57 protein-coding genes and 1 tRNA gene (1 of these 58 only partly in view) are annotated in these 55,986 nt (G+C 59.1%); 28 read left to right on the forward strand and 30 right to left on the reverse strand.

What is annotated here, in order from left to right; translation table 11 throughout:
- Window positions 1-79: 79 nt before the first annotated feature.
- The 3 genes from D8U60_RS26650 to D8U60_RS26660 all read right to left on the reverse strand — a co-directional run bounded on the left by D8U60_RS26650 (window position 80) and on the right by D8U60_RS26660 (window position 1,514).
- Window positions 80-505 (reverse strand): YMGG-like glycine zipper-containing protein, encoded by a 426-nt coding sequence (locus tag D8U60_RS26650; RefSeq protein WP_130901342.1) that lies wholly within the window; start codon window positions 503-505, stop codon window positions 80-82.
- Between the two features lie 135 nt (window positions 506-640).
- Complete coding sequence (locus D8U60_RS26655) at window positions 641-1,012, reverse strand: bacteriocin (protein ID WP_122698971.1); 372 nt, start codon at window positions 1,010-1,012, stop codon at window positions 641-643.
- A 313-nt stretch (window positions 1,013-1,325) separates the two neighbouring features.
- Window positions 1,326-1,514 carry a hypothetical protein gene (locus D8U60_RS26660; protein WP_024012286.1) on the reverse strand — a complete coding sequence of 63 codons (189 nt, stop codon included), beginning with the start codon at window positions 1,512-1,514 and terminating at the stop codon, window positions 1,326-1,328.
- Between the two features lie 221 nt (window positions 1,515-1,735).
- Between D8U60_RS26660 and D8U60_RS26665 the strand changes: the two genes are divergently transcribed.
- Window positions 1,736-2,014, forward strand: coding sequence for a hypothetical protein (locus tag D8U60_RS26665; RefSeq protein WP_130901343.1), 279 nt, complete (start codon window positions 1,736-1,738; stop codon window positions 2,012-2,014).
- 56 nt (window positions 2,015-2,070) lie between these two features.
- On the opposite strand, the gene D8U60_RS26670 is transcribed toward D8U60_RS26665, so the two are convergent.
- From D8U60_RS26670 to D8U60_RS26685, 4 genes are all read right to left on the reverse strand, one after another.
- Complete coding sequence (locus tag D8U60_RS26670) at window positions 2,071-2,391, reverse strand: YbjQ family protein (protein WP_016773801.1); 321 nt, start codon at window positions 2,389-2,391, stop codon at window positions 2,071-2,073.
- A 70-nt stretch (window positions 2,392-2,461) separates the two neighbouring features.
- Entirely contained in the window at window positions 2,462-3,742 is a 1,281-nt protein-coding gene (locus D8U60_RS26675; RefSeq protein WP_130901344.1) for a Y-family DNA polymerase, read from the reverse strand.
- On the reverse strand, window positions 3,729-4,160 hold the full coding sequence (gene umuD / locus D8U60_RS26680; protein ID WP_130901345.1) for a translesion error-prone DNA polymerase V autoproteolytic subunit: 432 nt from the start codon (window positions 4,158-4,160) through the stop codon (window positions 3,729-3,731). Before umuD ends, D8U60_RS26675 begins: the two co-directional genes overlap by 14 nt.
- A gap of 248 nt (window positions 4,161-4,408) precedes the next feature.
- Window positions 4,409-4,498 (reverse strand) — tRNA-Ser (locus D8U60_RS26685).
- Between the two features lie 296 nt (window positions 4,499-4,794).
- On the opposite strand from D8U60_RS26685, the gene D8U60_RS26690 reads away from it, so the two are divergent.
- The 3 genes from D8U60_RS26690 (at window position 4,795) to D8U60_RS26700 (ending at window position 7,532) form a co-directional block, all read left to right on the forward strand.
- The gene (locus tag D8U60_RS26690; RefSeq protein ID WP_076566844.1) at window positions 4,795-5,484 is read left to right on the forward strand and encodes a crotonase/enoyl-CoA hydratase family protein; all 690 of its coding nucleotides are present in this window, start codon (window positions 4,795-4,797) and stop codon (window positions 5,482-5,484) included.
- Window positions 5,485-5,705: 221 nt separating this feature from the next.
- Complete coding sequence (locus D8U60_RS26695; RefSeq protein ID WP_076566842.1) at window positions 5,706-6,428, forward strand: 1-acylglycerol-3-phosphate O-acyltransferase; 723 nt, start codon at window positions 5,706-5,708, stop codon at window positions 6,426-6,428.
- 132 nt (window positions 6,429-6,560) lie between these two features.
- Entirely contained in the window at window positions 6,561-7,532 is a 972-nt protein-coding gene (locus D8U60_RS26700; protein ID WP_122612025.1) for a magnesium and cobalt transport protein CorA, read from the forward strand.
- 69 nt (window positions 7,533-7,601) lie between these two features.
- Here the strand turns inward: D8U60_RS26700 and D8U60_RS26705 are convergent, their stop codons facing one another.
- The 3 genes from D8U60_RS26705 to D8U60_RS26715 form a co-directional block, all read right to left on the reverse strand.
- Window positions 7,602-8,330 carry an amidotransferase gene (locus tag D8U60_RS26705; RefSeq protein WP_130901346.1) on the reverse strand — a complete coding sequence of 243 codons (729 nt, stop codon included), beginning with the start codon at window positions 8,328-8,330 and terminating at the stop codon, window positions 7,602-7,604.
- A gap of 92 nt (window positions 8,331-8,422) precedes the next feature.
- Window positions 8,423-10,567 carry a 3-hydroxyacyl-CoA dehydrogenase NAD-binding domain-containing protein gene (locus D8U60_RS26710; RefSeq protein WP_130901347.1) on the reverse strand — a complete coding sequence of 715 codons (2,145 nt, stop codon included), beginning with the start codon at window positions 10,565-10,567 and terminating at the stop codon, window positions 8,423-8,425.
- Between the two features lie 24 nt (window positions 10,568-10,591).
- Window positions 10,592-11,797, reverse strand: coding sequence for an acetyl-CoA C-acetyltransferase (locus D8U60_RS26715; RefSeq protein ID WP_122880964.1), 1,206 nt, complete (start codon window positions 11,795-11,797; stop codon window positions 10,592-10,594).
- Window positions 11,798-12,374: 577 nt separating this feature from the next.
- Here D8U60_RS26715 and D8U60_RS26720 point away from each other — a divergent pair.
- Complete coding sequence (locus tag D8U60_RS26720) at window positions 12,375-13,196, forward strand: cytochrome c (RefSeq protein WP_130901370.1); 822 nt, start codon at window positions 12,375-12,377, stop codon at window positions 13,194-13,196.
- Between the two features lie 121 nt (window positions 13,197-13,317).
- On the opposite strand, the gene D8U60_RS26725 is transcribed toward D8U60_RS26720, so the two are convergent.
- The 10 genes from D8U60_RS26725 to D8U60_RS26770 all read right to left on the reverse strand — a co-directional run bounded on the left by D8U60_RS26725 (window position 13,318) and on the right by D8U60_RS26770 (window position 22,450).
- Window positions 13,318-14,121, reverse strand: a complete 804-nt coding sequence (locus tag D8U60_RS26725; RefSeq protein WP_016773789.1) for a transglutaminase family protein — start codon at window positions 14,119-14,121, stop codon at window positions 13,318-13,320.
- Window positions 14,118-15,068 carry an alpha-E domain-containing protein gene (locus tag D8U60_RS26730; protein ID WP_016773788.1) on the reverse strand — a complete coding sequence of 317 codons (951 nt, stop codon included), beginning with the start codon at window positions 15,066-15,068 and terminating at the stop codon, window positions 14,118-14,120. Before D8U60_RS26730 ends, D8U60_RS26725 begins: the two co-directional genes overlap by 4 nt.
- A 12-nt stretch (window positions 15,069-15,080) precedes the next feature.
- Window positions 15,081-16,490, reverse strand: a complete 1,410-nt coding sequence (locus tag D8U60_RS26735) for a circularly permuted type 2 ATP-grasp protein (RefSeq protein WP_016773787.1) — start codon at window positions 16,488-16,490, stop codon at window positions 15,081-15,083.
- 477 nt (window positions 16,491-16,967) lie between these two features.
- Window positions 16,968-17,315, reverse strand: coding sequence for a ribonuclease E inhibitor RraB (locus tag D8U60_RS26740; protein ID WP_003223226.1), 348 nt, complete (start codon window positions 17,313-17,315; stop codon window positions 16,968-16,970).
- A gap of 209 nt (window positions 17,316-17,524) precedes the next feature.
- Window positions 17,525-17,758, reverse strand: coding sequence for a hypothetical protein (locus tag D8U60_RS26745; protein ID WP_016773786.1), 234 nt, complete (start codon window positions 17,756-17,758; stop codon window positions 17,525-17,527).
- 186 nt (window positions 17,759-17,944) lie between these two features.
- Entirely contained in the window at window positions 17,945-18,820 is an 876-nt protein-coding gene (gene speE, locus D8U60_RS26750; protein WP_016773785.1) for a polyamine aminopropyltransferase, read from the reverse strand.
- Between the two features lie 224 nt (window positions 18,821-19,044).
- Window positions 19,045-19,236, reverse strand: a complete 192-nt coding sequence (locus D8U60_RS26755) for a PLDc N-terminal domain-containing protein (protein WP_016773784.1) — start codon at window positions 19,234-19,236, stop codon at window positions 19,045-19,047.
- A 71-nt stretch (window positions 19,237-19,307) separates the two neighbouring features.
- Complete coding sequence (locus D8U60_RS26760) at window positions 19,308-19,838, reverse strand: hypothetical protein (RefSeq protein ID WP_122699014.1); 531 nt, start codon at window positions 19,836-19,838, stop codon at window positions 19,308-19,310.
- A gap of 159 nt (window positions 19,839-19,997) precedes the next feature.
- Window positions 19,998-20,516 carry an ankyrin repeat domain-containing protein gene (locus D8U60_RS26765; RefSeq protein WP_122699015.1) on the reverse strand — a complete coding sequence of 173 codons (519 nt, stop codon included), beginning with the start codon at window positions 20,514-20,516 and terminating at the stop codon, window positions 19,998-20,000.
- A gap of 95 nt (window positions 20,517-20,611) precedes the next feature.
- Window positions 20,612-22,450 carry a long-chain-acyl-CoA synthetase gene (locus D8U60_RS26770; protein ID WP_130901348.1) on the reverse strand — a complete coding sequence of 613 codons (1,839 nt, stop codon included), beginning with the start codon at window positions 22,448-22,450 and terminating at the stop codon, window positions 20,612-20,614.
- A 385-nt stretch (window positions 22,451-22,835) separates the two neighbouring features.
- Here D8U60_RS26770 and D8U60_RS26775 point away from each other — a divergent pair, with 385 nt between their 5' ends.
- On the forward strand, window positions 22,836-23,114 hold the full coding sequence (locus D8U60_RS26775; RefSeq protein ID WP_016773780.1) for a DUF3509 domain-containing protein: 279 nt from the start codon (window positions 22,836-22,838) through the stop codon (window positions 23,112-23,114).
- A 175-nt stretch (window positions 23,115-23,289) separates the two neighbouring features.
- On the opposite strand, the gene mtnC is transcribed toward D8U60_RS26775, so the two are convergent.
- The 5 genes from mtnC to aroC all read right to left on the reverse strand — a co-directional run bounded on the left by mtnC (window position 23,290) and on the right by aroC (window position 27,510).
- A complete protein-coding gene (gene mtnC / locus D8U60_RS26780; RefSeq protein WP_130901349.1) occupies window positions 23,290-23,973 on the reverse strand; it encodes an acireductone synthase in 684 nt (227 codons plus the stop codon).
- Between the two features lie 4 nt (window positions 23,974-23,977).
- A complete protein-coding gene (locus tag D8U60_RS26785; protein WP_122612018.1) occupies window positions 23,978-24,523 on the reverse strand; it encodes an acireductone dioxygenase in 546 nt (181 codons plus the stop codon).
- Window positions 24,524-24,615: 92 nt separating this feature from the next.
- Window positions 24,616-25,242 carry a methylthioribulose 1-phosphate dehydratase gene (locus D8U60_RS26790; protein ID WP_095180814.1) on the reverse strand — a complete coding sequence of 209 codons (627 nt, stop codon included), beginning with the start codon at window positions 25,240-25,242 and terminating at the stop codon, window positions 24,616-24,618.
- On the reverse strand, window positions 25,239-26,384 hold the full coding sequence (locus D8U60_RS26795) for an MFS transporter (protein ID WP_073472596.1): 1,146 nt from the start codon (window positions 26,382-26,384) through the stop codon (window positions 25,239-25,241). The genes D8U60_RS26790 and D8U60_RS26795 overlap by 4 nt, the downstream gene beginning before the upstream one ends.
- 34 nt (window positions 26,385-26,418) lie before the next feature.
- A complete protein-coding gene (aroC, locus tag D8U60_RS26800) occupies window positions 26,419-27,510 on the reverse strand; it encodes a chorismate synthase (RefSeq protein ID WP_122747074.1) in 1,092 nt (363 codons plus the stop codon).
- A 130-nt stretch (window positions 27,511-27,640) separates the two neighbouring features.
- Between aroC and D8U60_RS26805 the strand changes: the two genes are divergently transcribed.
- Together D8U60_RS26805 and D8U60_RS26810 are read left to right on the forward strand one after the other, a co-directional pair.
- A complete protein-coding gene (locus D8U60_RS26805; protein WP_122602888.1) occupies window positions 27,641-28,594 on the forward strand; it encodes an alpha/beta fold hydrolase in 954 nt (317 codons plus the stop codon).
- Window positions 28,595-28,693: 99 nt separating this feature from the next.
- Window positions 28,694-29,485, forward strand: a complete 792-nt coding sequence (locus D8U60_RS26810) for a hypothetical protein (RefSeq protein WP_122699019.1) — start codon at window positions 28,694-28,696, stop codon at window positions 29,483-29,485.
- Window positions 29,486-29,617: 132 nt separating this feature from the next.
- Here D8U60_RS26810 and prmB read toward each other — a convergent pair whose 3' ends face one another.
- On the reverse strand, window positions 29,618-30,526 hold the full coding sequence (gene prmB, locus D8U60_RS26815; protein WP_016773773.1) for a 50S ribosomal protein L3 N(5)-glutamine methyltransferase: 909 nt from the start codon (window positions 30,524-30,526) through the stop codon (window positions 29,618-29,620).
- A 239-nt stretch (window positions 30,527-30,765) separates the two neighbouring features.
- Between prmB and D8U60_RS26820 the strand changes: the two genes are divergently transcribed.
- From D8U60_RS26820 to D8U60_RS26840, 5 genes are all read left to right on the forward strand, one after another.
- Window positions 30,766-31,356: a cysteine hydrolase family protein gene (locus D8U60_RS26820; protein ID WP_016773772.1), complete on the forward strand. Its 591-nt coding sequence runs from the start codon at window positions 30,766-30,768 to the stop codon at window positions 31,354-31,356.
- Between the two features lie 131 nt (window positions 31,357-31,487).
- Window positions 31,488-31,808, forward strand: coding sequence for a hypothetical protein (locus tag D8U60_RS26825; protein WP_016773771.1), 321 nt, complete (start codon window positions 31,488-31,490; stop codon window positions 31,806-31,808).
- Between the two features lie 74 nt (window positions 31,809-31,882).
- Window positions 31,883-32,440 (forward strand): Smr/MutS family protein, encoded by a 558-nt coding sequence (locus D8U60_RS26830; RefSeq protein ID WP_130901350.1) that lies wholly within the window; start codon window positions 31,883-31,885, stop codon window positions 32,438-32,440.
- A 77-nt stretch (window positions 32,441-32,517) separates the two neighbouring features.
- A complete protein-coding gene (gene folE / locus D8U60_RS26835; protein ID WP_016773769.1) occupies window positions 32,518-33,063 on the forward strand; it encodes a GTP cyclohydrolase I FolE in 546 nt (181 codons plus the stop codon).
- A gap of 103 nt (window positions 33,064-33,166) precedes the next feature.
- The gene (locus D8U60_RS26840; RefSeq protein ID WP_122699020.1) at window positions 33,167-33,538 is read left to right on the forward strand and encodes a glutathione S-transferase N-terminal domain-containing protein; all 372 of its coding nucleotides are present in this window, start codon (window positions 33,167-33,169) and stop codon (window positions 33,536-33,538) included.
- A 167-nt stretch (window positions 33,539-33,705) separates the two neighbouring features.
- Here D8U60_RS26840 and D8U60_RS26845 read toward each other — a convergent pair whose 3' ends face one another.
- Window positions 33,706-34,872: a PLP-dependent aminotransferase family protein gene (locus tag D8U60_RS26845; RefSeq protein WP_130901351.1), complete on the reverse strand. Its 1,167-nt coding sequence runs from the start codon at window positions 34,870-34,872 to the stop codon at window positions 33,706-33,708.
- Window positions 34,873-34,953: 81 nt separating this feature from the next.
- On the opposite strand from D8U60_RS26845, the gene D8U60_RS26850 reads away from it, so the two are divergent.
- From D8U60_RS26850 to D8U60_RS26870, 5 genes are all read left to right on the forward strand, one after another.
- Window positions 34,954-35,400: a MarR family transcriptional regulator gene (locus D8U60_RS26850; protein ID WP_071171571.1), complete on the forward strand. Its 447-nt coding sequence runs from the start codon at window positions 34,954-34,956 to the stop codon at window positions 35,398-35,400.
- Between the two features lie 291 nt (window positions 35,401-35,691).
- Entirely contained in the window at window positions 35,692-37,041 is a 1,350-nt protein-coding gene (locus D8U60_RS26855) for an NCS2 family permease (RefSeq protein ID WP_024012217.1), read from the forward strand.
- An 85-nt stretch (window positions 37,042-37,126) separates the two neighbouring features.
- Complete coding sequence (locus tag D8U60_RS26860) at window positions 37,127-37,756, forward strand: LysE family translocator (RefSeq protein ID WP_130901352.1); 630 nt, start codon at window positions 37,127-37,129, stop codon at window positions 37,754-37,756.
- 192 nt (window positions 37,757-37,948) lie between these two features.
- Window positions 37,949-41,473, forward strand: a complete 3,525-nt coding sequence (locus D8U60_RS26865) for a calcium-binding protein (RefSeq protein ID WP_130901353.1) — start codon at window positions 37,949-37,951, stop codon at window positions 41,471-41,473.
- A 95-nt stretch (window positions 41,474-41,568) separates the two neighbouring features.
- Window positions 41,569-43,422, forward strand: coding sequence for a hypothetical protein (locus tag D8U60_RS26870; RefSeq protein ID WP_130901354.1), 1,854 nt, complete (start codon window positions 41,569-41,571; stop codon window positions 43,420-43,422).
- Between the two features lie 126 nt (window positions 43,423-43,548).
- Here the strand turns inward: D8U60_RS26870 and uraH are convergent, their stop codons facing one another.
- Window positions 43,549-43,902 carry a hydroxyisourate hydrolase gene (gene uraH, locus D8U60_RS26875; protein ID WP_024012214.1) on the reverse strand — a complete coding sequence of 118 codons (354 nt, stop codon included), beginning with the start codon at window positions 43,900-43,902 and terminating at the stop codon, window positions 43,549-43,551.
- A gap of 420 nt (window positions 43,903-44,322) precedes the next feature.
- On the opposite strand from uraH, the gene puuE reads away from it, so the two are divergent.
- From puuE to D8U60_RS26920, 8 genes are all read left to right on the forward strand, one after another.
- Window positions 44,323-45,249 carry an allantoinase PuuE gene (puuE, locus tag D8U60_RS26885; RefSeq protein WP_024012213.1) on the forward strand — a complete coding sequence of 309 codons (927 nt, stop codon included), beginning with the start codon at window positions 44,323-44,325 and terminating at the stop codon, window positions 45,247-45,249.
- On the forward strand, window positions 45,246-45,761 hold the full coding sequence (uraD, locus tag D8U60_RS26890) for a 2-oxo-4-hydroxy-4-carboxy-5-ureidoimidazoline decarboxylase (RefSeq protein ID WP_016773760.1): 516 nt from the start codon (window positions 45,246-45,248) through the stop codon (window positions 45,759-45,761). Before puuE ends, uraD begins: the two co-directional genes overlap by 4 nt.
- 87 nt (window positions 45,762-45,848) lie before the next feature.
- On the forward strand, window positions 45,849-46,844 hold the full coding sequence (gene alc / locus D8U60_RS26895) for an allantoicase (protein ID WP_130901355.1): 996 nt from the start codon (window positions 45,849-45,851) through the stop codon (window positions 46,842-46,844).
- A 141-nt stretch (window positions 46,845-46,985) separates the two neighbouring features.
- On the forward strand, window positions 46,986-47,489 hold the full coding sequence (locus D8U60_RS26900; protein WP_093103207.1) for an ureidoglycolate lyase: 504 nt from the start codon (window positions 46,986-46,988) through the stop codon (window positions 47,487-47,489).
- 51 nt (window positions 47,490-47,540) lie between these two features.
- Window positions 47,541-48,854 (forward strand): urate hydroxylase PuuD, encoded by a 1,314-nt coding sequence (locus tag D8U60_RS26905; protein WP_016773757.1) that lies wholly within the window; start codon window positions 47,541-47,543, stop codon window positions 48,852-48,854.
- 168 nt (window positions 48,855-49,022) lie between these two features.
- The gene (locus D8U60_RS26910) at window positions 49,023-50,375 is read left to right on the forward strand and encodes a nucleobase:cation symporter-2 family protein (protein WP_095180786.1); all 1,353 of its coding nucleotides are present in this window, start codon (window positions 49,023-49,025) and stop codon (window positions 50,373-50,375) included.
- 161 nt (window positions 50,376-50,536) lie between these two features.
- Window positions 50,537-51,322 carry an outer membrane protein OmpK gene (locus D8U60_RS26915; protein ID WP_130901356.1) on the forward strand — a complete coding sequence of 262 codons (786 nt, stop codon included), beginning with the start codon at window positions 50,537-50,539 and terminating at the stop codon, window positions 51,320-51,322.
- A 371-nt stretch (window positions 51,323-51,693) separates the two neighbouring features.
- Window positions 51,694-52,479, forward strand: coding sequence for an outer membrane protein OmpK (locus D8U60_RS26920; RefSeq protein ID WP_016773754.1), 786 nt, complete (start codon window positions 51,694-51,696; stop codon window positions 52,477-52,479).
- Between the two features lie 122 nt (window positions 52,480-52,601).
- Here the strand turns inward: D8U60_RS26920 and D8U60_RS26925 are convergent, their stop codons facing one another.
- Both D8U60_RS26925 and D8U60_RS26930 read right to left on the reverse strand, forming a co-directional pair.
- Window positions 52,602-53,771: a patatin-like phospholipase family protein gene (locus tag D8U60_RS26925; RefSeq protein WP_130901357.1), complete on the reverse strand. Its 1,170-nt coding sequence runs from the start codon at window positions 53,769-53,771 to the stop codon at window positions 52,602-52,604.
- 35 nt (window positions 53,772-53,806) lie between these two features.
- On the reverse strand, window positions 53,807-54,739 hold the full coding sequence (locus D8U60_RS26930) for a lipid A biosynthesis lauroyl acyltransferase (protein WP_041479319.1): 933 nt from the start codon (window positions 54,737-54,739) through the stop codon (window positions 53,807-53,809).
- Between the two features lie 117 nt (window positions 54,740-54,856).
- On the opposite strand from D8U60_RS26930, the gene minC reads away from it, so the two are divergent.
- Window positions 54,857-55,594: a septum site-determining protein MinC gene (minC, locus tag D8U60_RS26935; RefSeq protein WP_024012205.1), complete on the forward strand. Its 738-nt coding sequence runs from the start codon at window positions 54,857-54,859 to the stop codon at window positions 55,592-55,594.
- A 169-nt stretch (window positions 55,595-55,763) separates the two neighbouring features.
- Window positions 55,764-55,986: the 5' portion of a septum site-determining protein MinD gene (minD, locus tag D8U60_RS26940; RefSeq protein WP_007913953.1), read on the forward strand. The gene runs 590 nt beyond the window's last position; 223 of the gene's 813 nt are visible here — the first part of the coding sequence; it begins with the start codon at window positions 55,764-55,766; the stop codon falls past the right edge of the window.

A 55,986-nucleotide genomic window follows, 5' to 3' on the forward strand; every position in this document is an offset into this window, starting at 1 on the left:
GAACAAGTCGGGGCGTTTGCTGGAACCACCATCAGTGCGTTTTCACACAGTCTGGCCAGGCCGGGTTTTCGTTGATCATTCAGCGATGTTTATTTTTGTGTTTGTTCTTGTTCTTGTGCTTGTGGCCGCCGGAATGAGATCCGCCGTCGTCGTCGCCAAGATTGTTACCTACCGCGCCGCCTGCTGCGCCGCCTAGGCCTGCGCCAATGGCGGAGCCGGTGGAGCCGCCGAGGCTGTTGCCGACGACCGAGCCGCCTGCTGCGCCAAGACCGCCGCCAATCGCGGCTTCGGTGCGGTTGCGTTTGTTCGCGCCGACGGCACTGCCGGCCGCGCCGCCAACACCTGCGCCGACCGCTGCGCCCGTGCTGCCGCCAAGTTGTCCGCCAACCACATTACCCAGCGCACCGCCGAGACCACCGCCTACGGCAGCGGTGCCGTCTCCGGCCGCCATCGCGCCCTGCGCCACGACCAAGCCAAAAAACAGTGCAGATAATGACAATCGCATATGAACCTCGCAGTTCCCGAATCGGGACAGTCCGCCCAAGCGGGGCGTATGCAGATTGGAGATGATTTCGGACGAAACGTTCAGCCATGAAAAAGCCCGACATCGAGTCGGGCTTTTTCTGACAGGCCATCAGCCTCAGTGGCGCTTGTGACCTTTGCCCAGGTTGCTGCCGACGGCACCGCCGGCCGCGCCGCCCAGACCTGCACCGATGGTGGCGCCGTTGCGGCCGCCCAGGCTGTTGCCGATCACCGAACCACCGGCCGCACCGACACCTCCGCCGATCGCCGCTTTGGTACGGCTGCCCTTGCGTGCGGCGACTGCGCTGCCCGCTGCGCCCGCGACGCCAGCACCAATGGCGGCACCGGTGCTGCCGCCCATTTTCTGACCGACCACGTTACCCAGCGCGCCACCCAGGCCACCGCCCAGCGCCGCGGTGCCATCACCGGCAGCCATTGCACTTTGAGCAACCAGAAGGCCAAGAACCAGAGCAGGCAGTGTTAAACGCATGACGAAAACCTCAAATAAACGGGATGACGAAAAGGAGCGGGATTTAATGCGCTCGGCGCAGGAAAGTCCAGACGCGGGCGGCAGCGTCGATTGGACCGCAATCAGGGAAAAGGTTTTATGCCGGGCAAAAAAAAGCCCGCTGGGGAGACGGGCTGGAGACTTGCTTTCTAACGGATGGCTTCACACTACGTTGGCCAACGTGAAAAGTTTGTGAAAAAAAACCGACATTAATGTCAATTGCCTGCCAGAGATTTCAAACCCCTATTCTTGCGCATATAAAAAACCCCGTTCAGTGACGGGGTGCAGGATGAAATCACTTTCTGGTCCTTGCCGTGACCTTGGGCAGGAATTTCGCTTTCGGCCCTTTGGGGGCCGTGGATTTGATTTTGCCGATGCTGACCGGATCCTCGCCAAACCCCGACTGATACTCCGACTGACCGCAGCGCACACAATTGTTGAATGAAAACTCTGCGCCATCATCTTCGATAAATGGACCTGACATAGACTCTCCCCTACGCAACCGGGTCGACACCGGCAAAACAGTTTTGCCTGGAAAATATCGTCCCTCAGCGTTTTTGAGACTAGCTGGTCACTACTGGACTTGCTGTTCAGAAAGGCTGATCACCGACGAATGGAAAAAAGCGTCGCACGCGATCATTCGCTAAAGATTTCCGTCGAACGGCCGCTGCCCTTATTCCTATAAATGAATCTCAAGGAGAGATCATGCAGATCAATGGATTCCCGAACATGCCAGTCGTAAAACTCACGGACGAGCAGATCGCTGCCGGCAAGGCCGGTGCGGAAAAACTCAAGGAAAAGATCGCCTCGGGTGAAATCACCATCAAATACCCGGACAAACCGCTTCTGCAGCCGGGCGTCGTCTACCATGCCAGCGAGCCCGCACCATCGGCGCAGCCTGACGGGACACCGCCCCTCGTTGCCATCGATACACCGCTGACCTATGACGCAAGAGGCGCTGTGTTGCTCAAGCCTCAAGGCTGATAGACGCGAAAAAAGCCCATTCCTCGTGCGAGTGGGCTTTGTCTTCATAGCAATAATCAGCGCAGCTTCACCGCCGTTCCGGTGACAAACACCACGACCATGCCACCCTTGCCTGCCGGCATGCTGATCTCGAAGTCCACGCCGACCACCGCGTCAGCCTGCAATGCGCGCGCTCGATCTTTCAGTTCGTCGGTGGCCTGAATGCGTGCTTCTTTAAGAGCCCGCTCCAACGTCTGCGAGCGCCCGCCAAAGAAGTCGCGCATGCCGGCGAACATATCGCGGATCACGTTGACCCCTTGCACAGACTCGGCGCTGACAATGTCCAGATAGGCCGTGATCTGCCGCCCCTCGACGGAATGAGTGGTGGAAATGATCATGAAAGTCGTCCTTTTACTGCAAAAGTGAAGGCGGCGATTGTAGCGCGGCACCAGGCCTGGCACCCGTGCCTCAATTGGATTTAACGACCCACAGTTGATCCAGCTTCGTCGTAAAACTCGAGCTCATCATCTCCCGCCGCATGCCCCAGGCCGGATCAGCCGGCACACTCCCCGCTCGCAACGTTCCATGCCCCCAGCGTCGATTAATCTGGTCCAGCACCCCCATCACCTTCTCCGCCGTCTGCGGTTGCGACTGGGCAAACAAGTCGTCGGTAAACTCTCCGGGCTGCCGAAGATCCATCAATAACACTTCAGCCTTGCTGTACTTGAAGCCCGGCCGGAACAATCGATCAACCGCCTCGCTCGCGACCTTGCTCAGCAACCGCACATCATTGGTCGGATAAGGCAACTCGATCAGCGCGCCGTTGGCGTACTTGGCCTCATCCGGATTGAACATGCCGGTGCGGATACTCACGCGGATCTTCTTGCACAGCGAATTCTGCGCGCGCAGCTTTTCCGCCGCTCGGTGCACATAAGTCGCCACGGCTTCCTTGATCGGTTCGATGGTAGTCAAACGGTTACCAAACATGCGGCTGCTGCAAATTTCCTGCTTCGGCGGTTCTGTTTCCGACAGTTCCAGACAGGATGTGCCACCCAGTTCGCGCGCGGTCTTCTCGATCACCACGCTGAACTTGCGCCGCAGCGTCCACGGATCGGCCTTCGCCAGGTCCATCGCGCTTCTGATCTGCATGCTTTCCAGATGAGCTTTCATCCGCCGCCCGACGCCCCACACTTCACCGACATCGGTATTGCGCAGCACCCAGTCGCGTTTGGACGGATCGCAGATGTCGACCACGCCACCGGTATGCGCTTGCAGGCGTTTCGCGGTGTGGTTGGCGAGCTTGGCCAGCGTTTTCGTCGGGGCGATGCCGACGCCGACCGGGATGCCGGTGCGCTTATAAACAGCAGAGCGGATGGTGCGGCCAAACGCGGTCAGGTCCCCAGGAATGCCGCTGAGATCGGCGAACGCCTCATCGATGCTGTAAACCTCGACCGCCGGCACCATGGATTCGATGATCGTCATCACCCGTTCGCTCATGTCGCCGTACAAGGCGTAATTACTGCTGAACACCTGAATGCCGTGGCGGCGCAAATCATCGCGAATCTGGAAATACGGCGCGCCCATTTTCACAAAGGGCTTGGCGTCATAACTCCGGGCAATCACGCAGCCATCGTTATTGCTCAGCACGACAATCGGCGTCTTCGCCAGATCGGGCCGGAACACTCGCTCGCAGCTGGCATAGAAGCTGTTGCAATCGATCAGCGCGAAAACCTGCTCACGATTTGCCATGGTCGCGCACGCTGTAAGTCACCACACCCCAGATCACCAGCTCATCCCCTTCCATCACGTAGCGAGGCGGGTATTTGCTGTTGGCCGAAAGAAGGATGACGGTGTTGTCGCGCATGTGCAGGCGCTTGCAGACAGGTTCGGAGTTGAGACCGGCGATGACGATATCGCCGTGCTCGGCATTCAGGCTGCGATCGACGATCACCAGATCACCGCAAAATATCCCCGCGTCCTGCATGCTCTCGCCTTCGATCTTCGCCAGATAAACGTGCGGTGCACGAATATCAAAAACCTCGTCCAGAGAGATGTGCTTTTCAATGTGATCAGCCGCGGGCGAAGGAAAACCGGCGGGAATCCGAAACGAATACAGCGCAAGCTTTTCGCCCGCACCTGACAAAGGGCCGAGGATGGTGACGCTCATGATACGAACCTGATAGTGAATTTACTGTATGCGCATACAGTAAACTCGGGACGGTTCGGAGGGTCAATGAGGCGTGTAGGAGATTTCGACGGGTGACAGGGTTTTGTACAACTTCTTGGTAATAAAAGACTGCCAACTCACGTTTCAGAGGCTTCGAACCAGTGGTCCTTTAGCAACTTTTCCAAACGCCAAAAACCACAAACCCCCGACTTTCTCTAGGAAAATCAGGGGTTTGCGTTTACAGAATGTGGCGGTGAAGGAGAGATTCGAACTCTCGATACAGTTTCCTGTATACACACTTTCCAGGCGTGCTCCTTAAGCCACTCGGACACTTCACCGTATCTCTGCAGACATGTTCTGTCTGTCGAGGCGCGCTAATGTAGTCGAAAGCTTTTCCGATGGCAAACTTTTTTTCAGAATTTTCATGCGCTTAAGAGAGGCCGCTGCGTTCAGCCAGAGCGGGCGATGGCAAACCCGCCAATCTCGGGTAAGCCGCACGCTTCCTTTATAGCAGGCAACACGCGCGCGACGCTGGCCGAAGCGCAAAACGGTGACTGGCAGGTCAGTCACGGCGCTTTACCTGGCCTGCGGCGGTGGGTAACGTCTGCCCATCTTTCTAATAAGGAATAGCGTCATGAGCGAGTTGATTGCCTACCACCTCGAAGACGGTATCGCGACCCTGACCCTGAACAATGGCAAGGTCAACGCGATTTCTCCGGATGTGATTGCGGCGTTTAACGCGGCGCTGGATCAGGCGGTGGCGGATCGCGCCGTGGTGATCATTACCGGGCAGCCGGGGATCCTCTCGGGCGGGTATGACCTGAAGGTGATGACCGCAGGCCCCAAAGAAGCAGTTGCGCTGGTGACAGCCGGTTCGACCTTGGCCCGCCGCCTGCTCTCTCACCCGTTCCCGGTGATCGTCGCTTGCCCGGGGCACGCCGTGGCCAAGGGTGCTTTCCTGCTGTTGTCCGCCGATTACCGCATCGGTGTCGATGGCCCGTTCAGCATCGGCCTGAACGAAGTGCAGATCGGCATGACCATGCACCACGCCGGTATCGAGCTGGCGCGTGATCGCTTGCGGCGTTCGGCGTTCCATCGGTCGGTGATCAATGGCGAGATGTTCGATCCGCAAAGTGCCGTTGATGCAGGCTTCCTCGACAAAGTCGTCACTGCCGAAGAATTACAGGGCGCCGCGCTGGCTGCCGCGCGCCAGTTGAAGAAGATCAACATGCTCGCGCACAAGAACACCAAGCTGAAAGTGCGCAAGCAACTGCTGGAAACTCTTGACGACGCCATCCTGCAGGATCAGCAACATCTGGGCTGATTCGTCCAGGATCTGCCGGTAAGTGAATAGCCCGACCCTCGTGTCGGGCTTTTTCTTACGTCCCACGTCGAAGATTCGCGGAAAGCTCTAGGACGCGCCTGACAGGCAAGACTGAAACATGCGCTTAAACATCGGCCATCTCCGGACTCTATAGCGGCAATTGCCGAAAACAGTGCACATCCGTACACTGCGCCACCTTTTGTCCCGGTGGGCCTGCAAAAATGCTGTTTGTGTTTCGTATGTTGTTGATGGGCCTGCACTTTATTCTGGCCGGCGTGCTCGGCGTGATCCTTGGACTGTGCCGCCCGTTCAACCCGGACAACAGCCGACTGTGTGCCCGCCTCTACGCTTTGCCGGCGATGTGTATCTTGCGTTTACGGGTCAAGTCCGAGGTCAACGGCTTGATGAACAAGCCCGACAGTTGCGTGATCATCGCCAACCATCAGTCAAACTACGATCTGTTCGTGTTCGGCAATGTCGTCCCTCGTCGCACCGTTTGTATCGGCAAGAAGAGCCTGAAGTGGGTGCCGTTGTTCGGCCAGTTGTTCTGGCTGGCCGGCAATGTGTTGATCGACCGTGGCAATGCGCACAAGGCGCGGCAGTCGATGCTGACGACGACCCACACCTTGCAGAACGAAGACACCTCGATCTGGGTATTCCCGGAGGGCACCCGCAACCTCGGTGAAGATTTGTTGCCGTTCAAGAAAGGCGCGTTCCAGATGGCGATTGCCGCTGGCGTGCCGATCGTTCCGGTGTGCGTGAGCAGCTATATAAAGCACATGCGCCTGAATCGCTGGCGCAGTGGCAACGTTCTCATACGTTCCTTGCCGGCGATTCCTACAGTCGGATTGACCATGGACGACATGCCCATGCTGATCGAGCGATGCCGCGAGCAGATGCGCGAGTGCATCGAATCGATGGATCGGCAACTGCAAGCCGCGTGAAACCAAACCCGCCCCGTGCGGGTTTTCTTTTGCCGGGTGAACTGTAGAAGTTTCACTGACTCTCAAGCAGCGACACGGCTAAGCTGAAGCCTAGTTTCCCTGCCATCTGCCAAGAAGAAGTGAATCACCACCATGGGTCGAGTTGTTGCTGCTGCGGTGTACAGCGAGGGTAAGAAAGTCTCCAATATTTCGCTGGACGAAGGTGCTGCCTGGGCCGCCAAACCCGGCCACTTCGTCTGGATCGGTCTGGAAGAACCGGACGCACAGGAATTATCCAACCTGCAACGACAGTTCAACCTGCATGAACTGGCCATCGAAGACGCGCTGGAAAAACACAGCCGACCGAAACTGGAAACTTTTGGTGACGCTCTGTTTATCGTCACCTACTCACCGGTTCGCGAAAACGGCGTCTTGCAATTTATCGAAACGCATATCTTCGCCGGCAGGGGTTACATCATCACTGCACGAAACGGCCATTCCGCGTCGTACGCCTATGTGCGGCAGCGCTGTGAAGCGCGCCCGCTGTTGCTCGAGCACGGGGAGGATTTCGTCCTGTATGCGCTGCTCGATTTCGTCATCGAAAATTATCAGCCGGTGGGCGAAGCGATCCACGCCGAGATTGATGAGCTGGAGCGCAACGTCTTGTGTAGCGCCCTCAACGAGCGTGACATTCAGAAGCTGCACGGTCTGCGCCGTGACGTGGTGCGCTTGCGTCGATATGCGGCGCCGATGGTGGAAATCGGCGAAGAGCTGCAAAAGCTCAGTTTCCCGTTCATCGACAAGAACATGCGTCCGTACTTCCGCGATGTGCAGATTCACGTGACGCGGCAAATGGAGGACCTGAGCACGCTGGCGGACATTGCCAGCCAGACCATCGAGATTGGCGTGTTGCTCGAGGCATCACGGCAGAGCGTGGTGCAGCGCAAGTTTGCAGCGTGGGCGGCGATTCTGGCGTTCCCGACAGCGGTGGCGGGAATTTACGGGATGAACTTCCAGAACATGCCGGAATTGACCTGGCATTACGGTTATTTTGCGGTGCTGGGGTTTATTGCGGTGGGGTGTGTGAGTTTGTGGGCGAGTTTCAAGCGGTCGGGGTGGCTGTAGCCGGGACCGCGTTGCCCCGGATATTCGCGAGCAGGCTCGCTCCCACAGGGATTGTGGGAGCAGGCCCTTTCAGCGTTGAGCCGTTTCTGGTTTGTGCGCCACGAAGCGCATCATCCACTCTGCAACGGTAGCGCCATGATGCTCCTGCTCAAGGCTCGCGACACCCTTGCTGTAAATCTGCGAACCCAGCGCTTCCTGGCGCAGATCGAGCAGCGCGCGCGAATAATCGTGAATGAATTCCGGATGGCCCTGGAAGCACAGCACTTGATCGTTGATGTGATAAGCCGCGAACGGGCAAAAATCGCTGGAGGCGATCACAGTCGCGTTTTCCGGTAGTTCGGTGACCTGGTCCTGGTGGCTGATCAGCAGTGTCAGCTCTTCGCGCACCGGGCTCATCCACGGTGCCTTGGCTGCCAGCTTGTAATTGTGGGTACCGACGCCCCAACCCTGGGAGGCCCGCTCGCTCTTGCCGCCGAGCAGCAACGCCAGCAATTGGTGGCCGAAGCACACGCCGAGCAGTTTGTCGCCGCGTTCGTAGCGATCCAAAAGGTAGGTCTTGAGGGTCTGGATCCACGGATCCGTGCCGAACGAATCGGCCTTGCTGCCAGTGACCAGGTACGCATCGAAAGTCTCATCGTCACTTGGATACTCACCCTTCACCACGTTATAGACAGTGAACTCAGCGGCAATCGGTTGCTGCGAGAACAGGCGCTGGAACATCTGCCCATAGCCCTGATATTGGTCAATCAATTCGGGCCGCAGGATGTCGGTTTCGAGAATGCAGATGCGCAGCGACATGAAAAATACCTGACACGTGATGGGAATAATGAACACCCCAGAGCCTGCCTTGAAACACGTGGCCAAGGCAAGCCCCGAAATGCTCGCTGGCCTTAGAACATTTCACCTTTCGCCGCTTTGGCCAGCAGCAGCGCTGGCGGGGTAAAGCGCTCGCCGTATTGCTCGGCCAGATACTGCGCGCGGGCGATGAAGTCCTTCAGGCCATACTGGTTGATGAACTGCAGCGCCCCGCCGGTCCATGCGGCGAAACCGATGCCGAAGATCGAGCCGACGTTGGCATCCGCCGTCGAGGTCAGCACGCCCTCCTCCACACAGCGCACGGTTTCGATGGCCTGCACAAACAACAGCCGATCACGCACATCCTTCGCAGAGATCTGTCCGTCGGCCTTCTCGAAGCGCGTTTTCAGCTCCGGCCATAAATGCTTCTGGGCACCGGCTGGATACTCATAAAAACCGCCTCCGGCAGCTTTGCCCGGTCGCTTGAATTCATTGAGCATCAAGTCAATCACGGCAAAGGCCGGGTGCTCAATCAGCGGTTTCCCTTCAGCTTGTAGGTCCTTGGCCGTCTGTTGACGGATATGGCTCATCAGGCTGAGGGAAACTTCGTCGGAGATTGCCAGAGGCCCGACCGGCATCCCGGCCTTGCGCGCTTCGGTCTCTATCATCGGCGCACTGACACCCTCGCCGAGCATGGCGATGCCCTCGTTGGTGAACGTGCCGAACACCCGCGAGGTAAAGAAGCCGCGACTGTCGTTAACCACGATCGGAGTTTTCTTGATTTGCAGAACGAAATCGAAACCGCGAGCGAGAGTTTCGTCGCTGGTCTGCGCGCCCTTGATGATTTCCACCAGCGGCATTTTTTCCACCGGACTGAAGAAATGCAGGCCGATGAATTTGCTTTGATCGGGCACTGCCGTCGCCAGACCGGTGATCGGCAGCGTCGACGTATTGGAAGCAATGACCGCTTCGCCGCCCACGACCTGTTGCGCGGCGGCGGACACCCTGGCTTTGAGCTGGCGATCCTCGAACACCGCTTCGATGATCAGATCGCAACCGGCCAGATCGGCATCACTTTCGCTCGCAACGATTCGCGCCAGCACCGCTTCGCGCTGTTCGGCAGTCATTTGGCCACGGGCAACTTTCTTGTCCAGCAGCGCTGCGGAATGCGCTTTGCCCTTCTCGGCAGCGGCGAGGTTGATGTCCTTGAGGACGACGTCGATACCGGCCGAGGCGCTGACGAACGCGATGCCTGCGCCCATCATTCCGGCGCCGAGCACACCGACTTTGCGGGTTTTATAGGGCGCAAAACCTTGCGGCCTGGAACCGCCGGCGTTGATCTCGTTCAACTGGAACCAGAACGTACCGATCAGGTTTTTCGAAATCTGCCCGGTCGTCAGCTCGGTGAAGTAACGGGTTTCGATCAGGTGCGCCGTGTCGAAATCGACCTGAGCGCCCTCCACCGCCGCGCATAGAATCTTCTCCGGCGCCGGCAGGGTGCCGTGGGTTTTCGCGCGCAGGATCGACGGCGCAATCGCCAGCATCTGCGCCACTTTCGGGTTCGATGGCGTGCCGCCAGGAATCTGGTAACCCTTGACGTCCCAGCGCTGCACTGGCGCCGGATTGTCGAGAATCCAGGCGCGCGCCTTGGCCAACAGCTCATCGCGATCCGCTGCCAGGTCATCAATCAGCCCGGCCTGCAACGCCTGTTGCGGGCGCACCTTCTTGCCTTCAAGCAAGTACGGCAGGGCTTTTTCGATGCCGAGCATGCGCACCATGCGCACCACCCCGCCGCCGCCCGGCAAAAGGCCCAGGGTCACTTCCGGAAGTCCGAGTTGCACCGAGGCGTCATTGACAGCAATGCGGTGGTGACAGGCCAGACAGATCTCCCAGCCGCCGCCCAGCGCAGCACCGTTGATCGCCGCGACCACCGGTTTACCGAGGGTTTCCAGGCTGCGCAATTGCGCCTTGAGGGTCAAGACCATGTCGTAGAAGGCTTTGGCTTCGGGCTTGCCGACCTTGATCAGTTCATTGAGGTCGCCGCCGGCAAAAAAGGTTTTCTTCGCCGAGGTGATGATCACTCCGGCAATGCTGTCTTTCTCGGCCAGCAAGCGGGCAACGCAAGCGGCCATGGCTTCGCGGTAGACGGCGTTCATGGTGTTGGCGCTCTGGCCCGGCATGTCCATGGTCAGCACGACGATAGCGTCCTGGCCTTTTTCGTAACGAATGGCTTCGCTCATAACAGGGTTCCTTGAAGTCGGGGCTCAGAGGCGTTCGATGATGGTGGCAATGCCCATGCCGCCGCCGACACACAGCGTCGCCAGGCCGTAGCGCAAGTTGCGCGCTTCCAGTTCATCAAGCAGGGTGCCGAGGATCGCGCAACCGGTGGCGCCCAGCGGGTGGCCCATGGCGATCGAGCCGCCGTTGACGTTGACCTTGCCCGGGTCGACGGCCATGTCCTTGATGAATTTCAACACCACCGAAGCAAACGCTTCGTTGACCTCGAACAGATCGATGTCCTCCACCCGCAGTCCGGCCTTGGCCAAGGCTTTACGGGTCGCCGGCGCTGGGCCGGTGAGCATGATGGTCGGATCTGTGCTGGTGACGGCCGTGGCGACGATACGCGCGCGTGGCTGCAGCCCCAGCGCGCGGCCCTTGGCTTCGGAGCCGATGAGCATCAGCGCCGCACCGTCGACAATCCCGGAACTGTTGCCCGGCGTGTGCACGTGGTTGATCCGCTCGACATGGCTGTAGACCCGCAACGCCGTGGCGTCGAAGCCCATTTGCCCGATCATTTCGAAACTCGGCTTGAGCTTGCCCAGGCCCTCGAGGGTAGACTCGGCGCGGATGAACTCATCGTGGTCAAGCAGGATGATGCCGTTCTGATCCTGCACCGGCACCAGCGACTTGTTAAACGAGCCGTCGGACCGTGCTCGCGCGGCTTTTTGCTGGGAGTGCAGTGCGTAGGCATCGACATCCTGCCGGCTGAAGCCTTCGAGGGTGGCGATCAGATCGGCGCCGACGCCTTGCGGGGTGAAATGGCTGTGCAGGTTGGTCTGCGGGTCCAGCGCCCAGGCGCCGCCATCGCTGCCCATTGGCACCCTCGACATCGACTCGACGCCGCCGACCACCACCAGATCCTCGAAGCCGGAGCGCACTTTCATCGCGCCAAGATTCACCGCTTCCAGACCCGAAGCGCAGAAACGGTTGATCTGCACACCGGCGACGCTGACGTCCCAGTCGGCCACTTGCACCGCCGTCTTGGCGATGTCCGAACCTTGATCGCCAATCGGCGTGACGCAGCCGAGGACGACATCATCGACCTGACTGGTGTCCAGCGCGGTGCGCGCCTGCAAGGCGCTCAGCAGACCCGCCACCAGGTTGACCGGCTTCACGCTGTGCAGCGCGCCATCGGCCTTGCCTTTGCCACGCGGGGTGCGCAACGCATCGAAAATCAAAGCTTCAGTCATGACGTCCTCGAACCTGATTTATTGTCACTTCACTTTCGCCCTGTGCCGGCTGGCAAGCAATGACCACATTGCTCAAAGCGCTTGACGCACACGCTCAGACGGACGGTCATCCGTCATCAGGTGAACCGGTTCAGGTCACCGAGTTGTCTAGCCAGCGGGCGGCAAAGAAGCTGGCAATACGCCTCATGCCGTTTTAAGAGCTTTTGCAAAGAACTCCATATGAAATGGATCTAAGCGAAGGCAGACGCGGGCTCTAAGGTGAAGATGTACGCCATCGTCGTCGGGTTTTGCCGAGACGGGCGTCCTTCAACAGGAAGTGCACCGCGTGCCGTCAGGGATATGCACTCAGGCATGCATCAGGAAATAACAATAAAGGCGGTCAAGCCATGTTCAAACAACCGAAAGTACGTCAAGCAGGACTCATTCTTTTCGCCACGACGCTGTTGTTGATCTTGCCGAATCTGACCAAGGTCATCGGCTGATTCAAACGTCGCGTGCTGTATATCGCCACTGAAAATGTGACTGGCCCGCTACCCGGGCCAGCGCGGTTGTGCCAACCTTTGCGCACTACCACGACATGGACGGCGATCATTTGAAAACGCTCATTGCGCTCGGTGCCTTGCTACTGAGCTTGCCCTTGGCTGCCGCACAACTGGATCTGCAGTTGGGCGCAAACAGCCGCACCTGGCAGACCGAAGAGCTGCTCAAGCATCCTCAGCTGCAAACTCTCACGATCAACAATGATGTTTCCTACAAGAAGGACATGACCTATCAGGCCGTGCCGCTGGCCGCATTGCTGAAGGGGGTCAAGCCGGAGGATCACTTGCAAGCGGTGGCGCTGGATGGCTTTGCCGCAGAGTTGGCCGCCGCGCCCTTGCTGAACAAGGACGGCGCACGCGCATGGCTGGCAATCGAGGACCCGGCGCGGCCGTGGCCACCGCTGTCTGCCGACAAGCACAGCGCCGGGCCGTTCTATCTGGTCTGGACCGATCCGCAGGCCGGCAATATCAGCCCCGAACAGTGGCCGTTCGAAGTCGCCAGCATCAAGCTGATGGCTCCGGTGGCCCAACGCTTTCCTGCCCTGCTGCCCGATCCTGCCTTGAAGGCCGATGATCCGGTGAACAAGGGTTTTGCCCTGTTTCAGAAAAACTGCCTGGCCTGTCACCGGTTGAATGGTGCCGGAGACGCGCAGTTCGGTCCGGATCTGAATATTCCGTATAGCCCGACCGAGTATTTCGGGGCGGATTTCTTGAAGCGCTACATCCGCGATCCGCAGAGTTTGCGTCAGTGGCCGCAGGCGAAGATGCCCGGGTTTTCCGCGCAGCTGTTGCCGGATGGAGACCTGGAAATGCTGGTGGGCTATCTCAAGCACATGGCCGGGCGCAAAGTTAAGCCGTAAGCCTTAGGGTGTTATTACTGGCCTCTTCGCTGGCAAGCCAGCTCCCACAGGGTATGCGCAGAGTTCGAATCACCGGTCATCCTGTGGGAGCTGGCTTGCCAGCGATAGCGGTATCCCGAATCTATTGTTGCTGTACGGAAATAACCGGCGTCGGCGAGACGAACACCTTCGCATGCATCTGCTCACAGCCGCCGCCCCGGCGCATGCCGCGGACCGGGCAGGCGTCGAGATAATCCAGACCCACCGCCAGCTTCAGGTGTCGCTCCGGGCGCGCCAGTTGGTTGGTCACGTCGAAGCTGTACCACGCGTCATCCAGCCAAGCTTCTGCCCAGGCATGACTGGCCAGATGCTCGCAATCTTCGCTGTACAGATAACCCGACACGTAACGCGACGGCACCCCGAGGCTGCGGGCGCAGGCGAGAAACGCATGGGTATGATCCTGACAAACCCCGGCGCGACCGGCGAAAGCTTCGGCGGCGCTGGTGTCGACTTCGGTTGAGCCCGGCGTGTAGGTCATGTGCTGATTCAAACCATGCATCAAGTCGATCAGCGCGGTGCGATCACGCCGTTGCTTGCAGTTCTTCGCGGCAAATTCGCGCAAGGCTTCATCGGCTTCGGTCAGGCGCGTGAAGCGCAGGAACGGCAGCGCCGACTGGCTTTCATGTTCGGCCTCGCGCAATTCGTCAATATCGACCTGACCACGGGCGCCGATGATGATCGCTTCGTGCGGCTCGTCCATGGTCAGCACGTGCAGGATGTTGCCGAACGGATCGAGCTGCGCACGCACCGGACGCGGCAAGTCGAGTTGCCAACTGAGGACATGCTGGCGCTCGCTGTCGTGGGGCGTCAGGCGCAGGTACTGGATGCTCGCGCGCACCTGATCTTCGTAGTGATAGGTGGTCTCGTGGCTTATCGAAAGTCTCATGCAGCCTCCAGATAGGAACTGTGAATGGCGTTGCCCAACTGGCGCACCAGCGGGATGAATTCGGTCAGCCAGGCGTGCAGGCCTTCTTCGAGGATTTCGTTGATGCCGGTGTAACGCAGGCGCGCATCCATTTCCGCCGCCAGGCGTTGTGCCGGGCGGCCGTTGGCGCCGGGCAGCTGGGCCAGGATCTGGTCAATCTCTTCGGTACAGGCACGCAGCGAACGCGGCACATCGGCGCGCAACAGCAGCAATTCGGCGACATGCCGGGCGCCGGGCGCGTCGCGGTAGATTTCGGTGTAGGCCTCAAATGACGACAAGGCGCGCAACAGCGCACTCCACTGGTAATAGGCGTGCGCGGTGCCATCGCTGACCGCTTCGGCCTGATCGCCGGCCATTTCGTAACGGGCATCGAGCAGGCGCAGCGTGTTGTCGGCGCGCTCGATAAAGGTGCCCAGACGAATAAAGCGAAACGCGTCGTTGCGCATGATTGTGCCGTATGAGGCGCCACGAAACAGGTGCGAACGCTCCTTGATCCATTCACAGAAACGACTCATGCCATAGCGGCTCAGGCCCTGCTCGGCGATGCCACGAATTTCCAGCCAGGTCGCGTTGATGTTTTCCCACATGTCCGCAGTGATTCGCCCGCGCACGGCATGGGCACTGGCCCGCGCTGCACCAAGGCAGCTGTAGATACTGGCCGGGTTGGCCGCATCCAGTGCGAAGAAATGCAGCAGGCGCTCTGCGTGGAGGTCGCCGTGGCGTTCAAGGTAATCGTCCAGGGTGCCGGTGATCAGCAACGGCATGGCGAGTTCATGCAGACCATCGCCGCGCCCGTCCTGCGGCATCAGCGACAGCGAATAACTGATGTCGAGCATGCGCGCGAGATTCTCCGCACGCTCCAGGTAACGCGACATCCAGTACAGATCCGAGGCAGTTCTACTTAACATGGCAAGCTTCCTTCAATCCTCGACTACCCAGGTGTCCTTGGTGCCGCCGCCCTGGGAGGAATTCACCACCAGGGAGCCTTCACGCAACGCGACACGGGTCAAACCGCCAGGCACCACACGGGTTTCGCGACCGGACAGCACAAACGGACGCAAGTCGATATGGCGCGGCGCGATGCCGTTTTCGACAAAGGTCGGACAGGTCGACAGCGACAGCGTCGGCTGCGCGATGTAGGCGTGGGGTTTGGCTTTGATGCGCTCACGAAAGGCATCGATTTCCGCCGTCGTCGCGGCTGGCCCAACGAGCATGCCGTAACCGCCGGAGCCTTGGGTTTCCTTTACCACCAGTTCCGGAAGATTGGCCAGCACGTGGGACAGCTCGGACGGGTTGCGGCACTGCCAGGTCGGCACGTTTTTCAGAATCGGCTCTTCGTCGAGGTAGAAACGGATCATGTCGGTGACAAACGGATACACCGATTTATCGTCCGCCACTCCGGTGCCGATTGCGTTGGCCAGCACCACGTTGCCGGAACGATAGGACGACAGCAGCCCCGGCACGCCGAGCATTGAATCCGGGTTGAACGCCAGCGGGTCGAGGAACGCATCGTCGAGCCGGCGGTAGATCACGTCGACCGCTTTCGGGCCGTCAGTGGTGCGCATGAAGACTTTGTCGTCACGCACGAACAGATCCGCACCTTCGACCAGTTCCACGCCCATTTCCCGGGCAAGAAACGCGTGTTCGAAGAACGCGCTGTTGAAGCGTCCCGGCGTCAACACCACCACGCTCGGGTTGTCGATCGGGCTTGAGCTTTTCAGGGTGTCGAGCAGCAGATTGGGATAGTGATCGATCGGGGCGATGCGCTGGGCGGAGAACAGCTCGGGGAACAGGCGCATCATCATCTTGCGGTCTTCGAGCATGTAGCTGACGCCGCTGGGTGTGCGCAGGTTGTCTTCGAGAACGTAATAAGTGCCATCGCCATCGCGCACCAGATCGACGCCGGAGATATGCGAGTAGATGTCGCGGTGCAGATCCAGGCCCTGCATTGCCAACTGGTATTGCTCGTTGGCCAGCACCTGCTCGGCGGGAATGATCCCGGCCTTGATGATGCGCTGCTCGTGGTAGAGGTCGGCGAGAAACATGTTCAACGCTTTGACCCGCTGAATGCAGCCGCGCTCGACAATCCGCCATTCACTGGCGGGGATGCTGCGGGGAATGGTATCGAACGGAATCAGGCGCTCGGTGCCCTGCTCGTCGCCATAGAGCGTGAAGGTGATCCCGGCTCGGTGGAACAGCAGATCGGCCTCGCGGCGGCGCTGCGCGAGCAGCTCGTCGGGCGTCTCGGCCAGCCAGCGGGCAAATTCCCGGTAATGCGGGCGGACCAGGCCGCCGGCATCGTACATCTCGTCAAAATAGGTGCGGATCATGCCGTACTCCTTGTCACTCCGGACATACAGGCCTTCGCAAGGCCCGTGCCATCGGCATAAACGCTTTGATTTCAATCGGTTGTAGATCCACGCCGGTGGCTGCGCACCATTCCTGTGCGGCAAATGCCCCGGCCCGATTGCCCCCGCTTCATTGCGACGCACTGCATCGCCTATCACCAGCATAGTCAGAGTTGATTTCACTGCCCGGCCACGACTGCGGATAATCCGCGCATTCGCTGCAAAACTTCCCCGGCAAGCCGCCGCGAAGTAGACAGCTCAACTGATCTGTACTGCCTTGGCAGCCCCGCCCCGACAGGACTTTATTGCATACCCGTCTTCCCTTTTAGCCACCCTCTCCGGTGGCTTTTTTTTGCCCGGGATTCTTGTTTCAGGGTTTTGCCACTGCGATGTGCAGAAGCCAGAAACGACAACGGCCGACCCGAAGGTCAGCCGTTGTCCTACAAACAATGCGCAATATCAATTCAACCGGTAACGATTGCGCACCTCCTGCTTCACGCCCCAACCCTCGATAATGCCGCCCAGCGGTTCGACCACGGCAGAAAAGCCTTGCTCGAAATCGCCGATGTCGTCATAGGTTGCGTACATCACTTTGCTCAATTCCAACGACCAGGCGCCGTCGTCGCGCGCACTGACCTGGGCATTGATGGACTCACCGCGAAATTTGCCTGCTGCCCTGCGCGCCCGCTCCTCGTCCGGGAAAATCGCGTAGAACTCGATGGGATGGAACCGGGAAAAATCGAAACCGCCTTCTTTCATGCGGCGCAGAACGTTGCTGCTGATGTCTTCTTGATAGGCTGTGCTCATGAATCGTCCCCCTCGATTGATGGATAGACTTTCCGTATTCCCGCCCCGGGCCTTTTGGCCTAAGTACTACGGCAACGTGGTTGCGCGCGGGAAACAAGCATGTAGCTGACAAGACCAGACCTTAGCGATCCATTCGCTGATCTCGCTTGCAGAGTAGCCCCAAGAGAGCGCCGCTGCCAAGGCCTGGTTTACGAGATGACAGGAAGTGTTCAGACAGGGGTGATGCTGCGGATTTCGATGCCGTTCTGGGTCTTGAGGTTTTTCACCCCGGCATCGGCGGTGCGCCCTTCCAGATCGTTGAGATCCAGCTGGGCGGCGACCGGAAGAAGCCGCTCTTTGACGAGCCGTGCGGCTTCATCATCGGACGGGCATTCCTCACGTTCGAAGACTTCATCGACAATTTCACCGTGATCATCCACGAAAGTGACTTTCCACTTTTGCATCAGTGCCTCCTCGATCAACCCGTAAATGGGCTTACCTCTATCTCGACTTTTTCCCGCGAGAGTTGGTTCAAAAGGATTACAGCCGACAACGGTGAAAATAACCATCCGATCAATAATGCGGACTCTGTGGCGAGGGGATTTATCCCCACACCACAAAAGCTCCCTTGCAGAGCGACGTCAGCGTGATCAGTCGTTGCTCGGCTTGTTGACCGCTTGCAGCACGTATTGCGGTAAGGCGAACGCGCCGATGTGGATTTCCGGGTTGTAGTAGCGGGTGACGATGCCGCTGCCGATGAAGCGCTGTTGCAGGGTTTCACGGCTGAGCTTGCGGTAGGCCGGGTTGGTCGAGCCCCAGGCGAAGGTCATCGAACCGCCGATGTAGGTCGGTACGGCGGCCTGATAGAAATGCCAGTCCGGGAACAGGCTGCGCAGGCGACCGGCGGTGGTTTTGACTTCGTCGATCTGCATGAACGGCGTGCCGTTCTGAGTGACGAGAATGCCGCCTTCGTTCAGGCAGCGGTGGCATGCCTGGTAGAAGTTCTCCGAGAACAGCACTTCGCCCGGGCCGATCGGGTCGGTGGAGTCGGAGATGATCACGTCGAATTTTTCAGTGGTGGTGGCGACGAAACGCATGCCGTCATCGATCACCAGGTTCAGGCGCGGATCGTCGTAGGCACCGGCGGAATGGTTCGGCAGGAATTCCTTGCACATGTCGACCACGGTGCCGTCGATTTCAACCATGGTGATGTGCTCGACGCCGGCGTGCTTGGTCACTTCGCGTAGCATACCGCCGTCACCGCCACCGATGATCAGCACGCGCTTGGCGGTGCCGTGGGCGAGGATCGGCACGTGGGTGAGCATCTCGTGGTAGATGAATTCGTCGGCTTCGGTGGTCTGGATCACGCCGTCCAGCGCCATCACCCGGCCCATGCGCGGGTTCTGGAAGATCACCAGATGCTGGTGTTCGGTGCGCACTTCGTGCAGCAGTTTTTCCATGCGAAAACGCTGGCCGTAGCCTTCGTAGAGGGTTTCCAGGTACTCGCTGGTCTTGGTGACGGTCATGGTCAAGTGCTCCGATAAATGCGCGGGCGCCATCGTGGGGACGATTGCCCGGGAAAGGCGCGCATTCTACGTTGCCGAAGATGACAGGTCGAACCTCACTTGATGGCGTAGACACAATCCTTGTAGGAGCTGCCGAAGGCTGCGATCTTTTGATCCTGGTTTTCAAGTTCAAGATCAAAAGATCGCAGCCTTCGGCAGCTCCTACAAGGGAGATCGCTGTGTTGTCAGATCCGGACGTTGCCCCGCGGTCCGGCAATCGCCCAGATGATCAGGCCCAGCACCGGCAGGAGGATGATCAGCAACACCCAGACGATTTTCATTCCGGTGGAGGCGCCGCTTTTCAGCACGTTGATGATGGCCCAGATGTCGAGGGCAAGGATGATCAGGCCAATCAGACCGTTGAACGTGGAACCCATGGTGTCGCTCCAGAATAGTGGCATGCACTTTTAGGATAGACGGTCGCGCGCAGGGTTCCCTTTTATTGCGTTCAGACGTGAACGGCGACCTTCAAGGCTTCCAGCGCTGGCGCGGCGGCGATGCCAACCTCGGCGCACAACTCCAGCACGCGGGGCACATCGTTGCCGTAGACCAGGACCATTTGCAATTCATCGTCGAGCAACTGGCTGAAGTTCATCAACGTGTAACCGCCGTTTTCCTTGTTCAGGCTGCTCATCTGCACCTGGATGCGGTTGAGTGCGGTCAGTGCTTCGGTCTTGGCCAGTTGCTTGGGCTTGAGATTGAAATCCACGCCCGGACCAAACGAGGCAACGATTTGTGCGAACAGATCGACGTAGGTATCGGCCTGAAACAGCACGGTTTCCGGCAGGCTGCCGACCACTACCCACTCACCCAGCGGGATCGGGAAAGTATCGTCGTAGTTGATGTCCGGATTGGCGGCCAGAAAAGCCTCGGCGTCGGCGTAGGCCTGAGCGGCTTCGTCGGCCACCTTCAGGATCTCGTCCTCGCCCATGCAGCCGGAGCTGATTTTGCTGATGAGTTCGACGAGTGCGGCTTTCATGAGGGCGGATCCTGTGGCGGAGGTGAATTTTCAGGGCGCGAAGGATAGCGCAGAAAAGCAAAAGATCGCAGCCTTCGGCAGCTCCTACAGGCCCTGCGATCACTTGGCGAACGCATCAAGTGTAGGAGCTGCCGCAGGCTGCGATCTTTTGATCGTTTATCAGTCCAGCAACTTTTCCAGCTGCGCGGTGGTGTCGACCGCGCCCATGGTCCGCGCCGCATCCAGCGCGGTCACGCCGTTGGCGTCCTTGGCTTTCGGGTCAGCACCCTGGCCGATCAGGTAGTCGACGATTTCAACGCGGTTGAACATTGCCGCCATCATCAACGCGGTACGGCCGTCGAAGGAAGAACCTTCAATCTCGGCACCCGCCTCGACCAGCGCCTTGACCACCGCCAGATCGCCCTTGAACGCGGCGCCGGCAATCGGGCTCTGGCCGTTGCCATTGCGCATTTCCGGATCGGCCTTGTGTTTAAGCAGGACCTTCACCGCATCGACATGGCCGTAGTAGCTGGCGAGCATCAACAAGGTGTCGCCCTTGCTGTTTTTCAGGTTCACCGGCAGCCCGGCGCTGACCAAGCGATCAAGCATCTCGGCATCACCGTCGCGCGCCTTGTTGAAAACCTGCTCGGTGAATTCGGCAGCTTCTTCAGGGGTCATCTGGCGGCTTTGGTCGGACATGGGGCACTCCATTTCGGTCTATCGGAAAGCCGACAGTTTCCCGAGCGCGACGGTGGCTGTCACTCGGTTTTTTCCGAGCGTCCCGATAGCCACACTCAATATCGATGTTTGCCCTGTTGAATTTCAGCGAGGATTTGCTCACTGACATGCACATAGGTTTCGCTGCCCGGCAGCCAGGCGAAGATCGGGTCATCGCCGGTGAGCCCGGGGTCAAAGCCTTCCGTTTTCAGGCGAGTCTTCTGGTATTTGAAGGTCCCGGTGGTTTCCATTTTCACTTTCACCCGCAAGAACAACGGCACGGCATAAGCCGGCATACGTTGCCGGACGAAACTCAGCAATTCAGCGAAATCCAGCGTGGCCAAGGATTCGGCGGGAGTAATTGCAGCCATCCCCGCACGCCCGTTGGTGTTGGGGATTTCCACACCGTAGGCCACGGCTTCAGCGATCAGCGGATGTTGCAGCAACAAATTCTCGACTTCGGTGGTCGACACGTTTTCACCCTTCCAGCGATAGGTATCGCCGAGGCGATCAACAAATTGCGCATGGCCGAAACCGATGCTGCGCAGCAGGTCGCCGGTGTTGAAAAAGCGATCGCCCTTGTTGAACACATCGTGGAGGACGACGCGGGCGGTTTTCTGCGGGTCGGTGTAACCGTCCAGCGGCGCCTTGTCGTCGATCCGCGCCAGCAGCAGGCCCTGCTCGCCCTTGCCGACCTTGCGCATGAAACCATCATCGCCGCGCAATGGCTCGCCACTGTCATGGTCGTAAGCGACCAGTTCCCACGCCATCAGCGAAAAACCGACGGTGTTGTCGAAATTGAGGATGTTGGTGAAACCGATGTTGCCGTCGCTCGCCGCGTACAGCTCACAAATGTGCTCGACGGCAAAACGCGTCTTGAACTCGGCCCAGGCACCGGGACGCAAACCATTGCCAATCATCTTGCGCACGTCGTGGCGGCTGTCATCGGCGCTGACCGGTTGCTCGACCAGGTAGCGACACAGCTCACCGACATAGCCGATGGTGGTTGCGCGATAGCGGCGCACGTCACCCCAGAACTGGCTGGCGCTGAACTTGCGGCGGATGGCGAAACCCGAGGCGCCGTTGATCGCCGATCCCCAGCACACGCACAGACCCGTGGCGTGATACAGCGGCAAGGTGCAGTAAACGACATCATCCGGGCGCATATCGAGGGCGATCATGCCGAAGCTCGCCGAACTGCGCATCCAGCGTCCATGCTTGAACACCCCGGCCTTGGGCAGGCCGGTGGTGCCGGAGGTGTAGATGTAGAAACACGGATCGTCGAAGAATACTTGCGCGCTGCTCGGCGGGTTATCGCTGCTGGCGTCAGCACTGGCGCTGATCAGATTGACGTAGCCCTCAGGGGCGATGCCCGGATGGCTGTAGGTGTCCTGATCGGCGACGAACCAGGTGCGCGGCGCTGCGATCGCAACCTGATCACGCACGCCGGCATAGGCAGCGGTCAGTTCTTCGCCAACCACAATCGCCACCGGCGCAACCAGATTGATGCTGTGAACAAGCGTGTCGCGCATCAACGAGGTATTGAGCAGCGCACTCACCGCGCCGAGCTTGGCCAGCGCCAGAATCGTCACCAGCAATTCCGCACGGTTCTCGATGAACACCGCGACCACATCGCCCTTGCCGATGCCTTGCTCGCTCAGGTAATGCGCAATGCGATTGGCCCACTGATTGACCTGCGTGTAGGTCAACGCCACGTCGCCCTGCAACAACGCCACACCATTGGGATTGCGCAGCGTCGCCTGCTCGAACGTCCAGCCGAGGCCGCACGTTTGGGTCGGATCCGTGACATTGGCCACCTTCATGCCTTTGACCACCCGGGGGATGGCCTTGGCGATCATCGGCAGTTTGCGGAGCATCATGCCCCAGGTAATCGTGTCGCTTGGTGCGTGACGCATGAAAGCTCCCCGTTCGATCTTGACGTGCAGACCGCTGTTCTTGTTATCGGGTAATGACTGCGACCGACGCGTTTACGCCGTGGGTCGAGAAGGAAAGTACGTCAGTGCTCGCGGGGCTGTACACGCGGTTTTTGCAATGATTTGTATCCCGTCGCGCCTTCGGGGAAGAGCGGATTCTGGTACGGACGTTTGGTTCCGTTGTACGGAGAAAAATCACGCAAAATGCAGGATGCACGATGGCCATTCATGCAGATTGCACGACGCCTGCAAAATGCAATGCCTTCAACTTATTGATTTTAAAGGGATTTTATTCGCATCAATACTGGCACAAACGCTGCAACTACCTCCGCATGCTTGCCATTCAAGTACATACGGAGCTGATGACATGAGCCTGATTCAAGAAAAATTTACATCGCTGTTCTCCAACTACGAAGTCAGCACTGCCCCACGTCCTGACGGTGGCATCCTGCTCACTCTGCGTAGCAGCGACGGCAAAGTCTTCAAACGCGCCCTCTCGTATCAGCAACTGCATGCCGGTGACCAACTGTCGTGGGCGATCAGCGCGATCCGCCGCGACCTGGCCGAACAAGCCAGCGAGCTGCCGCAAATTGCAATGCTGCAGAGCCAGCAGCGTTTTGCTCTGCCGACGTATCACTCGCTGTAATTTGCTTTAAACAAAAACAGGCCGTGGAGCATGCGCTTCACGGCCTGTTTTTATGTGCTCAGGATTTTTGTAGGAGCTGCGGCACGCTGCGATCTTTTGATCTTGATTTCATGCCTAAATCGAAAGATCGCAGCCTCGTTTCACTCGACAGCTCCTACAGGGATGTGTGCAATGGTCAGAACGCTTCCGGTTCGATTCCAGTAAAGCTGTCCACCGTCACGTGCCCTGCCAACTCCCCGCCTTCACGCGCCAGACCGCAGGTTTTCATGCCGGCCGACTGGGCAGCGTCGAGCTCTTCGACGATGTCCGACAGGAACAGGATTTCATCGGCTTCAACACCCACCGCCTGCTGAATGTTGCGGTAGGACTGCGCCTCACGCTTCGGCCCCGATGTGGTGTCGAAATAGCCGCTGAACAGCGGCGTCAGATCCCCCGCTTCCGAGCAACCGAAGATCAGCTTCTGCGCCTGGATCGAGCCGGACGAGTAAACGAACAGTTGATAACTCGCAGCATGCCAACGTTGCAGCGCTTCAACGGCATCAGGATAGACATGCCCCTTCAACTGCCCGGCCTGATAGCCCTGCGCCCAGACCATGCCTTGCAATGCCTTGAGCGGCGTGGCTTTGCGGTCTTCGGCGATCCAGCTCAAGAGGATTTCAACAACCCGTTCAACATCGGCCTGCGCCTCGTTGCTCTCGCGACGCACGGCGTCGAGCTGTTCGGCGACATCAGCACGCGAAGCGTTCTGGCGCACAAATTCGGGCAAATGTTCGGCGGCGTAGGGAAACAGCACGTCGAAGACGAAACTCACCGCGCTGGTGGTGCCTTCAATGTCGGTGAGGATGGCTTTGATCGACACGGTTTCAGTCCTCCAGACGCGGGAAGCGACCGGCGATGTCTTCGCCGGTGAAATTGGCAACCCAGCCTTCCGGGTTGTTGAACAGACGGATCGCCACAAAGTGCGGATGTTCGCCCATGTCGAACCAGTGCTTGGTGCCGGCCGGAACCGAGATCAGGTCGTTCTTCTCACAGAGAACGGCATAGACGTAATCGTCGATGTGCAGGGTAAACAAGCCACGACCGGCAACGAAAAATCGCACTTCGTCTTCGCCATGGCGGTGCTCTTCGAGGAACTTGGCGCGCAGCTCGGCTTTTTGCGGGTGATCGCTGTTGAGGCTGATCACATCGACGGTGATGTAGCCGCGCTCGGTCATCAGTTTGTCGATCTGCTCTTTATAAGCACTGATGACTTCTTCCTGACTGGCGCCGGGCTGGATCTTCGCGGCGGCCTGCCAGCGGTCGAAACGCACGCCCTGCTCGGCCAGCGTCGAGGCGATGTCTTCGAAATGGGTCAGCACCTTGTGGGGAATCTCAGGGCTGGAAACGTGATAAACGGACAGGCTGCTCATGGGCAATTCCTCGGTAGCGGCGGCGCCGTCCGGCTCTTGCAGACCGGTCGGGCGCCGCGTGGCATCAGGCAAACGGGCTGTTTCTGGTGAACTCAGCCTTGGCGGTTCATGACGCTGCGGGTTTTCAACTCGCATTCAAACAGGAATTCAAAGGCCTCGATCTGCCGCAGCGCGTCGCTCATCTGCGCGCCCCAGGTGTAGAGACCATGGCCGCGAATCAGATAACCGACGCAATCAGGATGGGCGTCGAGCCAAGGCTGCACCTTGGCGGCGAGTCGCGCAATGTCCTGATCGTTGTCGAAAATCGGCACACGCACCCGTGATTCATGGGTGGAAATGCCGCTGAAGGCTTTCTGCAATTCGTAGTCTTCGAACTCGATGAAATCTTCCGGAGTCAGACGCGACAGCACCGTGGCATTCACCGAATGGGTGTGCAACACCGCGCCGATTTCCGCGCGCCAGCGGTAGAGCTGGGTGTGCAGCAAGGTTTCGGCGGAGGGTTTCTTGCCCGGCTCCAGGCTATTGCCGGACAGATCGGTAGCGAGCACGTCATCCACACCCAACTGGCCCTTGTGCTTGCCCGATACGGTCAACAGCGCTTCGCTCGGCGACAGGCGTGTCGAATAGTTGCTGCTGGTGGCTGGCGACCAGCCACGGCCATATAGAAAACGCCCGGCGTCAACGATCTGCTGGGCGAGCTGTTCACGGCTAAGGCTCATGGCCTGTCCTCTTGCATACATGTGGCAATGATAACGGCAGCGGCAAGCGCTGCGAGACTGGCAATACTAAAGGTCAATGTCGCGCCAAGGGCGTTCCAGCTGTAACCGGAATACAGCGCACCGAGCGCCCCGCCGGTGCCGGCCAGTGCCGCATACAGCGCCTGGCCCTGACCCTGCTGGCGGGCGCCGAAACTACGTTGCACGAAAGCGATGGCAGCCGCATGAAAGCTGCCGAAAGTCGCTGCGTGCAGCACTTGGGCGAACAACAGCACCCAGAGAAATTCAGCGAACGACCCAAGCAGCACCCAGCGCAACGCCGCCAGCAGGAAACTCGCCAGCAGCACCCGACGCAGGGAAAAGCGCGCCAGAATGCGACTCATGGCCATGAACATCAGCACTTCCGCCACCACCCCCACGGCCCAGAGCATGCCGATGACGCCACGGCTGTAACCGAGGCGTTCAAGGTGCAGAGTCAGAAAGGTGTAATACGGCCCGTGGCTCACCTGCATCAGCGCGACGCAAGCATAAAACGCCAGTACGCCGGGATGGCGCAATTGCTTGAGAAAGCCCTCGCCCGCCGGCCGATTGCCTTGCGCCGGCTGTGCATTCGGCACCCACAGGCTACTCAGGACGATACCGGCCATGATCAGCACCAGCGCCGCCGGATAAATGTCCAGACTGAGCCATTCGAACAGCCGCCCCAGCACCACCACGGTGATGATGAAACCGATCGAGCCCCACAGGCGAATCTGGCTGTAGCGCGATGTTTGCCCCTGCAGATGCGCGAGGGTGATGACTTCGAACTGCGGCAGCACCGCGTGCCAGAAGAATGCATGCAGGGCCATGACCATCGCCAGCCAGGCGTAGGTCTGACTGACGAAGATCAGCGAAAAGGTCAGCAACGTGCACACCGCACCAAAGCGCACGATGGCCAGACGCCTGCCGGTGTAATCGCCGAGCCAGCCCCAGATGTTCGGCGCCACGCAGCGCATCAGCATCGGAATCGCCACCAGCTCGCCGATGCGTGCGGCGCTGAAGCCGAGGTGATCGAAGTACAGCGCCAGAAACGGCGCTGTCGAACCGAGCAAGGCGAAATAGAACAGATAAAAACTGGACAGCCGCCAGTAAGGAAGCGCCGCCACGCCGGTTATGCCGCGACGGCTTTGAGCGCAGCCATCAGAGCTGGCCCAGCACCGGCGTGCTCACGCGCACATCGGCGTTCTGCCCACGGTGGCGCAGCAGATGATCCATCAGCACGATGGCCATCATCGCTTCGGCGATCGGCGTCGCGCGGATGCCGACGCAGGGGTCGTGACGACCCTTGGTGATCACGTCGACCGGGTTGCCATTCACGTCGATCGAGCGCCCCGGGGTGGTGATGCTCGAGGTCGGTTTCAATGCCAGATGCGCAACGATTGGCTGGCCGGACGAGATGCCACCGAGGATGCCGCCGGCGTTGTTGCTGAGGAAACCCTCCGGCGTCAGTTCATCGCGGTGTTCGGTTCCGCGCTGGGCGACGCAGGCGAAACCGGCGCCGATCTCCACGCCTTTGACTGCGTTGATGCTCATCAGCGCGTGGGCCAGTTCGGCGTCGAGGCGATCGAAGATCGGCTCGCCAAGGCCCGGCATGACCCCTTCGGCGACCACGGTGATCTTCGCTCCGACCGAGTCCTGATCGCGGCGCAACTGGTCCATGTAGGCTTCCAGCTCCGGCACCTTGTCCGGGTCAGGGCTGAAGAAAGCGTTTTCTTCGACACAATCCCAGGTCTTGAACGGTATTTCGATCGGGCCGAGCTGGCTCATGTAGCCGCGGATGACGATGCCCTGACTGGCCAGATACTTCTTGGCGATCGCACCGGCCGCTACGCGCATGGCGGTTTCCCGCGCCGAACTGCGGCCACCGCCGCGATAATCGCGCTCGCCGTATTTGTGGTGATAGGTGTAGTCGGCGTGGGCCGGGCGGAACAGATCCTTGATCGCCGAGTAGTCCTTGGACTTCTGGTCGGTATTGCGAATCAGCAGGCCGATCGAGCAACCGGTGGTGCGACCCTCGAACACGCCGGAGAGGATTTCGACTTCATCGGCTTCCTGGCGCTGAGTGGTGTGGCGGCTGGTGCCAGGCTTGCGGCGATCGAGGTCGCGCTGCAGATCTTCCAGGGAAATCTCCAGGCCCGGCGGGCAGCCGTCGACAATGGCGACCAACGCCGGACCATGGCTTTCGCCAGCGGTGGTGACAGTGAACAACTTGCCGTAGGTATTGCCGGACATGCAGGACGCTCCGTGAAATCAAACCCGAATTCTTGATGCGCGCCAGTATACGCAGGCTAACCGAGTAGTTCATCCTCGAACCTTAGTGGTGCTGGCGAGTCCAACCGGCACCTTGACCAATGATGGCGTGATGATGCTGCGAGTTCTGATCTTGAGTCTTACCCTCTTTACCGGCTTTGCCCAAGCGACAGTCCTACAGCGCCCGGTCACTCTGGACACCGGCAGTGGCGAACTTTTCGGTTCGCTGTTGCTGCCCAAGTCCGACAGCCCGGTGCCGATTGTTCTGATGATTTCTGGCTCGGGTCCTACAGATCGCGACGGAAACAACCCCGACGGCGGGCGCAATGACAGCCTCAAGCGCTTGGCCTGGGTGCTGGCCAAACACAACATCGCCAGCGTGCGCTACGACAAGCGCGGCGTCGCGGCGAGTCTGGCGGCCGCTCCCGATGAACGTGAGCTGTCAGTAGAGGGCTATGCGGCGGATGCCGTGGCCTGGGGGCAGAAGCTCAAGGCCGATCCGCGTTTCGGCAAACTGATCCTGCTCGGCCACAGCGAAGGCGCGCTGATTGCCAGCCTCGCTGCGCCGAAGCTGGACGCAGCGGCGGTGATCTCGCTGTCCGGCAGCGCGCGGCCGGTCGATGAAGTGATCCGCGAACAGTTGGCGCGCAGCCTGCCGCCGCCACTGATGCTGCGCAGCAACGAACTGCTCGACAGCCTCAAGGCCGGCCACACCGATGACAACGTGCCGCAACCGTTGCAGGTGATCTTTCGCCCGAGCGTGCAGCCATACCTGATTTCGCTGTTCCGTCAGGATCCGGCGCAAGCCTTTGCCCAACTGAAAATGCCGGCACTGATCGTCCAGGGCAGCAACGATATTCAGGTCGGCACCGAGGACGCGAAGCTGCTCAAGGCGGCGAAACCGGACGCGCAACTGACGGTGATCGAAGGCATGAATCATGTGCTGCGCATCGTCCACAACGACATGAAGCGGCAATTGGCCTCCTACAAGGACCCGAATTTGCCCCTGGCCGCCGAACTGGGCGCCGCCGTCATCGAATTTATTGACGGAATTCGTGCAAGTTAACTGCGTTTTACCCTCCAGCCTCACAGAAAACGGCCGATAAGCCTTTGTCGCCAGCGCAACGTCTGGCGGCAAGCAGGGCTTGGACAGGATCTCGCCGTTATGACTGAAACCCAGACTTCACCCGACACCAGCGCTGAAAAAGACGCACCGCCAGCGGTCGAACTGCCGTGGGCGGATGTCCAGGCCGAGCACCACAAGATGCTCCGCCTGGCGCCGCTGCAGACCGACCGCAACACCGGCGGCCGGCCGTTGCGCTTTGTCGAATTCGGTTATGCCGAGCGCAATAGCAAAGAGCGCAGCCTGATGCGCATGGCGATCAAGCTGCCCAACCAGCGTGTGCGCAAAGAACAAAATCATCTTGATGTGTGGGTCGACCACGCGAGCAAACGCGTGAGCTTCGGTCCCGATAGCGGCTTGCAGATCGAACCGCTGAATCGCGGCATCGGCCGTTTCATGGCCGCGCAAGGCATCAATTGGGCGAAAAAACGCTGGCCCGGCTACTCCTTCGACGGCATGGATCTGAACAACAAGGATGCGCTCAACGAAGACACTCGCTTGCGTCGCGACCATTTCCTGCGCGTGCACGGTTTCGATGTGGCTTACGCCGACGCCCAGCATTTGAAAGGCAGCATCAAGGCTGTGCAGGTCGGTGATCTGCTCGGTGACTGGAACAGTGAAAAACTGCAGATCGTCGAAATTCTTGAAGCCGCGCAGATGCTGCAGCAGGCCGAACAGAATCTCGCCGAGCAGGAAGTGAAACTGAAGAAGCAGGAAGAGAAAGTCAGCAAGTTCAAGCGTGAAGACGCCGGGTTGCGCTTCACCATTACGTGTCTGGTGGCGTTTGCGGTGTTTCAGGCGGGGTTGTTGATCTGGATTGCTACGCACCGCTGAGGGCTTGAGCGCGTACTGATCGTTCATGCTCTGCGTGGGAATGCAGCCCGGGACGCTCCGCGTCCCAAAAGCGGACGCAGAGCGTCCATTGATGCATTCCCACGCGGAGCGTGGGAACGATCTGTCACAACCTTAGACGCGGGACGCGAACAGGGCCTGATGCGCGCGGCACTGCTCGGCTGTCAGCATGAACACGCCATGCCCGCCGCGCTGGAACTCCAGCCAGGCGAAATCGACTTCCGGGTACAACGCCTCGACGTGCACCTGGCTGTTGCCGACCTCGACAATCAACAAACCTTTCTCGGTCAGGTGATCCGCCGCTTCGGCGAGCATGCGCCGGACCAGATTCAGACCATCATCACCGCAGGCCAGGCCCAGTTCCGGCTCGTGCTGATATTCGTCCGGCATGTCGGCGAAATCTTCCGCGTCGACGTAGGGCGGGTTCGACACGATCAGGTCGAAACGCTGACCCGGCAAACCATCGAAGCCATCACCCTGCACGGTGTAGACGCGCTCATCGACGCCATGGCGCTCGATGTTCTGGTTGGCCACTTCCAGCGCCTCGAACGACAGGTCCGCGAGCACCACTTCGGCATTCTGGAATTCGTAAGCGCAGGCAATGCCGATGCAGCCGGAACCCGTGCACAGGTCGAGAATCCGCGCCGGTTCGTTGCCGATCCACGGCGCAAAGCGGTTTTCGATCAGTTCACCAATCGGCGAACGCGGGATCAGCACGCGCGGGTCGACGATGAACGACATGCCGCAGAACCACGCCTCGCCGAGCAGATAGGCGGTGGGAACGCGATCTTCGATGCGGCGCTTGAGCAAGCGCTGCAGATTGACCAGTTCGTCATCTTCCAGCGCGCAATCAAGATAGCTGTCGGCGATTTCCCAAGGCAGGTGCAAAGCGCCCAGCACCAACTGGCGCGCCTCGTCCCAGGCGTTGTCGGTGCCATGACCGAAAAACAGATCCTCCCCATGGAAGCGGCTGACGGCCCAACGGATGTGGTCGCGCAGGGTACGAAGTCGGGAAGTGATCACGGCGTAGAACTCCAGAAAAAACGACTGGCGATTCTAACAGCCAAAACGCCCGACGACGACGCAGGAAAAACCGCGCTGCAACGGTAGGAGATTTCTTTTTTTTGCATCAGGCATTGAACGGAACGTGTAACTTGACAAGGCTGCAGGCCAAGAACGACGGCGCCTACGATGGTAGCGATTCACAGAACCGCTCAGCCAGAGGACAATGTCGCAAAAGCCCCACCCCGAGGAGCCCCAGAATGTCCGTTCCAAAAACGATGTTTCAACTCAGCGGTCGCGGTTACGCAGCGGCCACCCTGAGCCATGCCACCGTGGTCATCATCGATGCCCAGAAGGAATACCTCAGTGGCCCGCTGGCCCTGAGCGGCATGGACGCGGCCGTCGCGAACATCAAACAAGTGGTTGCCGCAGCCCGTGCCGCCGGTCGGCCGATCGTGCACGTGCGTCATCTCGGCACCGTTGGTGGCCTGTTCGACCCGCAGGGCGAACGTGGCGAATTCATCCCCGGTCTCGAACCGCAAGGCGATGAAACCATTATCGGCAAACTGCTGCCGAGCGCATTCCATGGCACCGAACTGCTCGAGCGCCTGCAAAACCTCGGCTCTCTGGACCTGATCGTCTGCGGTTTCATGAGTCACTCCAGCGTCAGCACCACCGTGCGCGCGGCGAAGAATCTCGGTTTCCGCTGCACGCTGGTCGAAGACGCCTGCGCGACCCGCGATCTGCCGTTCAAGGGCGGCGTGCTCAGCGCCGAACGCGTGCAGGAAGCGGAAATGGCGATCATGGCTGACAACTTCGCCACGCTGGCCAAGACTCAGGACCTGATCTGATCCTGCCCTTGTGAGCGGTGCATTGGCGCCGCTCATCCGCTATATCCGCTGATTTGCCGCAAATGCCATAGCCTCAGGAACAACCCGGTCAACTCCCGGTCGAAGGGCCGATACCATTGAGGAAGGTCGGAATGAAGTTATCCGATGGATTTGACGCACGCCGTTTGCGGCCCAAAGGCCAAAGCAACTGGCGTTTTCGATTTGGCGCGGCGATCTCGGCCATTCTGGCGACGTTCGGCGTGCTGCTGGCGATGGCCGGCGCCGCCAGCCTGCTCGGCCGTCCGCCGGCGCTGGGTGACCTGAACGCGTCGCCGCTGGGTTCGGCAATCATGCTCGCCGTGGGCTTGCTGTTTCTGTATTTCGGCGTTGCCCTGTGGCGCCGCTGCCGCCGTCGCGCACGGCAATCGCGGGAACTGAACATGTCCCCGCATCTGATGAAAAAACACGACTGACCCAACGGCCTGGCTTTTTGCCGGGCCGTTTTCTGTCGACTTGGGTAAACTGGCCGCCCTTCGCGGAGGCTGACATGCAAGACGACGATTTTTCTCTGTTCAAAAGTGCCATCCAGGGCGTCAAGCCGATCAAGCACGACCGCGCCGACACCGGCAAACCCAAGGCTGACCGCGCGCAGATCGCCAAGCTGCGTCAGTCCGCCACCGTGCGCAGCGACACCACCATCATTGACGGCCTCTCCGACCAGTTCGTGATCGACGTCGGCCCGGAAGACGAGCTGATGTGGTCTCGCGACGGCGTGCAGGAAAGCCAGATGCGCAAGCTCAAGGTCGGGCAGATCCCGTTCGAAGGCAGTCTCGACCTGCACGGCATGACCGTGGAAAAGGCCCGGGAGACGCTTTGGGCCTTTCTCGCAGAAGCAACCAAGTTCGAAATCCGCTGCGTACGCGTGACTCATGGCAAGGCTGTGCGCCTGGATGGCAAGCGGCCGATGATCAAAAGCCACGTCAATACCTGGCTGCGCCAGCATGCGCAAGTGCTCGGTTTCTGCTCCTGCCAGGCCAAACACGGCGGTGCCGGCGCGGTTTATGTGATGCTGAAACGGACGATGATGGAAGGCCGCGACGAATAAAGCCGTCACACCGAACTTGCAGGGTTGTGTCCGCCACCGTACCCTTGCCCTTTGCGAAAATCCCCACAGGTAGTTTCATGTCCCTGGAACAGAATTACACCGCGATTCTCGGCCAATTGGGCGAGGACGTGTCCCGCGAGGGCCTGCTCGACACGCCAAAGCGTGCCGCCAAAGCCATGCAGTACCTCTGCCGCGGTTATGCACAGACGCTCGAAGAGGTCACCAACGGTGCCCTGTTCAGCTCCGACAACAGCGAAATGGTGCTGGTCAAGGACATCGAGCTGTATTCGTTGTGCGAACACCACCTGCTGCCGTTCATCGGCAAGGCGCATGTCGCCTATATCCCGAGCGGCAAAGTGCTGGGCCTGTCGAAGGTTGCGCGGATCGTCGATATGTACGCGCGCCGCCTGCAGATTCAGGAAAACCTCAGCCGCCAGATCGCCGATGCGGTAATGCAAGTCACCGGTGCGCTGGGCGTGGCCGTGGTGATCGAAGCCAAGCACATGTGCATGATGATGCGCGGCGTCGAAAAGCAGAATTCGTCGATGATCACTTCGGTGATGCTCGGTGAATTCCGTGAAAACGCGGCAACCCGTAGCGAATTCCTCAGCCTCATCAAGTAATTCGCAACAGAAAAGAACCGGCGTTGATCGCCGGTTTTTTTTCGCCTGTGAAAAATCGGGTAAGCTGCGCGCCTTTCTTCATTTGCACCGTGAGGCTTTCAACGTGTTCGTCAAAGCGCTTCGTGTCGGCCTCGGCCAACTGGTTATTTTCATCGACTTCATTACCCGCCCGAGCAAGAAAAAGCGCCCCGCTACTGCTCAGGCGCAAGTCGACGCTGCCGCGAAAGATCTGACGCTGTATCAGTTTCACGCCTGCCCGTTCTGCGTGAAAACCCGCCGCGCCCTGCATCGTCTGAATGTGCCGGTGACGCTCAAAGACGCGAAGAACAACGAGCAGGATCGCCAGACCCTGCTGGAACAGGGTGGCCGGATCAAAGTGCCTTGCCTGCGTATTGAAGAGAACGGGCAAACCACCTGGATGTATGAATCCAAGGTGATTATCGATTATCTGGATAAGCGGTTTGCGGCGGTCTGACATTGATGTGCTGTGGCTGATGGCGCCATCGCTGGCAAGCCAGCTCCCACATTGATCTCAGGTTGTAGACAAGAATTGTGGGAGCTGGCTTGCCAGCGATGAGGCCCGTCAAATCATCACAAAACTCAGACAATGATAAACCGGCCCTCCAGCCGGTTTATTGCTTATCAGGCCGCCCTCTCCATCTGCGCCCGCCGCACCACCGCCGCCAACCGCTTCAACCCATCATCCAGCCGCGCCGGATCAATGTGGCTGAAGTTCAAGCGCAAATGCCCATGATGCTTGTCCGGCTCAGGAAAGAACGGCTCACCGGGCATGAATGCCACATCATTGGCCAACGCCTCGTTAAGCAAAGTGCGCGTATCCAGCGGTTGCTTCAGCGTCAGCCAGAAGAACAGCCCGCCCTGGGGCATGTTCCACTCAGCCAGATCGGCAAAATGCTCTTCCAGCGCCAACTGAAACGCATCGCGACGCTGCCGATAGAAATCCCGCAACTCGCTCAAATGCTGTTGATACTTCTGCGAGCCGATCCATTGCAGCGCCTGCCACTGGCCGATGCGATTGGTGTGCAGGTCCGCCGATTGCTTGAGTCTGAGCAGGTGCGGGAACAGATCCGGACTGGCGATCAAGTAACCGACACGCAAACCCGGGAGCAAGGTTTTCGAGACGGTGCCGGTGTAGATCCAGCTGGCTTTTTTCAGACGCGCGGCAATCGGCTTCGCGCTGCCACCATCGAAAGTCAGTTCGCGGTATGGCTCATCTTCAATCAGCGTGACGCCAAATTCATCGAGCAATGCCGCGACTGCGGCGCGCTTGGCCTCGCTGTAGCGCACGGCGGAAGGATTCTGGAAAGTCGGGATCAGGTAGATAAACGCCGGGCGATGCTGCTCTAAACGATTACGCAATTGCGCCAGATTTGGGCCGTCGGCTTCCTGCGCCACAGTCAGGCAGTCGGCGCCGAACAGCTGGAAGATTTGCAGCGCGGCCAGATAAGTCGGCGCCTCCAACAGAATTTCCGTGCCCTTGTCGATGTACAGCTTGGCCGCCAGATCCAGGGTTTGCTGCGAGCCGCTGACCACCAGCACCTGACTCGCCTCGCATTCAAGGCCCAGCGCACTCGCCTCTGCCGCCAGCGCCTCGCGCAAGGCCGGCTCGCCTTCGCTCATGCCGTACTGCCCCAGCGACAGCGGCATCTCGGCCCATTCCACCTTCGGCAACATCGCCTCAGCGGGCAGACCGCCGGCAAACGACATCACCTCTGGACGCTGGGCCGCGGCGAGGATTTCTCGGATCAAAGAACTTTTCAGGCGCGAGACACGTTCGGAAAAAGCCATGGTGGTCACCGTAGCGAGGCAGGTAAAAAATGAGTCAAACTGGTTGACTGAAACTACGACAGCTTGAGCGAGTACGTCAACATGCTTGACCTTAAAAACCCCGCAAGTCAGCAACAGGCCATGGAAGCGTTCTTCTTCGGCTATCAGGCGTTCACGGCCAAGGCGGATGAAATGCTCGAGCGCCGCGGACTCTCGCGGGTACATCAGCGCATCGTGTTTTTCATCGCGCGCTATCCGAACCTGAGTGTGAAAGAGTTGCTGGCCCTGCTGGGCGTGAGCAAACAAGCGTTGAACATGCCCCTGCGCCAGTTGCAGGAAATGCATCTGGTCGACAGCGTCGCTTCACAGACGGACAAGCGTAAGCGCCTGCTTGAGCTGACCGCAGAAGGCGCGAAGTTCGAGCAGGCGTTGCGCCGTGAGCAGGTGAAATTGCTTGAGCGGGTGTTTGCCGAGGCTGGGGAAGCGGCGGTGAATGGGTGGTTGGCGGTGAATCTGGCGCTTGGGGGCAGTCAGACGCATCTCGAGTGACAGGACCGCCCTCTTCGCGAGCAGGCTCGCTCCCACAGGGGAACGCTTTACAAAGGTGGGAGCGAACCTGCTCGCGAAGCCATCCTGGATGGCCATATATCCCTATCAGCAAAAAAATCGGCGACAAAAACCAAAACAATATTTGCTTTATTTGTACACAAAAGCATAATCCACTGCGTGCGAGTTCCTGACTACACGGTCAACAAATTCGCGTATGCCTCAAAGGGCCGCTGCCACCCCTCATGGGTCCGGCCCTGGAAATAACAATAAAACTCTTGAGGAGTACTCGCTGTGGAAAGCCGCAAATCCGAAGCACCGCCGCTCGAGCTCACGCCGCCATTACGCAATGGCCTGCTGGAGCGTCTGTTCAAACTCAGCTTGCATGGCACCACGGTGAAGACCGAGCTGATTGCCGGTCTGACAACCTTCATCACCATGGCTTACATCATTTTCGTCAACCCGAACATCATGGCCGATGCCGGGATCGATCACGGTGCAGCCTTCGTCGCCACCTGCATCGCCGCCGCGCTCGGCTGCCTGTTGATGGGGCTCTACGCCAACTGGCCGGTCGGCCTGGCGCCGGGCATGGGCCTCAATGCTTTCTTCACTTACACCGTGGTCGGCACCATGGGCTACAACTGGGAAACCGCCCTCGGCGCGGTGTTTGTCTCGGGCGTGCTGTTCATGTTCCTGACCTTTTCGCGGATTCGCGAGTGGCTGCTCAACAGCATCCCGGTCAGCCTGCGGTTTGCCATGGGCGCCGGTGTCGGTCTGTTCCTGGGCCTGATCGGGCTGAAGACTGCGGGCATCGTCGTCGACAGCCCGGCCACCCTGATCAAACTTGGCTCGCTGCGCGAACCCGGTCCGTTGCTCGCCGCGATCTGCTTCCTCATGATCGCGATCCTCAGTTACCACCGCGTGTTCGGTGCGATTCTGATCAGCATCATCACCGTCACCCTCGCCGGTTGGGGCCTGGGTCTGGTCCACTACGAGGGCATCATGTCCGCGCCGCCGAGCCTGGCGCCGACCTGGATGGCAATGAACGTAGCCGGCGTGTTCAACGTCAGCATGATCAGCGTGGTGCTCGCCTTCCTCTTCGTGCACATGTTCGACACCGCCGGCACGCTGATGGGCGTGGCCCAGCGCGCCAACCTTGTCGCCGCTGACGGTCGCATCGAGAACCTTTCCCGAGCCATGAAGGCCGACAGCGCCTCCAGCGTATTCGGCGCCGTGGTTGGCGTGCCCCCAGTGACAAGTTACGTGGAAAGCGCCGCCGGCGTAGCCGCTGGTGGTCGGACTGGTCTTACCGCCGTCACCGTGGGTGTGCTATTTATAGCGGCCATGTTTTTCGCACCGCTGGCTGGCATGATTCCCGCTTATGCCACGGCAGGTGCCCTGATTTACGTGGCGATGCTGATGATGGGCGGCATGGCCCACATCGAATGGGACGAGGCGACTGACGCCATTCCGGCGATTGTCACGGCGATCATGATGCCGCTGACCTTCTCCGTCGCCGACGGCATCGCGCTGGGCTTTATTACCTACGTCGCGTTGAAGGCCGGCACCGGCAAGTACAAGGAAATTTCCGTCAGCCTGTGGGTGCTCTGCGCGATCTTCATCGCCAAGTTCATCTTCCTGTAAGCGCTGCGCGGTTCAGGCTTCAAACCAGCCTCACCCTCACCGGTGGGGCTTTTGCACATCTCGATAACAACAAAGGAGCAAAACGATGAGTCTGGAAACTTGGCTGCTGTTCAGTGGCGCTGCACTGGTGGTGATCCTGATCCCGGGGCCACTGTCATTGCTGATGATCAGCAACAGTCTGAATTACGGTTTACGCAGGTCGTACCCCGCGTTCCTGGGTGGCGTGATCGCCTCGATCTGCCTGCTCAGCGCTTCGGCACTGGGGCTTGGCGCTCTGTTGCTGGCCTCGGAACAGTTGTTCAGCGCGCTGAAAATCATCGGTGCGCTGTACCTTTTTTATCTCGCCTGGCAGAGCTGGCAGCAGTCGCGCCAGCCATCGATGGGCGCCGAAGTACCCGAAGCCGCACCGGTGCCGCGTTTTCGCACATTGTTCGGACGCGCTTTTGTACTGGGTGCGAGCAACCCTAAGGACATCCTGTTTTTCGCCGCGTTTCTGCCACAGTTCCTCCGCGCAGACCAACCGTTTCTGCCGCAGTTACTGATCATGATTGCGACCTGGGTAGTGCTCGATCTGTGCTGCAAACTGGCTTACGGTCTGGGTGCCAATGGTGCCGCACGTTATTTGCGCAGCGGCAAAGGCCAGAGTTGGTTCAATCGGGTGAGTGCCGGACTGTTTGGTGGTGCTGGCGCGGCGTCGTTGCTTGGCAGCCACTGACTGAAAAGCGCCACTATTGATTATCCTGCCGGAATGGATCTCGGGCAGGATCATGTTGTTCATGAATCAATTAAGTGCAGCATCCAATCCCTGATATGCAATAGATAGCAACAACCCATCGATATACAGGTCTCGAAAGGCCAACGTAATATCCTTGGCCTTAACAACAATTGCCGGAACAAGGAAGTTCTAATGGCCACACTTATACGCGAAGCAACGGCACAAACCGACCCTGCAATACATGCGGACACGCAACCTGTTTCCGATACCGTCATAATTATGGATTTGGGCTATGAATCCAACGAATACAAACCTTCAACCATCGACCATGGCCAAACCAATGGAAAATCGAGTCAATTGCAAATGGTGGACGAAGTGTTCGGCCCTTTGGAAATTGGCGATATTTCGATTACCCGTACCGCACTCGACGGACTAGGCGCAACGATTGACGGTCAGCCATTGAATGGCCAGAACAGCTTCTTTCGCCGCCCCAAACTTTCTTTTATCAATAGCCTGCAGTTCGACGCCAATAAAGTTGAACACTTTCTGAAAACTTCAACGGGCAGCGATAGCTACTTGTTACCCACGCTCCTGTTTGAAATGGCCAGCCAGCGCCCGCTTGGCGCCCCTCAGCTCTTGGGGGAAAACAATGCCAATGAAAAGGTAGCCGGCAATTACCGCGACAAATTGGTAAAACTTCTGAGCGCAGCACAGTCGCTTGATCTACAACATGTGCACGTCCCCAGACATCATCCCCGCTGGGCGGCATTGACCAAAAGCTACGCGACGCTGGGCTCCAGCCTGGGCATCCAGGGTTTCGGCATTTTCATGGGGATTCGTGGCGTAATCGACGCGATCAAAGCCGATAACCGTGCTGAAGTAGCGATAAACAGCGCGGGCATTGCATCGGAGCTGGCCTCCATCGCGGCCGATGTCACGGTCAGTAAAATAGCCACGCAGATGCTCACAGCCGGACAGAATGCTTACCGGGACTTCGCCAGAACACGCTTCGCACTCAGACTGGGTCGATCGGGCGGTCTGGTCGGCGGCATGCTGACGCTGCCCTTCGACATCTTTACCGCCGTGAGATCCATGAACGCCGCTGAGAATGCCACCGGCAAAGAGGCTATGGATCATTACGTCAGCGCTGGCCTGAGCATTACCAGTGCAGCCATGACCGTCATTCTCGGCACTGCCGCGATGGCCGGTTTCTCGTTTGCCGGCCCCGTCGGGCTTGCAGCCGGCGCGATTCTCGCCATTGGCTCGCAGGTCTACGGTGCGGTACGTATCGTTGACGACATAGATGACTACATCGAATTAACCGTTGACGAGCGGTGGCGTAGCGGATGGTTTTCGTTCTGCATGATGGACGTCGACGAAAGCGTTCAAAACCGCTATATCAAGGCCAAAACACTACTTCAACACTCATTGCAGTTAAAAAAGACCGCGAGAACGCTACTCGATGGCCCCTTGAAAGAGAGCACCGAAGCCATCGTCAATGGCAAGTTTGATGTACGCCTGAAACCGACGCGGGTCTGGAAACGGAACTGGTGGACCAAACAGGATGCGTGGGAGTCGGTCAATGTCCCTGAAGTGGTAGGCACCGATGACATCATTGATGCAAGCGCAGGGGTTACAAAAGATACACCCGGCGCGGAACTGGGAGTTGCGGCAGAGGGCAAAAACATTATGTGGTTTCTCAGCGAGGGTAACGACTCGATCAAAGGTGTAGAAAAAAAACCCAACACGTTCTATTACAAGTCAGGAAAAAAACAACTGTCGGGCGGTGAAGGCAATGACCAGTTCCTGTTTGAGAACGCAGCCGCTTTCCTCGAAAAGGACAGCCATGTTGCAGAATATTCAACGCTAAGCGGCGGCGCAGGAAATGACACACTGGTACTTGGCGGCAATTACTCCTCTCGTGATACGAACAGAACTGGCTATGACATAGATTTGCTGGCCGGAACATTGCAGATCATCACCAGCGATGTCGATGCCGAGAATAACAAGATATCCATCCTGCACAGTTTGCTGGACAGTATCGAAAATATTGAAACAGTCCATCGCGCAGCAAGCGTAGTAACCGGCACTGCGCAAAACAACGTCATCAAATCACGGGGCAGCGACATCATTGAAGCTGGCGCCGGAGACGATCAGATATTCCTCTCCCACGAAAAAGCAAAAGCGTCGGGAGGCGCCGGTGCGGATCAATATTACATTGCGCATGTGGCTGGTCGTTTTTCCATTATCGATGATGGTGAACAGACCAGTCATATCGTCATGAATTGGCGCAAGGACCTGATTGAGTCCTGGAATATCGAGGGCAATGACCTGGTCATCCGCTCAGGGTTCGAAACTCATGACAATCCCAAAAACGTATTGACCATTCATGACGTTTACAAGAAAAACGAAGGCACGAGAAAGCTGAGCAACAAAAATCTGATTTTCATAACCAGTGATGATTGGCATTTCAGACTTGACCTGCCTGAAACAATCCCGGATGGCCACCCCGCCGATATACCGGAAATTTTCGTCAAACGTGGCAAACCGGTAACACCGATCATTATTTATGCGCCGGAATGCTGGATCCGACATCGCAAGGAAGCGAGCTATTACGTACCGAGAACCGGCAAGGCCAACACTTTCTACGCGGTTTTACGCCCGGATGTCATAACCCGGATATATCTGGACTTCACCAGTGATGAGCTGACAAAAGCCGAGGCGCATTTTTTCTCCGACAAACCCAAGTCATACCGACTGACTGTCGGTTGCCATCTCGTCTATCACTTCGGCGCGAAGACCATCAAGCTGAATTATTACTCGGCTGCGCGTAGCGAAGACGATCACGACAATATCACCAAGATCCTGCGAACCATGGCCGTTCGACCGTTCGGCCGTTATGTGTTGATTTTCAAGGACGGTGTGGTTGCAAACGCTGGTCTTACAGCGGAAACCGACACCCCGCCAGCCTTTACTGACTTCTCGGTCTCGAGGCATTGGGTAACCCAGATGAAAGTGCCACTCACGGGTCGTTCTCGACAGTGCTTTTATGCGCTGCCTGAGAAAGCGGGTTACTCGCTTGGCACTTTGAGGAGTTGCGCAATGCCGATACCACTGGCCGTGCAAACCAGCATGGACGCCTATGAAGGAGTGGGTGCGAGTTATCTCATCCACGTATTGCCTGACATGACTATCAGACTCTCGACTCCTGGCGCGCTCGCCAATGCCAAAGAGCGGCTTCCCTACTCATCCACTTGGGAACTTGATGCAACGCAGCTCGGCGAGGTCGATATAAAACTGGAAGAAAACCGGCTTTCCATCGGCACTACCACTTTTTATCTGCCTGTCTATGAAAGCGACGATTTGATAGACCAGATCCGCGTTATTACCACCGGTGGAGTTGTGCATACGGTCGATCTGGTCTTTGACCGTGTCTATCTGGATGGTCTCGATGCACGTTTTTTCGAAGAGCCCGACGCCTCAAAAGCACTCCCGCAAGCTCTTGCCGCATTGGCCAATGACGAAGTCAAAGTCTGGAACATTATCTGCCTTAACGACCAGACCGCGCGCGTGGGCTACAACTTTGCGGCGCATGGCTGGGTATTGCGTGCCGACAAATCCCGCATCGAAAAGTCTGCTTTAAAGGTGGTGAATCGCTGCAACCACCAAACCAACATTTTCGGCCCCGTTTCTGTGATGAAAGTGCCTCCCGCGTAATTCGCCGGTCGTTCGTCAATAAACCCATTTTTTCGAGCGTTGCTGTCTACGCGGCACTTGCACGCGTCTGCGCGCTCTTTTACCGAGCATTCCCCATGGCCAAGTCACCCAAAAAAGTCCCTGCAGTAAAACCACCCAATGCCCCCGATGCTGGACATTCCGGCTCACCGCCTCTCGTCAGCCGTATGGGCCTGGACATGCCTGACGCCCTGCTTCTGGGCATCGATTCACCGGCCGTCGGTCAAGCGGCAAGCACATCTGCCGCAGCCAGCACACCGCCCACAGTTACTGTTCACGCCTTGCCGGATGCAACGGAGAACTTCAGCGCCACTCGTAACGCAATCGCCTGGCCGCGAGAGCGTTTCCACGAACTGGTACCCGTGGCGCAGAACGAAGGTTTGTTCACCGGACCGGATCAGCGCACGTACGCTCAGATCGCTAATGAAGGCCAGTTCGTCGTCGAGCAGGACGGGCAAGGCAATTATCATGTGCCTCTGACCTTCGCACCCGGTGTGCCCGGCCTGCCCCTGACGCGCCTCGAGGGTCAGACGACTTGGCAGATCCGGCGGCCCGAGAGGCTATCCAACCGGCCTGCATCCGCCACCCCCAACCTGCCCTCATACATCTCGCCTGCCGACGCCATGACGCTGAGCAAGCCTGAGCTGGCAACGGAGGGCCTTCGATACAACAGACTCAGGCAGACCTTCGTAACGACGGTGGACGGCACGGTCATGGTGCGCAAAAACAACGATGGCGAATACCAACAAGCGTTTGCCTCGACGAGCAATGCCCCCGACGTTTTCTTCGAGCAAATCCCCGGCACTGTTTTCTGGCGACAAAAACCGCCAGGGGCGAAGCCATCGCAAACGCCAGCCCAATCCAGCCAGCCAGGCGAACAGACCGACCAGGCAACACCTGGCCCGAGCAAGCGTCCCCGACTTGCCGAAGCCGCAGAGACGCTAACCGCGTCGACAGCCAAGCCGTCCTCTGACAACGACCAGACGCCGTATTTCTGGCTTCCCTGGGGGCATCTGAACAAACCTGCGCACACCGAATCGGTACAGCTTGGCTGGCTGCATTATCCAATCGTTCCGGTTGGCTCGAATACGGCGCCCACAGTGTATTTCGTATGTCATCCCGAGTTTTTCCCGAGCGGTTTCGACGCTTTCGAGAACATGCTGAAAAACGCCCCCGAGCAACAGCCGGTGGCGACGTTTCGAATCGGCAGCGATCCAGGTGAAGTCCATCCGGGCAAACGGTTTTTCGAAGAGCCGATAACAACGTCCGTCGCTCGCGCGTTCCCTGATTTTTCGCAAGCGACAACGACAGCCGTTGCCCGCAGGTTATTCGAACTCGCCGATCATTCCCCGACGATTACCGGCACCGGCCTGATCAACGTTCAGGCCGTCTTGCATCAATGGAAGCAACTGCCGTTTTCCACAGCGCCTGATTTTGCCGACCCGCTGAATATGCTCGCCATAGCGCCAGACATCGACCTGGGGGGCAAGCGGCTTATCCCGATGCCTTCCCAGACCGACAGCGAATTGCAACGCCTGACCTTTGATCCACAGCACTTCTCCTCCGCCTGGAATCATTACAAGACCTATCCATCAGATCTGAATCTGCGGCGATTGCTCGGCGCGTTGCTGGTCGGCTGTGGTTACGAGCTGTTTCCACTGACCTATGAACACAGAATGCCGACGCTGGTATTCAAACGAGCCGGTCACGATCAAATCTTCTTTTTGAAACTGGGAGCAATCAGTCAAGCCGGCCTGACTCACGTTCCTGGCAACGAACTGACAGAACCGAGCTTGCCCGCCAGAATCGGTCAGGACGCCTTCACCGCACTGACCGATGCAGCGACGCGGAACAAGGTGGTATGGCTGATAGGAGGCGTATTGAAGGTTGCGTCCACGCCAGACTCGGTGTTCATTATTCGCGAGCGTTGACCCGAGACTCGACTGCGCCGGCAGTTGCGCCGTAAACACGCATAAAAAAGCCCGCAGTGTGAGCGGGCGAAAGACCAAAGAAGCTATATGCGCAGTCGCTTCCCGGTGGGGGCAGCTGCTTGGGGGTCAGCTGCCCCGATACGTGGAATAGCTGTAAGGCGAAATCAGCAGGGGCACGTGATAGTGCTCCTGCTCGGCGGAAATGCCGAAACGCAGTACGACGACATCGAGAAACGCCGGCTCGGGCAGTTGTACGCCACGGGCGCGGTAGTAATCGCCGGCATGGAACTGCACCTGATAAACCCCGGTGCGATAATCGTCGCCTTGCAGCAACGGCGCATCGACCCGGCCATCACTGTTGGTTGTCGCACTGGCGACCAATTCCAGCTGCGATCCTTCAACGCGGTACAGCTCGACCTTGATCGAGCTGCCCGGGCAACCGTGTGCAGCGTCCAAAACGTGTGTTGTCAAACGTCCCATTGATTCTGCGCGCCTGGCCGCAACAAGCGGTCAGACTTCGCGCCTCCCGAAGTCAGTTGAAAAGGAGACCGCACCGTTTCAGAGCACGAAACGCTGCGGCGAGCGACTGATTAAGACACTTTTCAAAAAAATTGTACACAATAAAAACGACATTTTTCGCGTCACCCCCGCCATGCGGGTCTTTATCACCAATTCGCAGGCAAAGCGCCTGATCATTGAACCTTCTATTCAGTAGCTGACTGGTCAGGCAGGTTTCTTGCAGGCTGGAACCATTAGCAGCAAAAGATGACAGCCGGTGAAAAATGCGAAAATTCAGGCTTACAAAATGTAAATAAAGTTGTATACAATCAGCCCATCGCTGTGACGCCAGCCTGCCAGGCCGCCACACCAATCTGTCAACGTACAAGAAGGAAGACTGCAGTGAGCGCTGACTACCCACGCGACCTGATCGGTTACGGCAGTAACCCTCCTCACCCACACTGGCCGGGCAATGCCCGGATCGCCCTGTCCTTCGTACTCAATTACGAAGAGGGTGGCGAGCGCAATATTCTGCACGGCGACAAGGAGTCCGAAGCCTTCTTGTCTGAAATGGTCGCCGCTCAGCCGCTGCAAGGCGCGCGCAACATGAGCATGGAATCGCTTTACGAGTATGGCAGCCGCGCCGGCGTCTGGCGCATTTTGAAGCTGTTCAAGGAATTCGATATTCCGCTGACCATCTTCGCCGTGGCCATGGCCGCCCAGCGTCACCCGGACGTGATCCGTGCGATGGTCGAGGCCGGCCATGAAATCTGCAGCCACGGCTACCGCTGGATCGACTACCAGTACATGGACGAAGCGCAGGAACGCGAGCACATGCTCGAAGCGATCCGCATCCTCACCGAACTGACCGGCGAACGTCCGCTGGGCTGGTACACCGGCCGCACCGGGCCGAACACCCGTCGCCTGGTCATGGAAGAAGGCGGTTTCCTCTACGACTGCGACACCTACGACGACGACCTGCCCTACTGGGAACCGAACAACCCGACCGGCAAACCGCATCTGGTGATCCCCTACACCCTCGACACCAACGACATGCGCTTCACGCAAGTGCAGGGTTTCAACAAGGGTGACGATTTCTTCGAATACCTCAAAGACGCGTTCGACGTGCTTTACGCCGAAGGTGCCGAGGCGCCGAAAATGCTTTCGATCGGTCTGCACTGCCGCCTGATCGGCCGTCCTGGTCGCCTCGCTTCGCTCAAGCGCTTTATCGAATACGCCAAAAGTCATGAACAGGTGTGGTTCAGCCGTCGCGTCGACATCGCACGCCACTGGCAAGAAACCCACCCGTACCAAGGGACTGCAAAATGAGCCGCTTTCAAACCCTGCAACCGTCGACCCTGAGCCGCGACGCTTTCGTCAAAGCCTTCGCCGACATCTACGAACATTCGCCATGGGTGGCCGAAAAGGCCTACGACCTCGGTGCGGACGCTTCGATCGACGAGATCGAAACCCTGCATCAGCGCATGAGCGATATCCTGTTGAGCGCCGATCATGCCAGCCAGCTGGCCCTGATCAACGCTCACCCGGACCTGGCCGGCAAAGCCGCCGTCCAGGGCCAACTGACCGAAGCCAGCACCAATGAACAGGCTGGCGCCGGTATTCACCAATGCACGGCCGAAGAGTTCCAGCGCTTCACCGAGCTGAACGACGCCTACAAAGCCAAGTTCAAGTTTCCCTTCATCATGGCGGTAAAAGGCAGCAACCGGCATCAGATCCTCGCGGCGTTCGAAACGCGCATCAACAATTCGGTGGAAGCCGAGTTCAAATGCGCGCTGGCGGAGATCAACAAGATTGCCCTGTTCCGTTTACTGACTCTTTAGCAAGCCTGGCCCGAGCGTGAATGAACGCGCAAACGCCCAGGGCCCTGCGAGCATCCCCAGCCAACTTATCAAAGGCAGACAAGAAGAATGAAAGCTTACGCCGTACCTTTCGAAAAATACGTCAACCTGGCCGACGCCCGTCTGGGCACCAAGATCATTTCGGTCACCGATGACTGGTTCGCAGACGCCAATCGTCTGTTCCAACCGACCCCGGCCGTATGGAAGGAGGGCGTGTTCGATGACAACGGCAAGTGGATGGACGGCTGGGAGTCGCGCCGCAAGCGCTTCGAAGGTTACGACAGCGCGGTGATCCGTCTGGGCGTACCGGGCTCGATCAAAGGCGTGGACATCGACACTTCATTCTTCACCGGCAACTATCCGCCGTCGGCCTCGCTGGAAGCGTGCTTCCTGGCCTCGGGCGAGCCGGATGACAACACCCAGTGGACCGAAGTGCTCTCGGCCGTCGAGTTGCAGGGCAACAGCCACCACTACCACGAAATCAGCAACGACAAAGCGTTCAGCCACCTGCGCTTCAACATCTACCCGGACGGTGGTGTTGCCCGTCTGCGCGTATACGGCATTCCGTTCCGCGACTGGTCCGCTGTGGGCGACAACGAGCAAGTGGACTTGGCAGCAGCCCTTAATGGTGGCCGCGCCCTTGCATGCTCCGACGAACACTTCGGCCGCATGAGCAACATCCTCAACCCGGGCCGTGGCATCAACATGGGCGACGGCTGGGAAACCGCGCGTCGTCGCACACCGGGCAATGACTGGGTAATCGTCGCGCTGGGTCATCCGGGCGAGATCGAGAAGATCGTCGTCGACACCCTGCACTTCAAAGGCAACTACCCGGACACCTGCTCGATCCAGGGCGCGTTCGTGAAAGGCGGCACCGACAGCCAGATCGAAACCCAGTCGCTGTTCTGGCGCGAACTGTTGCCAAGCCAGAAGCTGGAAATGCACGCCGAACATACCTTCGTCGAGCAGATCAAGGCACTCGGCCCGATCACCCACATCCGCCTGAACGTGTTCCCGGATGGTGGCGTGAGTCGCCTGCGTGTATTGGGCAAGGTCGCTAAATAACACTGCAATGATCGTTCCCACGCTCTGCGTGGGAATGCATCACTGGACGCTCTGCGTCCGCTTTGGATGTGACGCGGAGCGTCACGGGCTGCATTCCCACGCAGAGCGTGGGAACGATCACTCAACGAAAAGAAGAACAGCATGCGCACACTGACGATTGAACCGCTGACCAAAGAAGCCTTCGCCCCTTTCGGTGACGTGATCGAAACCGACGGCAGCGATCACTTCATGATCAACAACGGTTCGACCATGCGCTTCCACAAACTGGCGACGGTCGAAACCGCTCAGCCTGAGGACAACGCGATCATCAGTATTTTCCGCGCCGACGCGCAGGACATGCCGCTGACCGTTTGCATGCTGGAACGCCATCCGCTGGGCAGCCAGGCTTTCATTCCGCTGCTCGGCAACCCCTTTCTGATCGTGGTCGCGCCAGTTGGCGATGCACCTGTATCAGGCTTGGTCCGCGCCTTCGTCACCAACGGCAGGCAGGGCATCAATTACCATCGCGGCGTCTGGCACCACCCGGTGCTGACGATCGAAAAGCGGGATGACTTCCTGGTGGTTGATCGCAGTGGCACAGGCAATAACTGCGATGAGCATTTTTTCAAAGAGGATGAGCGGTTGATCCTCGCCCCCCACCAATAAGAGAAGGTCTGATCACTCGACAACAAGAGTGACAGGCGAGAGGTAAAGACTGTGGAAGCACATCTGTTGGAATGGCTGAACCTGAGCGTGCGCTGGGTTCACATGATCACTGGCGTGGCCTGGATCGGCGCGTCGTTCTACTTCGTCTGGCTGGAGAACAACCTCAACCGCGTCAACCCGAAAACCGGTCTGGCCGGTGATCTGTGGGCGATCCACGGCGGCGGCATCTACCACCTGGAAAAATACAAACTGGCCCCACCGTCCATGCCGGACAACCTGCACTGGTTCAAGTGGGAAGCCTACTTCACCTGGATGTCGGGGATCGCGCTGCTGTGCGTGGTGTTCTACTCCAATCCGGTGCTCTACCTCGTGGCACCCGGCAGCGGCCTCAGCGGTCCTGAAGGCGTGGCCATCGGTATCGGCTCGCTGATCGTCGGCTGGTTCGTCTACGACTTCCTCTGCGATTCGGCCCTGGGCAAGAAACCCGCCCTGCTCGGCTTCATCCTGTTCGTGCTGATCATTGCCGCGGCCTATGGCTTCAGCAAAGTGTTCAGCGGTCGTGGTGCGTACCTGCACGTCGGCGCGATCATCGGCACCATCATGGTCGGCAACGTGTTCCGCATCATCATGCCGGCGCAACGGGCACTGGTCGCGGCGATCGCCGAGAACCGCACGCCGGATCCGGCCCTGCCGGCCAAGGGTCTGCTGCGTTCGCGACACAACAACTACTTCACCCTGCCAGTGCTGTTCATCATGATCAGCAACCACTTCCCGAGCACTTACGGCAGCCAGTACAACTGGTTGATCCTCGCCGGGATCGCGGTGTTGGCGGTATTGGTGCGTCACTACTTCAACACCCGTCACGACAGCCACAAGTTTGCCTGGACCCTGCCGGTGGCAGCGGTGGGCATGATCTGCCTGGCCTACGTCACCGGCCCGACGCCGATGTCGACTGCACCTGAAGTGGCCAAGGCACCGGCGAAAATCGAGTACCAACCGCTGCCGGAAACGGCACTGGGCGGTGGCGCGAAACCGGCCGAAGCGGCGCAACCTGCGGCACCCGCAGCCCCTGCGGCGGCACCCGCGCAAGCCTCGAATGCCGGCCCCGGTTTCGACAAAGTGCACAACGTGATTCAAGAGCGTTGCACGGTGTGCCACTCGTCCAAGCCGACCAGCCCGTTGTTCAGCGCAGCCCCGGCCGGTGTGATGTTCGACACCCCCGAGCAGATCCGCCAGAACGCCGCGCGCATTCAGGCGCAAGCCATCACCACGCAGATCATGCCTTTGGGCAACATCACCCAGATGACCCAGCAGGAACGTGACCTGATCGGTGCCTGGATTGCCCAGGGAGCACAAACCAATTAATCGTTAAAAGCATCGCTGGCAAGCCAGCTCCCACAGGGTTTTGCATTGCCTGTGTGGGAGCGGGCTTGCCCGCGAATGGCCGCTCCGCGGTCCCCCTGATGCAAAGAAACAGCTGCAAGCAACCCGGCAGCTGTTAATCACAAGAATAAAAAAGATCCGAGGTGTTGCATGTCCGAGCTGTCCAAAGCGCGCATCCCCGACGCACCCGCCATTCAGCGTTTGCCCCTTTTGCAACTGATCCTGGTCGGTCTGCAACATGTTCTGCTGATGTACGGCGGTGCCATCGCGGTGCCGCTGATCATCGGACAGGCCGCTGGCCTGAGTCGTGAAGAAATCGCCTTCCTGATCAACGCCGACCTGCTGGTCGCCGGCATCGCCACTATCGTGCAGTCGCTCGGCATCGGCCCGATGGGCATTCGCATGCCGGTGATGATGGGCGCCAGTTTCGCTGCGGTCGGCAGCATGGTGGCCATGGCCGGCATGCCCGGCATCGGTCTGCAAGGCATCTTCGGTGCAACGATCGCTGCCGGTTTCTTCGGCATGCTGATCGCGCCGTTCATGTCCAAGGTCGTGCGTTTCTTCCCGCCGCTGGTGACCGGCACCGTCATCACCTCGATCGGTTTATCGCTGTTCCCCGTGGCCGTGAACTGGGCCGGTGGCGGTGTCGACGCCGCGCAATTCGGTTCGCCGATTTATCTGGCCATCGCTGCGCTGGTGCTGGCGACCATTCTGTTGGTTCATCGCTTCATGCGCGGATTCTGGGTCAATATTTCGGTACTGATCGGCATGTGCCTGGGCTACGTACTGTGCGGCGCGATCGGCATGGTCGACCTCAGCGGCATGGCCAGCGCACCGTGGATTCAGTTCGTCACCCCGCTGCATTTCGGCATGCCGAAATTCGAGCTGGCGCCGATTCTGTCGATGTGCCTGGTGGTGGTGATCATTTTCGTCGAGTCCACCGGGATGTTCCTCGCGCTGGGCAAGATCACCGGCCAGGAAGTCTGCCCGCGCATGCTCCGTCGTGGCTTGTTGTGCGATGCCGGCGCGTCGTTCTTCGCCGGTTTCTTCAACACCTTCACCCACTCCTCGTTCGCGCAGAACATCGGCCTGGTGCAGATGACCGGCGTGCGCTGCCGTTCGGTGACCATCGTTGCCGGCGGTCTGCTGATCGTCCTCAGCCTGTTGCCGAAAGCGGCGTTTCTAGTGGCATCGATTCCACCGGCAGTGCTGGGCGGTGCGGCGATTGCGATGTTCGGCATGGTCGCCGCGACTGGCATCAAGATCCTCCAGGAGGCGGACATCGGTGACCGCCGCAATCAGTTGCTGGTCGCCGTGAGCATCGGTATGGGCCTGATCCCGGTGGTGCGTCCGGAATTCTTCGCCCACCTGCCGATGTGGATGAGCCCGATCACCCACAGCGGCATCGCCATGGCCACCCTCAGCGCGCTGACGCTGAACCTGCTGTTCAACATCCTCGGCGGCAAGGAGCGTGCGGCGATCAATGATTGCCATGCGCACTGATTGAAGCCACCACGCCACCTGTGGGAGCGAGCCTGCTCGCGAAAGCGCTGTGTCATTCACATTGATGGCGACTGACACAACCGCTTCGCGAGCAGGCTCGCTCCCACAGGGGCTACGCAACTGCTTGTGCCTCAAACAATAAAAACAAGAGGGAGCAACAGATGATCCGCACGCAAAGCAACGTTCTGTTGAGTGGCGGCCTGCTGGCCGCGAGTCAGGCCATGGCCGGCGATCTGCTGCTGTGGCAGAGCAACAGCCTCAGCTATCTGTACGGCAAGAACTTCGCGATCAACCCGTCCTATCAGCAGACGGTCACCTTCGAGCACGCCGACAAGTGGAAGTACGGTGACAACTTTCTGTTCGTCGACAAGATCTTCTACAACGGCAAGGAGGACCCGAACAAAGGGCCGCATACTTTCTACGGCGAGTTCACTCCGCGCCTGTCGTTCGGCAAGATCCTTGGTCGCAAGATCGAGTACGGCCCGATCAAGGATGTGCTGCTGGCGATGACCTACGAGTACGGCGAGGGCGAAAGCGAGGCCTACCTGATCGGTCCCGGCTTCGATCTGAAAGTGCCCGGCTTCAACTACGTCACCCTGAACATTTTCCGCCGCCAGACCGAAGGCCCGCGCCCCGGCGATGGTGTCTGGCAGATCACCCCCGCGTGGTCCTACAGCTTCCCGCTGGGCAATTCCGATGTGCTGATCGACGGCTACCTCGACTGGGTCGTCGACAACGACGAAAACTCGCGCGGCACCTACCACGCCAACCTGCACATCAATCCGCAGATCAAATACGACCTCGGCAAAGCCTTGGGCTGGAGCCAGAAACAGGTATACGTCGGCACCGAGTACAGCTACTGGAAGAACAAATACGGCATCGAAAACAGCCACGCGTTCGATACCAACCAGAACACTGCCAGCCTGCTGCTGAAGGTGCACTTCTGAAATGGCCCGCAACCGTGCGCCATACCTGTCGTCGGTGCTCTGTTGCGGGGCACTTGAGCGTTGGCCGAGGAGTCAGTATTCTCCGCGGCCTTCCGAATTCGCTCTAAAAAAAAGCCCGAATTCAATTTCTGACCGAAAAGCCAACTTATCCCGGCTGCGGTCAGTCCTGAGGCATCCCGAAAACACGCTCGTCGACTGTTTTTCAGCAGCCGAACGGGCGTTTTTTGGTTTTTCGAAAGCCTTGGCGCAGCTTTTGCTACCAGCATTCAAAGCTGACCGATCGGATGAAATTTGCGGTACGAAAAAAGGCGCCACATCAGAGCGCCGAACTTAAAAAAATAACGTGGAACACCTACTTTGGGAGCAACCGAATGAAACGTATGTGCACCAGCCTGATGCTGGCCGGATCGATGTTCGCCGGCGGCCAGGCGATGGCCGAAGGCCTGCTGCAGTGGCAGAACAACAGCCTGACCTACCTGTATGGCAAGGACTTCCAGGTCAACCCGCGCATTCAGCAGACCGTGACCTTCGAGCACGCCGATGCCTGGAAGTATGGGGACAACTTCCTGTTCATCGACAAGATCTTCTACAACGGCAAGGATGATGGCGGCGTCGGCTCCAACACCTACTACGGCGAGCTCAGCCCGCGCCTGTCGTTCGGCAAGATCTTCGATCAGAAACTGGCCTTCGGCCCGGTGACTGACGTGTTGCTGGCCATGACCTACGAGTTCGGTGAAGGCGATACCGAGTCGTACCTGATCGGTCCGGGCTTCGACCTGGCGATTCCGGGCTTCGACTACTTCCAGCTGAACTTCTACCAGCGTCACACCCAGGGCGCACGCGCCGGTGACAATGTCTGGCAGATCACCCCGGTCTGGTCCTACACCGTCCCGGTGGGCAAATCGAACATCCTCATCGACGGCTTCATGGACTGGGTGGTCGACAACGACTCCAATTCCAAGGGCGACTACCACGCCAACCTGCACTTCAACCCGCAGGTCAAATACGACTTGGGCAAGGCGCTGAATTTCGGCGAGAAGCAGTTGTATGTCGGTGTGGAGTACGACTACTGGTCGGACAAGTACGGGATCAAGGACAGCCAGTACTTCAAGACCGATCAGAGCACCACGAGCTTCCTGGTCAAGTTCCACTTCTGACCCGGCGGCGTCCTCTCCGACGCCTTCGCTGGCAAGCCAGCTCCCACAGGTTTCCATGTAAATTGTGAACGACACATGCCCCTGTGGGAGCTGGCTTGCCAGCGATAGCCGCGCCGCAAATGTCAGGCTGAAACCGCCTCGGATATCCGCAAAAACCGGCACAGCTCCTCGCGCTTGGCCAACGCATCCCGCCGCCCCAACTCGATCAACTCGCTGCAATACCCGGCTTCGAACAGCAGATAACTGAGCACCCCCGCCCCGCTCGTCTTCGTCGCGCCCGGCCCGCGCAGAAACAGGCGCAACGCCGCTGGCAGCTCCTGGCGATGCCGTGCTGCGATTTCGTCGATTGGCTGACTCGGCGCAATCACCAGCACCTCCACCGGCGCCACACCCAGCGCACGGGTCGGCGTGCCGGCCGGGAGCAAATGACTGAACTGATTCAGACGCTGCAGCAACTCGATATCGCTCTCCAGACTGTCGATGAACGTGCTGTTGAGCATGTGCCCGCCGATCTGCGCCAGCGTCGGTTGCTGGCCGCTGTAGGCGCGCTCCAGCGGCTGCTGCGGATCGACGCCGCGCGGGTTGCCGCTGACGCCCACCACCAGCACGCGACTGGCACCCAGATGCAGCGCCGGGCTGATCGGCGCCGACTGGCGTACTGCGCCGTCACCGAAATATTCCTCGCCGATTTTCACCGGCGCGAACAACAGCGGAATCGCTGAACTGGCCAACAGATGATCAACCGACAGCTGCGTCGGCACACCGATGCGGCGGTGCCGCAGCCAAGCGTCGATGGTGCCGCCGCCCTGATAGAACGTCACCGCTTGCCCCGATTCGTAGCCGAACGCGGTCACCGCCACCGCATGCAATTGCTTGCGCGCGATGGATTCGGCGATGCCGGGCAGGTGCAGTTTTTCCTCGAGCAGTTCGCGCAGCGGCGAACTGTTGAGCAGCGCCACCGGCATCTGTCGACCGAGACCGAGCAGGCTGTGGCTGACGAAGCGGCTGGCTTGATGGATCACGCCCGGCCAGTCGCTGCGCAGCACGCGGTGGCTGCGAAAGCCCTGCCAGAACTGGGTCAGGCGTTCGATGGCGGCGCGAAAGTCCGTGGCGCCACTGGCCAGGCTGACCGCATTGATCGCCCCGGCCGAGGTGCCGACGATCACCGGAAACGGATTGTCCGCGCCGACCGGCAGCAACTCGGCAATCGCCGCCAGCACCCCGACCTGATAAGCCGCCCGGGCCCCGCCGCCGGAAAGAATCAAACCTGTGACCGGTTCAGCAGGACTCATCGCAACACTCCACAGTGCTTGTCAGTACGGGTGAATCAACGACGCTTGGGATAAAGCTTCGGCTCGCCCGGTGGGCGACTCTTGAAGCGCCGATGCGCCCACAGATACTGCTCGGGGCAGGCACGCAAAGCACTCTCGACCCACTGATTGATGCGGATGCAATCGGCCTCCTCGCTTTCGCCGGGGAAGTCTTCCAGCGGCGGATGAATCACCAGGCGGTAACCACTGCCGTCGGCCAGACGTTCCTGAGTGAACGGCACCACCAACGCTTTGCCCAGCCGTGCAAACTTGGTCGTCGCAGTGACGGTGGCGGCCTGAATGCCGAACAGCGGCACGAAGATGCTCTGCTTGGCGCCGTAATCCTGATCCGGCGCATACCAGATCGCCCGTCCCGAGCGCAGCAGTTTGAGCATGCCGCGTACGTCATCGCGCTCCACCGCCAGCGAATCGAGATTGTGCCGCTCGCGGCCACGGCGCTGGACGAAGTCGAACAAGGGATTTTTGTGTTCGCGGTACATGCCGTCGATGGTGTGCTGCTGGCCGAGCAGCGCCGCGCCGATTTCCAGGGTGGTGAAATGCGCGGCCATGAGAATCACGCCTTTGCCTTCGCGCTGGGCCTTCTGCAGATGTTCAAGGCCTTCGACGTGGGCCAGTTTCGCCAGACGCTCGCGCGACCACCACCAGCTCATCGCCATTTCAAAAAAGGCAATGCCGGTGGAGGCGAAGTTTTCCTTGAGCAGGCGTTTGCGCTCGGCGGCGGATTTTTCCGGGAAGCACAATTCCAGATTGCGCCGGGCGATGGTTCGCCGGTCACTGGCGACGCGATACATCAACGCGCCCAAAACTCGACCGATGGTCAGCAGCGCCGGATACGGCAGCTGCACGATCAGCCACAAAAGCCCCAGGCCGCACCAGAGCGGCCAGAAGCGCGGAGCAAGATATGCTTTTCGAAAACGCGGGCGATCCATTAAAGCTTCCGTAAATACAGTGGCCGCGCATTCTACATCGTTCGACCCGGCTTGCGGCTCGCGGGCGTTCTCGTTATAAGTCTCGGCACTTTTAGTGACAAGCCGTTGTATGCCGACATGAGCCAAACCGACCCGTTAGACCAAGATCCCGTATTCCAGCTCAAGGGCAGCATGCTGGCCATCACTGTGCTGGAACTGGCCCGTAACGACCTCGAAAGCCTCGATCGGCAATTGGCCGCGAAAGTCGCCCAGGCGCCGAATTTTTTCAGCAATGCACCGCTGGTCCTGGCGCTGGACAAACTGCCGCCGAATCAGGGCGCGGTTGACCTGCCGGGGCTGATGCGCGTCTGCCGTCAGCACGGTCTGCGTACCCTGGCCATTCGCGCCAGCCGCATCGAAGACATCGCCGCCGCCATCGCCATCGACATCCCCGTGCTACCGCCCTCCGGCGCCCGCGAGCGCCCGCTGGAGACGCCGGAAGCCGAAGTCAAAAAGAAGCCGGAAAAGCCGCCTGAGCCGAGCGTCAAACCGACCCGCGTAATCACCACGCCAGTACGTGGTGGCCAACAGATATATGCCCAGGGTGGCGATCTGGTCGTGGTCTCTTCGGTCAGTCCGGGGGCGGAACTTCTTGCCGATGGCAACATCCATGTATACGGCCCGATGCGCGGCCGTGCGCTGGCCGGCGTCAAAGGTGACACCAAGGCACGGATTTTCTGTCAGCAATTGAGCGCTGAACTGATCTCCATCGCCGGTCATTACAAGGTCTCCGAGGATTTGCGTCGCGATCCGATGTGGGGCTCGGGCGTCCAGGTCAGCCTGTCAGGCGACGTGTTGAACATCATTCGGCTTTAACGGATACTGCCGCATTTTCCAAGCATCTCTAAAACGTAGCGAAAACGGCTCAAACGAAGTAGGAAAAAGGCCCAAAGCCAAATTCCAGCCAAGGCTGTCCGACTGCAGTAGTTTTCAAGAGATGTTTTTCAGGGGCTGAACAGTCCTTCTTCCTTAGGGGTGAAACACCTTGGCCAAGATTCTCGTGGTTACATCCGGCAAGGGTGGTGTGGGTAAGACCACCACCAGCGCCGCTATCGGTACCGGTCTCGCTCTGCGCGGCCACAAAACAGTGATCGTCGACTTCGACGTGGGCTTGCGTAACCTCGACCTGATCATGGGTTGCGAGCGCCGCGTGGTGTATGACTTCGTCAACGTGGTAAACGGCGAAGCCAACCTGCAACAGGCACTGA

Origin of the sequence: Pseudomonas sp. Sample_11 (assembly GCF_004307505.1) — a bacterium.
GTDB classification, from domain to species: Bacteria; Pseudomonadota; Gammaproteobacteria; order Pseudomonadales; family Pseudomonadaceae; genus Aquipseudomonas; species Aquipseudomonas atacamensis.

What these genes read in the sequence shown, in the direction of transcription:
- D8U60_RS26650 (WP_130901342.1), bottom strand. Translation starts at nt 505, where the DNA reads ATGCGATTGTCATTATCTGCACTGTTTTTTGGCTTGGTCGTGGCGCAG.
- D8U60_RS26655 (WP_122698971.1), bottom strand. Translation starts at nt 1,012, where the DNA reads ATGCGTTTAACACTGCCTGCTCTGGTTCTTGGCCTTCTGGTTGCTCAA.
- D8U60_RS26660 (WP_024012286.1), bottom strand. Translation starts at nt 1,514, where the DNA reads ATGTCAGGTCCATTTATCGAAGATGATGGCGCAGAGTTTTCATTCAAC.
- D8U60_RS26665 (WP_130901343.1), top strand. Translation starts at nt 1,736, where the DNA reads ATGCAGATCAATGGATTCCCGAACATGCCAGTCGTAAAACTCACGGAC.
- D8U60_RS26670 (WP_016773801.1), bottom strand. Translation starts at nt 2,391, where the DNA reads ATGATCATTTCCACCACTCATTCCGTCGAGGGGCGGCAGATCACGGCC.
- D8U60_RS26675 (WP_130901344.1), bottom strand. Translation starts at nt 3,742, where the DNA reads ATGGCAAATCGTGAGCAGGTTTTCGCGCTGATCGATTGCAACAGCTTC.
- umuD (WP_130901345.1), bottom strand. Translation starts at nt 4,160, where the DNA reads ATGAGCGTCACCATCCTCGGCCCTTTGTCAGGTGCGGGCGAAAAGCTT.
- D8U60_RS26690 (WP_076566844.1), top strand. Translation starts at nt 4,795, where the DNA reads ATGAGCGAGTTGATTGCCTACCACCTCGAAGACGGTATCGCGACCCTG.
- D8U60_RS26695 (WP_076566842.1), top strand. Translation starts at nt 5,706, where the DNA reads ATGCTGTTTGTGTTTCGTATGTTGTTGATGGGCCTGCACTTTATTCTG.
- D8U60_RS26700 (WP_122612025.1), top strand. Translation starts at nt 6,561, where the DNA reads ATGGGTCGAGTTGTTGCTGCTGCGGTGTACAGCGAGGGTAAGAAAGTC.
- D8U60_RS26705 (WP_130901346.1), bottom strand. Translation starts at nt 8,330, where the DNA reads ATGTCGCTGCGCATCTGCATTCTCGAAACCGACATCCTGCGGCCCGAA.
- D8U60_RS26710 (WP_130901347.1), bottom strand. Translation starts at nt 10,567, where the DNA reads ATGAGCGAAGCCATTCGTTACGAAAAAGGCCAGGACGCTATCGTCGTG.
- D8U60_RS26715 (WP_122880964.1), bottom strand. Translation starts at nt 11,797, where the DNA reads ATGACTGAAGCTTTGATTTTCGATGCGTTGCGCACCCCGCGTGGCAAA.
- D8U60_RS26720 (WP_130901370.1), top strand. Translation starts at nt 12,375, where the DNA reads ATGGACGGCGATCATTTGAAAACGCTCATTGCGCTCGGTGCCTTGCTA.
- D8U60_RS26725 (WP_016773789.1), bottom strand. Translation starts at nt 14,121, where the DNA reads ATGAGACTTTCGATAAGCCACGAGACCACCTATCACTACGAAGATCAG.
- D8U60_RS26730 (WP_016773788.1), bottom strand. Translation starts at nt 15,068, where the DNA reads ATGTTAAGTAGAACTGCCTCGGATCTGTACTGGATGTCGCGTTACCTG.
- D8U60_RS26735 (WP_016773787.1), bottom strand. Translation starts at nt 16,490, where the DNA reads ATGATCCGCACCTATTTTGACGAGATGTACGATGCCGGCGGCCTGGTC.
- D8U60_RS26740 (WP_003223226.1), bottom strand. Translation starts at nt 17,315, where the DNA reads ATGAGCACAGCCTATCAAGAAGACATCAGCAGCAACGTTCTGCGCCGC.
- D8U60_RS26745 (WP_016773786.1), bottom strand. Translation starts at nt 17,758, where the DNA reads ATGCAAAAGTGGAAAGTCACTTTCGTGGATGATCACGGTGAAATTGTC.
- speE (WP_016773785.1), bottom strand. Translation starts at nt 18,820, where the DNA reads ATGACCGTCACCAAGACCAGCGAGTACCTGGAAACCCTCTACGAAGGC.
- D8U60_RS26755 (WP_016773784.1), bottom strand. Translation starts at nt 19,236, where the DNA reads ATGGGTTCCACGTTCAACGGTCTGATTGGCCTGATCATCCTTGCCCTC.
- D8U60_RS26760 (WP_122699014.1), bottom strand. Translation starts at nt 19,838, where the DNA reads ATGAAAGCCGCACTCGTCGAACTCATCAGCAAAATCAGCTCCGGCTGC.
- D8U60_RS26765 (WP_122699015.1), bottom strand. Translation starts at nt 20,516, where the DNA reads ATGTCCGACCAAAGCCGCCAGATGACCCCTGAAGAAGCTGCCGAATTC.
- D8U60_RS26770 (WP_130901348.1), bottom strand. Translation starts at nt 22,450, where the DNA reads ATGCGTCACGCACCAAGCGACACGATTACCTGGGGCATGATGCTCCGC.
- D8U60_RS26775 (WP_016773780.1), top strand. Translation starts at nt 22,836, where the DNA reads ATGAGCCTGATTCAAGAAAAATTTACATCGCTGTTCTCCAACTACGAA.
- D8U60_RS26785 (WP_122612018.1), bottom strand. Translation starts at nt 24,523, where the DNA reads ATGAGCAGCCTGTCCGTTTATCACGTTTCCAGCCCTGAGATTCCCCAC.
- D8U60_RS26790 (WP_095180814.1), bottom strand. Translation starts at nt 25,242, where the DNA reads ATGAGCCTTAGCCGTGAACAGCTCGCCCAGCAGATCGTTGACGCCGGG.
- aroC (WP_122747074.1), bottom strand. Translation starts at nt 27,510, where the DNA reads ATGTCCGGCAATACCTACGGCAAGTTGTTCACTGTCACCACCGCTGGC.
- D8U60_RS26805 (WP_122602888.1), top strand. Translation starts at nt 27,641, where the DNA reads ATGATGCTGCGAGTTCTGATCTTGAGTCTTACCCTCTTTACCGGCTTT.
- D8U60_RS26810 (WP_122699019.1), top strand. Translation starts at nt 28,694, where the DNA reads ATGACTGAAACCCAGACTTCACCCGACACCAGCGCTGAAAAAGACGCA.
- D8U60_RS26820 (WP_016773772.1), top strand. Translation starts at nt 30,766, where the DNA reads ATGTCCGTTCCAAAAACGATGTTTCAACTCAGCGGTCGCGGTTACGCA.
- D8U60_RS26825 (WP_016773771.1), top strand. Translation starts at nt 31,488, where the DNA reads ATGAAGTTATCCGATGGATTTGACGCACGCCGTTTGCGGCCCAAAGGC.
- D8U60_RS26830 (WP_130901350.1), top strand. Translation starts at nt 31,883, where the DNA reads ATGCAAGACGACGATTTTTCTCTGTTCAAAAGTGCCATCCAGGGCGTC.
- folE (WP_016773769.1), top strand. Translation starts at nt 32,518, where the DNA reads ATGTCCCTGGAACAGAATTACACCGCGATTCTCGGCCAATTGGGCGAG.
- D8U60_RS26845 (WP_130901351.1), bottom strand. Translation starts at nt 34,872, where the DNA reads ATGGCTTTTTCCGAACGTGTCTCGCGCCTGAAAAGTTCTTTGATCCGA.
- D8U60_RS26850 (WP_071171571.1), top strand. Translation starts at nt 34,954, where the DNA reads ATGCTTGACCTTAAAAACCCCGCAAGTCAGCAACAGGCCATGGAAGCG.
- D8U60_RS26860 (WP_130901352.1), top strand. Translation starts at nt 37,127, where the DNA reads ATGAGTCTGGAAACTTGGCTGCTGTTCAGTGGCGCTGCACTGGTGGTG.
- D8U60_RS26865 (WP_130901353.1), top strand. Translation starts at nt 37,949, where the DNA reads ATGGCCACACTTATACGCGAAGCAACGGCACAAACCGACCCTGCAATA.
- D8U60_RS26870 (WP_130901354.1), top strand. Translation starts at nt 41,569, where the DNA reads ATGGCCAAGTCACCCAAAAAAGTCCCTGCAGTAAAACCACCCAATGCC.
- uraH (WP_024012214.1), bottom strand. Translation starts at nt 43,902, where the DNA reads ATGGGACGTTTGACAACACACGTTTTGGACGCTGCACACGGTTGCCCG.
- uraD (WP_016773760.1), top strand. Translation starts at nt 45,246, where the DNA reads ATGAGCCGCTTTCAAACCCTGCAACCGTCGACCCTGAGCCGCGACGCT.
- alc (WP_130901355.1), top strand. Translation starts at nt 45,849, where the DNA reads ATGAAAGCTTACGCCGTACCTTTCGAAAAATACGTCAACCTGGCCGAC.
- D8U60_RS26900 (WP_093103207.1), top strand. Translation starts at nt 46,986, where the DNA reads ATGCGCACACTGACGATTGAACCGCTGACCAAAGAAGCCTTCGCCCCT.
- D8U60_RS26910 (WP_095180786.1), top strand. Translation starts at nt 49,023, where the DNA reads ATGTCCGAGCTGTCCAAAGCGCGCATCCCCGACGCACCCGCCATTCAG.
- D8U60_RS26915 (WP_130901356.1), top strand. Translation starts at nt 50,537, where the DNA reads ATGATCCGCACGCAAAGCAACGTTCTGTTGAGTGGCGGCCTGCTGGCC.
- D8U60_RS26920 (WP_016773754.1), top strand. Translation starts at nt 51,694, where the DNA reads ATGAAACGTATGTGCACCAGCCTGATGCTGGCCGGATCGATGTTCGCC.
- D8U60_RS26925 (WP_130901357.1), bottom strand. Translation starts at nt 53,771, where the DNA reads ATGAGTCCTGCTGAACCGGTCACAGGTTTGATTCTTTCCGGCGGCGGG.
- D8U60_RS26930 (WP_041479319.1), bottom strand. Translation starts at nt 54,739, where the DNA reads ATGGATCGCCCGCGTTTTCGAAAAGCATATCTTGCTCCGCGCTTCTGG.
- minC (WP_024012205.1), top strand. Translation starts at nt 54,857, where the DNA reads ATGAGCCAAACCGACCCGTTAGACCAAGATCCCGTATTCCAGCTCAAG.